At 65.5% G+C, this 54672-nt stretch carries 56 protein-coding genes, 1 tRNA gene and 1 pseudogene (2 of these 58 only partly in view); 28 read left to right on the plus strand and 30 right to left on the minus strand.

The window, feature by feature from the left end; translation table 11 throughout:
* Positions 1-398 carry the 3' portion of a bacterioferritin gene (gene bfr, locus Q1U94_RS09665; RefSeq protein WP_300543860.1) on the plus strand. Its footprint begins 79 nt before the window's first position, so 398 of the gene's 477 nt are visible here — the last part of the coding sequence; its start codon lies beyond the left edge, outside the window; its stop codon occupies positions 396-398.
* A gap of 175 nt (positions 399-573) precedes the next feature.
* Here the strand turns inward: bfr and Q1U94_RS09670 are convergent.
* From Q1U94_RS09670 to hemC, 6 genes are all read right to left on the minus strand, one after another.
* Positions 574-649: transfer RNA gene (locus Q1U94_RS09670), tRNA-Thr, on the minus strand.
* A gap of 110 nt (positions 650-759) precedes the next feature.
* Positions 760-1380, minus strand: a complete 621-nt coding sequence (gene udk / locus Q1U94_RS09675; protein ID WP_300543862.1) for a uridine kinase — start codon at positions 1378-1380, stop codon at positions 760-762.
* On the minus strand, positions 1377-2858 hold the full coding sequence (locus Q1U94_RS09680; protein WP_300543865.1) for a heme biosynthesis HemY N-terminal domain-containing protein: 1482 nt from the start codon (positions 2856-2858) through the stop codon (positions 1377-1379). The genes udk and Q1U94_RS09680 overlap by 4 nt, the downstream gene beginning before the upstream one ends.
* Positions 2855-4138, minus strand: coding sequence for a hypothetical protein (locus Q1U94_RS09685; RefSeq protein WP_300543868.1), 1284 nt, complete (start codon positions 4136-4138; stop codon positions 2855-2857). Before Q1U94_RS09685 ends, Q1U94_RS09680 begins: the two co-directional genes overlap by 4 nt.
* A 32-nt stretch (positions 4139-4170) precedes the next feature.
* Positions 4171-4908 (minus strand): uroporphyrinogen-III synthase, encoded by a 738-nt coding sequence (locus Q1U94_RS09690; RefSeq protein WP_300543870.1) that lies wholly within the window; start codon positions 4906-4908, stop codon positions 4171-4173.
* Positions 4905-5870: a hydroxymethylbilane synthase gene (gene hemC / locus Q1U94_RS09695; RefSeq protein ID WP_300543873.1), complete on the minus strand. Its 966-nt coding sequence runs from the start codon at positions 5868-5870 to the stop codon at positions 4905-4907. Before hemC ends, Q1U94_RS09690 begins: the two co-directional genes overlap by 4 nt.
* A 78-nt stretch (positions 5871-5948) precedes the next feature.
* Between hemC and tsaD the strand changes: the two genes are divergently transcribed.
* From tsaD to Q1U94_RS09715, 4 genes are read left to right on the plus strand one after another with little or no spacing between them, the layout of a single operon-like run.
* A complete protein-coding gene (gene tsaD, locus Q1U94_RS09700) occupies positions 5949-7040 on the plus strand; it encodes a tRNA (adenosine(37)-N6)-threonylcarbamoyltransferase complex transferase subunit TsaD (protein WP_366917280.1) in 1092 nt (363 codons plus the stop codon).
* Positions 7037-8038 (plus strand): NAD(P)H-dependent glycerol-3-phosphate dehydrogenase, encoded by a 1002-nt coding sequence (locus tag Q1U94_RS09705; RefSeq protein WP_300543879.1) that lies wholly within the window; start codon positions 7037-7039, stop codon positions 8036-8038. Before tsaD ends, Q1U94_RS09705 begins: the two co-directional genes overlap by 4 nt.
* On the plus strand, positions 8038-8334 hold the full coding sequence (locus Q1U94_RS09710; protein WP_300544264.1) for a YciI family protein: 297 nt from the start codon (positions 8038-8040) through the stop codon (positions 8332-8334). Before Q1U94_RS09705 ends, Q1U94_RS09710 begins: the two co-directional genes overlap by 1 nt.
* Positions 8331-8666 carry a Rieske (2Fe-2S) protein gene (locus tag Q1U94_RS09715; RefSeq protein WP_300543882.1) on the plus strand — a complete coding sequence of 112 codons (336 nt, stop codon included), beginning with the start codon at positions 8331-8333 and terminating at the stop codon, positions 8664-8666. The genes Q1U94_RS09710 and Q1U94_RS09715 overlap by 4 nt, the downstream gene beginning before the upstream one ends.
* 3 nt (positions 8667-8669) lie before the next feature.
* Here the strand turns inward: Q1U94_RS09715 and Q1U94_RS09720 are convergent, their stop codons facing one another.
* Together Q1U94_RS09720 and Q1U94_RS09725 are read right to left on the minus strand one after the other, a co-directional pair.
* Positions 8670-9200, minus strand: a complete 531-nt coding sequence (locus Q1U94_RS09720; protein ID WP_300543884.1) for a hypothetical protein — start codon at positions 9198-9200, stop codon at positions 8670-8672.
* Between the two features lie 95 nt (positions 9201-9295).
* Positions 9296-9856: a hypothetical protein gene (locus Q1U94_RS09725; RefSeq protein ID WP_300543887.1), complete on the minus strand. Its 561-nt coding sequence runs from the start codon at positions 9854-9856 to the stop codon at positions 9296-9298.
* Between the two features lie 73 nt (positions 9857-9929).
* Here Q1U94_RS09725 and Q1U94_RS14130 point away from each other — a divergent pair.
* Positions 9930-10097 (plus strand): annotated as a pseudogene (locus Q1U94_RS14130) (host attachment protein); the annotation flags it as partial.
* Positions 10098-10145: 48 nt separating this feature from the next.
* Here Q1U94_RS14130 and Q1U94_RS09730 read toward each other — a convergent pair.
* On the minus strand, positions 10146-10907 hold the full coding sequence (locus Q1U94_RS09730) for a creatininase family protein (protein ID WP_300543889.1): 762 nt from the start codon (positions 10905-10907) through the stop codon (positions 10146-10148).
* A 351-nt stretch (positions 10908-11258) separates the two neighbouring features.
* Here Q1U94_RS09730 and Q1U94_RS09735 point away from each other — a divergent pair, with 351 nt between their 5' ends.
* The gene (locus tag Q1U94_RS09735; protein ID WP_300543892.1) at positions 11259-12032 is read left to right on the plus strand and encodes a hypothetical protein; all 774 of its coding nucleotides are present in this window, start codon (positions 11259-11261) and stop codon (positions 12030-12032) included.
* Positions 12033-12072: 40 nt separating this feature from the next.
* Here the strand turns inward: Q1U94_RS09735 and Q1U94_RS09740 are convergent, their stop codons facing one another.
* Positions 12073-12921, minus strand: a complete 849-nt coding sequence (locus Q1U94_RS09740; RefSeq protein ID WP_300543894.1) for a GNAT family protein — start codon at positions 12919-12921, stop codon at positions 12073-12075.
* 159 nt (positions 12922-13080) lie between these two features.
* Here Q1U94_RS09740 and Q1U94_RS09745 point away from each other — a divergent pair, with 159 nt between their 5' ends.
* Positions 13081-13515, plus strand: coding sequence for a hypothetical protein (locus tag Q1U94_RS09745; RefSeq protein ID WP_300543896.1), 435 nt, complete (start codon positions 13081-13083; stop codon positions 13513-13515).
* A gap of 55 nt (positions 13516-13570) precedes the next feature.
* Here the strand turns inward: Q1U94_RS09745 and rlmN are convergent, their stop codons facing one another.
* The gene (gene rlmN / locus Q1U94_RS09750) at positions 13571-14740 is read right to left on the minus strand and encodes a 23S rRNA (adenine(2503)-C(2))-methyltransferase RlmN (protein WP_366917281.1); all 1170 of its coding nucleotides are present in this window, start codon (positions 14738-14740) and stop codon (positions 13571-13573) included.
* 100 nt (positions 14741-14840) lie between these two features.
* Here rlmN and Q1U94_RS09755 point away from each other — a divergent pair, with 100 nt between their 5' ends.
* Positions 14841-15593 carry a DUF6065 family protein gene (locus Q1U94_RS09755; RefSeq protein ID WP_300543901.1) on the plus strand — a complete coding sequence of 251 codons (753 nt, stop codon included), beginning with the start codon at positions 14841-14843 and terminating at the stop codon, positions 15591-15593.
* A gap of 33 nt (positions 15594-15626) precedes the next feature.
* On the opposite strand, the gene Q1U94_RS09760 is transcribed toward Q1U94_RS09755, so the two are convergent.
* The 3 genes from Q1U94_RS09760 to Q1U94_RS09770 form a co-directional block, all read right to left on the minus strand.
* Entirely contained in the window at positions 15627-16136 is a 510-nt protein-coding gene (locus Q1U94_RS09760; protein ID WP_300543903.1) for a hypothetical protein, read from the minus strand.
* A gap of 109 nt (positions 16137-16245) precedes the next feature.
* Positions 16246-16764, minus strand: coding sequence for a TrmH family RNA methyltransferase (locus tag Q1U94_RS09765; protein ID WP_300543906.1), 519 nt, complete (start codon positions 16762-16764; stop codon positions 16246-16248).
* Positions 16765-16773: 9 nt separating this feature from the next.
* Positions 16774-17637 carry an isoaspartyl peptidase/L-asparaginase family protein gene (locus Q1U94_RS09770; RefSeq protein WP_300543909.1) on the minus strand — a complete coding sequence of 288 codons (864 nt, stop codon included), beginning with the start codon at positions 17635-17637 and terminating at the stop codon, positions 16774-16776.
* 164 nt (positions 17638-17801) lie between these two features.
* Here Q1U94_RS09770 and Q1U94_RS09775 point away from each other — a divergent pair, with 164 nt between their 5' ends.
* Both Q1U94_RS09775 and Q1U94_RS09780 read left to right on the plus strand, forming a co-directional pair.
* Positions 17802-18293: an Hsp20/alpha crystallin family protein gene (locus tag Q1U94_RS09775; protein ID WP_300543911.1), complete on the plus strand. Its 492-nt coding sequence runs from the start codon at positions 17802-17804 to the stop codon at positions 18291-18293.
* 105 nt (positions 18294-18398) lie between these two features.
* Entirely contained in the window at positions 18399-19181 is a 783-nt protein-coding gene (locus Q1U94_RS09780; RefSeq protein ID WP_300543913.1) for an SDR family NAD(P)-dependent oxidoreductase, read from the plus strand.
* A gap of 79 nt (positions 19182-19260) precedes the next feature.
* Here Q1U94_RS09780 and Q1U94_RS09785 read toward each other — a convergent pair whose 3' ends face one another.
* Complete coding sequence (locus tag Q1U94_RS09785; RefSeq protein WP_300543915.1) at positions 19261-20163, minus strand: LysR substrate-binding domain-containing protein; 903 nt, start codon at positions 20161-20163, stop codon at positions 19261-19263.
* A gap of 115 nt (positions 20164-20278) precedes the next feature.
* Here Q1U94_RS09785 and Q1U94_RS09790 point away from each other — a divergent pair, with 115 nt between their 5' ends.
* From Q1U94_RS09790 to Q1U94_RS09800, 3 genes are all read left to right on the plus strand, one after another.
* Positions 20279-21148, plus strand: coding sequence for a pirin family protein (locus tag Q1U94_RS09790; protein ID WP_300543917.1), 870 nt, complete (start codon positions 20279-20281; stop codon positions 21146-21148).
* Positions 21149-21196: 48 nt separating this feature from the next.
* Complete coding sequence (locus Q1U94_RS09795; protein WP_300543919.1) at positions 21197-21832, plus strand: isochorismatase family protein; 636 nt, start codon at positions 21197-21199, stop codon at positions 21830-21832.
* A gap of 75 nt (positions 21833-21907) precedes the next feature.
* The gene (locus tag Q1U94_RS09800; protein WP_300543921.1) at positions 21908-22150 is read left to right on the plus strand and encodes a hypothetical protein; all 243 of its coding nucleotides are present in this window, start codon (positions 21908-21910) and stop codon (positions 22148-22150) included.
* A 137-nt stretch (positions 22151-22287) separates the two neighbouring features.
* On the opposite strand, the gene Q1U94_RS09805 is transcribed toward Q1U94_RS09800, so the two are convergent.
* A complete protein-coding gene (locus tag Q1U94_RS09805) occupies positions 22288-22815 on the minus strand; it encodes a hypothetical protein (protein WP_300543923.1) in 528 nt (175 codons plus the stop codon).
* Between the two features lie 147 nt (positions 22816-22962).
* Between Q1U94_RS09805 and Q1U94_RS09810 the strand changes: the two genes are divergently transcribed.
* Complete coding sequence (locus Q1U94_RS09810) at positions 22963-23322, plus strand: hypothetical protein (protein ID WP_300543926.1); 360 nt, start codon at positions 22963-22965, stop codon at positions 23320-23322.
* Here the strand turns inward: Q1U94_RS09810 and Q1U94_RS09815 are convergent.
* The 3 genes from Q1U94_RS09815 to dapF form a co-directional block, all read right to left on the minus strand.
* Complete coding sequence (locus tag Q1U94_RS09815; RefSeq protein ID WP_300543928.1) at positions 23319-23597, minus strand: Usg family protein; 279 nt, start codon at positions 23595-23597, stop codon at positions 23319-23321. The two genes, Q1U94_RS09810 and Q1U94_RS09815, sit on opposite strands and share 4 nt — an antisense overlap.
* 95 nt (positions 23598-23692) lie before the next feature.
* On the minus strand, positions 23693-24997 hold the full coding sequence (locus Q1U94_RS09820) for a hypothetical protein (RefSeq protein ID WP_300543931.1): 1305 nt from the start codon (positions 24995-24997) through the stop codon (positions 23693-23695).
* A 96-nt stretch (positions 24998-25093) separates the two neighbouring features.
* A complete protein-coding gene (gene dapF, locus Q1U94_RS09825; RefSeq protein WP_300543935.1) occupies positions 25094-25912 on the minus strand; it encodes a diaminopimelate epimerase in 819 nt (272 codons plus the stop codon).
* An 86-nt stretch (positions 25913-25998) separates the two neighbouring features.
* Here dapF and Q1U94_RS09830 point away from each other — a divergent pair, with 86 nt between their 5' ends.
* Entirely contained in the window at positions 25999-28218 is a 2220-nt protein-coding gene (locus Q1U94_RS09830) for a prolyl oligopeptidase family serine peptidase (RefSeq protein ID WP_300543938.1), read from the plus strand.
* A 54-nt stretch (positions 28219-28272) separates the two neighbouring features.
* Here the strand turns inward: Q1U94_RS09830 and Q1U94_RS09835 are convergent, their stop codons facing one another.
* Genes Q1U94_RS09835 through Q1U94_RS09850 form a run of 4 tightly spaced genes read right to left on the minus strand, consistent with a single transcriptional unit; the run spans position 28273 to position 31673 of the window.
* Complete coding sequence (locus Q1U94_RS09835; RefSeq protein ID WP_300543940.1) at positions 28273-28767, minus strand: hypothetical protein; 495 nt, start codon at positions 28765-28767, stop codon at positions 28273-28275.
* Positions 28768-28823: 56 nt separating this feature from the next.
* A complete protein-coding gene (locus Q1U94_RS09840) occupies positions 28824-29357 on the minus strand; it encodes a DUF1254 domain-containing protein (RefSeq protein WP_300543942.1) in 534 nt (177 codons plus the stop codon).
* Complete coding sequence (locus Q1U94_RS09845) at positions 29357-29929, minus strand: DUF1214 domain-containing protein (RefSeq protein WP_300543944.1); 573 nt, start codon at positions 29927-29929, stop codon at positions 29357-29359. The genes Q1U94_RS09840 and Q1U94_RS09845 overlap by 1 nt, the downstream gene beginning before the upstream one ends.
* A 43-nt stretch (positions 29930-29972) precedes the next feature.
* Positions 29973-31673 carry a hypothetical protein gene (locus tag Q1U94_RS09850; protein WP_300543947.1) on the minus strand — a complete coding sequence of 567 codons (1701 nt, stop codon included), beginning with the start codon at positions 31671-31673 and terminating at the stop codon, positions 29973-29975.
* Between the two features lie 173 nt (positions 31674-31846).
* Between Q1U94_RS09850 and Q1U94_RS09855 the strand changes: the two genes are divergently transcribed.
* The 4 genes from Q1U94_RS09855 (at position 31847) to Q1U94_RS09870 (ending at position 34936) form a co-directional block, all read left to right on the plus strand.
* A complete protein-coding gene (locus Q1U94_RS09855; RefSeq protein ID WP_300543949.1) occupies positions 31847-32557 on the plus strand; it encodes a response regulator transcription factor in 711 nt (236 codons plus the stop codon).
* Positions 32508-34190 (plus strand): stimulus-sensing domain-containing protein, encoded by a 1683-nt coding sequence (locus Q1U94_RS09860; protein ID WP_300543951.1) that lies wholly within the window; start codon positions 32508-32510, stop codon positions 34188-34190. The genes Q1U94_RS09855 and Q1U94_RS09860 overlap by 50 nt, the downstream gene beginning before the upstream one ends.
* Before the next feature lie 66 nt (positions 34191-34256).
* Positions 34257-34664 carry a PTS sugar transporter subunit IIA gene (locus Q1U94_RS09865; RefSeq protein ID WP_300543953.1) on the plus strand — a complete coding sequence of 136 codons (408 nt, stop codon included), beginning with the start codon at positions 34257-34259 and terminating at the stop codon, positions 34662-34664.
* Complete coding sequence (locus Q1U94_RS09870) at positions 34661-34936, plus strand: HPr family phosphocarrier protein (RefSeq protein ID WP_300543956.1); 276 nt, start codon at positions 34661-34663, stop codon at positions 34934-34936. Before Q1U94_RS09865 ends, Q1U94_RS09870 begins: the two co-directional genes overlap by 4 nt.
* A gap of 73 nt (positions 34937-35009) precedes the next feature.
* Here the strand turns inward: Q1U94_RS09870 and Q1U94_RS09875 are convergent, their stop codons facing one another.
* Positions 35010-36680: a hypothetical protein gene (locus Q1U94_RS09875; RefSeq protein WP_300543958.1), complete on the minus strand. Its 1671-nt coding sequence runs from the start codon at positions 36678-36680 to the stop codon at positions 35010-35012.
* A gap of 454 nt (positions 36681-37134) precedes the next feature.
* Between Q1U94_RS09875 and Q1U94_RS09880 the strand changes: the two genes are divergently transcribed.
* Positions 37135-37458 carry an energy transducer TonB gene (locus Q1U94_RS09880; protein ID WP_300543960.1) on the plus strand — a complete coding sequence of 108 codons (324 nt, stop codon included), beginning with the start codon at positions 37135-37137 and terminating at the stop codon, positions 37456-37458.
* A gap of 269 nt (positions 37459-37727) precedes the next feature.
* A complete protein-coding gene (locus Q1U94_RS09885; RefSeq protein ID WP_300543963.1) occupies positions 37728-40196 on the plus strand; it encodes a PAS domain-containing sensor histidine kinase in 2469 nt (822 codons plus the stop codon).
* Between the two features lie 5 nt (positions 40197-40201).
* Here the strand turns inward: Q1U94_RS09885 and Q1U94_RS09890 are convergent, their stop codons facing one another.
* Entirely contained in the window at positions 40202-40522 is a 321-nt protein-coding gene (locus tag Q1U94_RS09890) for a 2Fe-2S iron-sulfur cluster-binding protein (protein ID WP_300543965.1), read from the minus strand.
* Positions 40523-40625: 103 nt separating this feature from the next.
* Between Q1U94_RS09890 and tsaE the strand changes: the two genes are divergently transcribed.
* From tsaE to trxA, 6 genes are all read left to right on the plus strand, one after another.
* Positions 40626-41093, plus strand: coding sequence for a tRNA (adenosine(37)-N6)-threonylcarbamoyltransferase complex ATPase subunit type 1 TsaE (tsaE, locus tag Q1U94_RS09895; protein ID WP_300543967.1), 468 nt, complete (start codon positions 40626-40628; stop codon positions 41091-41093).
* The gene (locus Q1U94_RS09900; RefSeq protein ID WP_300543970.1) at positions 41080-42180 is read left to right on the plus strand and encodes a phosphotransferase; all 1101 of its coding nucleotides are present in this window, start codon (positions 41080-41082) and stop codon (positions 42178-42180) included. The genes tsaE and Q1U94_RS09900 overlap by 14 nt, the downstream gene beginning before the upstream one ends.
* Positions 42177-42890 carry a nucleotidyltransferase family protein gene (locus tag Q1U94_RS09905; RefSeq protein WP_300543972.1) on the plus strand — a complete coding sequence of 238 codons (714 nt, stop codon included), beginning with the start codon at positions 42177-42179 and terminating at the stop codon, positions 42888-42890. Before Q1U94_RS09900 ends, Q1U94_RS09905 begins: the two co-directional genes overlap by 4 nt.
* Entirely contained in the window at positions 42887-45928 is a 3042-nt protein-coding gene (addB, locus tag Q1U94_RS09910; RefSeq protein WP_300543975.1) for a double-strand break repair protein AddB, read from the plus strand. The genes Q1U94_RS09905 and addB overlap by 4 nt, the downstream gene beginning before the upstream one ends.
* On the plus strand, positions 45925-49476 hold the full coding sequence (gene addA / locus Q1U94_RS09915) for a double-strand break repair helicase AddA (protein ID WP_300543977.1): 3552 nt from the start codon (positions 45925-45927) through the stop codon (positions 49474-49476). The genes addB and addA overlap by 4 nt, the downstream gene beginning before the upstream one ends.
* Positions 49477-49568: 92 nt before the next feature.
* Positions 49569-49889, plus strand: coding sequence for a thioredoxin TrxA (gene trxA, locus Q1U94_RS09920; protein ID WP_300543980.1), 321 nt, complete (start codon positions 49569-49571; stop codon positions 49887-49889).
* Between the two features lie 55 nt (positions 49890-49944).
* On the opposite strand, the gene Q1U94_RS09925 is transcribed toward trxA, so the two are convergent.
* The 5 genes from Q1U94_RS09925 to Q1U94_RS09945 all read right to left on the minus strand — a co-directional run.
* Positions 49945-51195, minus strand: a complete 1251-nt coding sequence (locus tag Q1U94_RS09925; RefSeq protein ID WP_300543983.1) for a folylpolyglutamate synthase/dihydrofolate synthase family protein — start codon at positions 51193-51195, stop codon at positions 49945-49947.
* Positions 51196-51262: 67 nt separating this feature from the next.
* Positions 51263-52177, minus strand: coding sequence for an acetyl-CoA carboxylase, carboxyltransferase subunit beta (gene accD, locus Q1U94_RS09930; protein WP_300543985.1), 915 nt, complete (start codon positions 52175-52177; stop codon positions 51263-51265).
* A 37-nt stretch (positions 52178-52214) separates the two neighbouring features.
* On the minus strand, positions 52215-53003 hold the full coding sequence (gene trpA / locus Q1U94_RS09935; protein ID WP_300543987.1) for a tryptophan synthase subunit alpha: 789 nt from the start codon (positions 53001-53003) through the stop codon (positions 52215-52217).
* A gap of 1 nt (position 53004) precedes the next feature.
* On the minus strand, positions 53005-54237 hold the full coding sequence (gene trpB, locus Q1U94_RS09940; protein ID WP_300543989.1) for a tryptophan synthase subunit beta: 1233 nt from the start codon (positions 54235-54237) through the stop codon (positions 53005-53007).
* 16 nt (positions 54238-54253) lie between these two features.
* Positions 54254-54672: the 3' portion of a phosphoribosylanthranilate isomerase gene (locus Q1U94_RS09945; protein WP_300543991.1), read on the minus strand. The gene runs 223 nt beyond the window's last position; the window shows 419 of its 642 coding nt (coding positions 224-642); its start codon lies beyond the right edge, outside the window; the stop codon is at positions 54254-54256.

Raw genomic sequence — 54672 nt, forward strand, 5'->3', positions numbered from 1 at the left:
TGCATGCGCGCATGTTCAAGGATTGGGGTTTCGGCAAGATCGCCAAGGTCGAGTACGATGAATCGATCGACGAGATGAAGCATGCCGACGCGCTGATCGAGCGCGTCCTTTTCCTGGAGGGCCTGCCCAACGTTCAGGATCTCGCCAAGATCTATATCGGCGAGACGCTCAAGGAATGCCTGGAGTGCGATCTGAAGCTCGAGAAGCGCGCCCACCCCTTCTACGTCGAGGCCATCGCCTATTGTGAAGAGGTGCAGGACTACGTCTCCCGCAAACTCCTCACCGACATCCTCGACAGCGAGGAAGAGCATATCGACTTCCTGGAGACCCAGCTCGAGCTGATCGGCAAGATCGGCGAAGAGCGTTACATGCAGTCGCAGATGGTGACGGAAGAATAGTTCGCAGCCCCATCGGAGGCATGAGCCCGGACCTGTTCCGCAGGAGTTGCCGGTAGATCGGAGAGATGGTGCGCCTCGCGGGATCGGGTTCGAACGCCGCAGCCTTGTGCGCGTTTCATGTGACCATCGACACCGAGATCGGCTCGGGTCGGGCGGAGCCGGACCAGGGAAAGAATGGTGCCGCTTGCGTGACTCGAACACGCGACCTACGCATTACGAATGCGTTGCTCTACCAGCTGAGCTAAAGCGGCTTGCCATGAACCTCGCGCCTGCTTGGGCGAGAGGCGGCGGAACCTAACCGCGAAACGCCCCACGGGCAAGTCCTGCATCTGCGCGAAAATCACTTCGTTTCCGGCCGTGCTCATCGCGCCCCCACCCGCGCAATGACCGGCCTGGCGAGAGCATCGAAATCCGCAGGTCCGACATTCTCGACCACCAGGTCCGCCCGCTCCCTCTGCGGCTCGACGTGGGCAACGTGCATGGGCTCGACCAGCGTTTCGAACTGGTGGCGGACGAAGTCCGGTGTGCGGCCGCGTTCGGCTACATCGCGAGCCAGACGGCGGCGGAAGCGGGTATCGCGATCGGCGTCGACGAAAACGGTGAGGTCGAGCGTGCCGGCGATAGCGCGGCTGGCAAGCAGATGCAGACCCTCCACCACGATCACCGGCGCCGGCATCCGGCGCACCGTCTCGGCCAGCCGGCAGTGGGTCGTGAAGTCGTAACGCGGCGCGTCCACGGGCTGGCCGCCCTTCAGGCAGCGAAGATGGGCATCAAGAAGGTCGTGATCCTTCGACGCCGGCTCGTCGAAATTGAACACGTTCGGGTCGAACCCGTCCATATTGCCCGCATCGACGTAGTAATCGTCCTCGGGCAGGACATAGCTGCCCTGTCCGGCAAAATGCCGGACCACGGCGTGCGCGAGACAGGTCTTGCCGGAGGCCGAGCCGCCGACAATGCCGATCAGGAAGACTTCCCGCTTCATGCCGCGCGGCCGCCTTCTCCACCATCATCCTCGTCCTCGCCGTCCACCCCCGGATCGTCGGGCATGCGCGGCGTTGCACCGGCATAGCTGGCCGCGGCGCGGGAGGTTGCGGCACGTTTGGGGCGCGGGGATTCCAGAAGGGCCGTTTCCGGCACGGCTTCGGCGATACGCTCGAAACGCTCATAGCGCGGATGGGTGAGACGGCTTTCGTCGCCGAAGACATAGACCATGCGCTTCCAGTCGTCGGCGGTATAGGCAAACAACCGGCCATCCGGATCGATATCGGTCCAGTCGGCCTCCGCAGCGGCGTGGGCGGCGCGGGTCATCCAGCGCCGGGCCTGCTCGTCCTTGCCCTCCAGGCGTGCAACACGCGCCGCCAGGGCGCACAGGCGCGCAGACGGGTCCTCCGCAGCCTCCAGAATCGGGCCCAGCAGCTCGCGCGCCAGCGGCGCGTCACCATCCTCCAGCGCGGCCTGGATACGAATGAGCCGGCTTTCACGGTGATCCGGATTGAGCGCGGCGAGCGCATTGAGACGCTCCAGCCGCTTGGCCTTGGTATCGGACTTGCGCAGCTCGCGATAGGCCTGAGCAAGGGCTGGATGCGGCGTCGCAGCCCAGGCCGATTCGAGAACCTCCGAGGCGCGCTTGTGGCGCCGGGCGTCCGCCAGCAGGCGCGCGGCCAAGGCCGCCGCCGGGGCGAAACCCGGCGCGGCGCGGTGGGCCGACAGGGCCAGTTCGCGTGCACGTTCCGCATCCGAGTTTTCGCAATCGAGCGCAGCCGCAGTCAGCAGGACGGCGCGGCGGCGGCGCGCGATATCCGGTGCCACATGCTTGCGTTTCTCCCCCTCGCCCAACGTCGCAGCAGCCGCTTCCCAGCGTCCCTGGGCGACCTGGGCATCGAACAGCGCATCGAAGGCCCAGCGCGCGCCACGTGCTTGCTGGAACGCATCTGAGGCATGCTCCGCTGTCGCGTTGTGATCGCCGCGGTCGTGCGCCAGCTGGGCGAGCCCGCGGCGGGCGACGAGCCGGGTACGATTGTCGTCCAGCAGCGCCTCGTAGTGCGCTTCCGCGCCGTCCCAATTGCCGGCCGCCTCTGCGGCACGCGCAGCAAGCAGCCGCGACAGGGCGGGCCGTTCCAGCAGCGCATCGGCGCGGGCGGCCTGGCGGACGGCCGCCTCGCCATCGCCGGCGGCAGAGGCGATCAGCGCCCGTTCGAGCGCGTCATAGCCCTGCTCGCGTCGGCGGCGGGTTAGAAAGGCCTTCACCTTGTCCGGTGAGGTCCACAGCATGTAGACACCCCACCACACCACCAGGACCAGAAAGGCGAACAGGATGGTGCCGCCGGCGGCCACCACGAAGGGCATCTCCATGCGGGTGCCCAGGAATTCGAACGTCGCGCGCCCCGGATTGAGTGCCAGGAAGGCTCCCAGGGCCGCGGTGAGGACGGCAAAGGCGACAGCGAGGATCAGACGGATCATGACGGATCGGCTCCCAGCGCGGCCGCATCGTCGGCAAGAGCATTGCGAAGGCGGGTCAGGCGGGTATTGAGGTCCTGACGGGCGCGGGCCTGGATCAGCCAGTCGCGTGCGGCCTCCAGAGCCTCCCCTTCCAGCCGTTCGGTCAGCGCAACAGCACCGGCCAGATCGTCCTCGGACAGCCGGTCTTCGGCGAGCGCGGTAATGGCCAGCGGGCCGGTATCGCTGTCGCCGCCCTCGGTCTGGCGCACCTCGATCAGGCCGAACAGCATCCGCCCCGGTCCGGCGGCATCGCGAATGGCGCGGCCCGGATAGCTCGCTTCCAGCTGGTCCAGCGTGGGCACACCGGCCCTGGCGACACCCGCCACAGCCTCAAGATCGTCATTGTTGCGCCACAGGCGGGCCAGCGCTGCGCGTTCGGCCTCGAAACCCTCGCCGGTCATCGCCACCTCGCGCAGCGCCGTCAGCGCCAGGGCCCGCGCCGCGAGCTGGCGCGAGACCTGGGCATTGTCAGGCCGGGCCGAAGCTGTCTCGGCCGCACTGTCGGCCCTGGAACGCGCCGTCTCCGCCAGACGGCGGGTCTCCTCCAGCGCCGATTGCAGACGCGCCACACCCGCTTCCAGCTCGTCGATGCGCGGGGCCGGGTCCTCGAAATCGGCAGCGGCGCCCCCCGCGTCCTCCAGCTCGGCAAGCCGCCGGGTGATGTTCTGCAGGATTTGCGGATCGATGGCCGCCTGCCCCCCGGCCTGCGCCGCGTCGAGCGCCTGTGTGGCCAGCGCCTCGACGTCCGAGACCGCCGTTTCCAGCGCCGCGATACGGGCTTCGAACGCCGTCAGACCGGCCGGCTCGCCGCCCCCTGCAGGCGGTGCCGCTTCCAGAGCTGAAATCCGGTTTTCAAGACCCGACAGGTCGGTAAGGCCGGACGGCGCCTCTTCCAGGGCCTCGATCCGCGCATCCAGCCGGTCCAGCGCGGTCCGGGCGGTGTCGTCCACCGCCTCCGGCCCGGCGCGTTCCAGGGGCGCCAGGCGCGTCTGGAGAGCGCTGATCGATTCAGCAAGGGCGCTGTCATCGCCGGTTTCCGGATTGTCCGGCGGGGCCAGATAGCGCACCCCCGTATAGCCCAGGCCGCCGCCGGCGGCCGAGGCAAGCAGGAAAGCCAGGATCAGCGAAATCCAGCCGGGACCACGAGACTTCTGGGATGATTGGCCGGAGCCTGGATCGTCCGCCGGCTCGAACTCGGCATCGACAGGTTCGGGGTCGAGAGTGTCGTTCGGGTCAGCCATGTCGGCCCTGATTCGCGCATGTTTCGCCCAGCTTAGGACGCGTTGGACGCCCGCGCCAGTTCTGAACTTGTATCCAGCAGCGCGAGCAACGCACCCTCATTGGGTTCGGGCGCGGCAATCAGCGCGCCGAAGCCGGCACCTTCGAGCGGAGCCAGCGCCTTGTCCGACATTCCGTATACCGAGACCGAGCCCAGCCAGTGATGCAGGCCGAATTTGCGCAGCAGCTCGAGAAAAGTCTTGGCCCCCCGGGCCGAATGCACAAGCACGGAAACCGGCGCACCGGAGACGATGGCGGCGATGGCCTCCTCGCCCAGCGTATCGACGGGCACAGCCCCGTAGCCGATCGCATCGCGCACCTTATAACCGTCCGGACGCAACACGCCGGCCAGGTCGCCGGACACGTGAATGCCGCGAATATGCAGAAGTTCGCCCTTCTCGGGCCTGGCCTTGCGCTTGATCAGCCGGACCAGCGCCTCGGCGTCGCCCTGGGCCGAATGGACCTTCTTGAAGCCGATATCGGCCGCGGTATCGGCCGTGTTGTCACCGACGGCGAAAACGGTCAGGTCACGCTCGGGGCGGCGCGGTCCCCAGGCGCGCGCACCATTGGCGCTGGTGAAGATCAGGGCCTGCACATCGGTCAGGTCGACATCGATCCGGGCACGGAAATTGATGTCCAGAACGGGCGAAACGATGGGATCGATCCCCATCCGGCGCAATCCGGCCGCCGTCCGTTCGGCGCCGGGCCAGCCTCGTGTGACGAGTACGGTCATGCGGTCCCCAGGGCGAGGGCCAGACGATCGCCCGCCGCGTCCCTGATTGCCTGTCCGAGGGCCTGTCCGGCCGCTTTCGCGTCATCGAGTGTAGCCGTTTTCATGTCGATGCGACTTTTTTCCCGCCAGCGAATCCGACCGTCAGGAGTCAAAACTTCGCCGATGAAATCCATTGATTCATTATTAAGATGAGCCGCGATCGGCGTCCGGCAAGACCCATCCAGGGTTTTCAGGAAAGCACGCTCTGCGGCGATCGCAAGCGCGCTCGCGTGATGGTTGAGCCCGGTCAGCATACGGCGGGCTTGCGCGTCGTCCTGGCGCACGGCCACGCCGATCGCGCCCTGGGCGGCGGCCGGCAACATTTCCGACGGATCCAGCGGCGCTCCCTCCGCCTCGCTGCGTCCCAGCCGTTTCAGGCCGGCGCGCGCCAGGAAGGTGGCATGCACCTCGCCCGAGCGAAGCTTGCCGAGACGCGTGTCCACATTGCCGCGCAGCGGCACGACCGTCAGGTCGGGCCGGGCATGAAGCAGTTGCGCCTGGCGGCGCAGGCTGGCCGTGCCGATGACGGCGCCGCGGGGCAGATCGGCCAGCCGCGTTTCGCCGCCACGGGCGATCAGCATATCCCGCGGATCCTCGCGCTTCAGGATCGCGCCCAGCTGCAAGCCGTCCGGCAGGACCGTCGGCACGTCCTTCATCGAATGGACGGCAAAGTTCGCCGCGCCGGACAATTGCGCCTCATCGATCTCCTTGGTGAAAAGCCCCTTTCCGCCGGCCTCCAGCAGGGTGCGGTCCTGGATCCTGTCACCGGTGCTGACCAGACCCAGGATCGGGAACAGTCGTTCGCCATCCTCCCGGTCGAGGCCGCAGGCGTCGATCAGCGCCGCCTGAACCATGCGGGCCTGCACCAGGGCGAGCGGGGATTTGCGGGTGGCGATCGGCTGGGGGGTGGACGGCGGTGTCACGTTGCAGGATCCCGGTCTTGAGGCTATCGGTCTGTCATGGACTTAGCGCCCCCTTCGACATCCGTGCAAGCAGACGAGCTGATCGTGCTGGGCCTGGAATCCAGCTGCGACGAGAGCGCGGCGGCGATCCTGCGCCGGCGAAGCGACGGCTCGATCGAGGTGCTGGCCGATCTTGTACTTGGCCAGATCGACGCCCATGCGCCCTATGGCGGTGTGGTTCCCGAGATCGCGGCGCGCGCTCATGCCGAGGCAATGGACGGGCTGGCCGCGGCCGCACTCAAGGAGGCCGGGCTCGCGCTGGACGAGATCGACGCTGTCGCTGCGACGTCGGGTCCCGGTCTGATCGGCGGCGTCATGGCCGCGCTGATGACGGCCAAGGGTCTGGCGCTGGGCTCGGGCAAGCCGCTGATAGCGGTCAATCATCTCGAGGGACATGCTCTTTCCCCCCGGCTCAGCGAAACCCTGGATTTCCCCTACCTCCTGCTGCTGGTTTCCGGCGGGCATACGCAATTGCTGGTGGCCGAGGCTGCGGGCCGTTACCGCCGCCTGGGCTCGACCCTGGACGATGCGGCCGGGGAAGCCTTCGACAAGACAGCCAAGGTTCTCGGCCTCGGCTTTCCCGGCGGCCCCGCACTGGAGCGCTGCGCACAAAACGGCGACGCGGCGCGCTTTGACCTGCCCACACCGCTCAAGGGCAAGCCAGGCTGTGATTTCTCCTTTGCCGGGCTGAAGACCGCCGCACGGCAGATCTGGGAGGGGCTGGACCAGCCCGGCGAACAGGACAGAGCGGATCTGGCCGCCGCGGTCCAGGCGGCCATCGCCGCCTCCCTGGCCGCCCGTACACGGCGGGCGATGGACCTGTTCGCAGCGGACTATCCTGACTGCGCCACACCGCGTCCGCTGGTCGTGGCCGGCGGCGTGGCGGCCAATACGGCGGTTCGGACCGCGCTGGAGGCAGCCGCCGCCAAGGCCGGCTTCCGCTTGATCGCGCCGCCGATGAAATGGTGCACCGACAATGCGGCGATGATCGCCCTGGCCGGGCTGGAGAAGCTGGCTCGCGGCGAGACCGATGCGCTGGACGCGCCCGCACGCGCCCGCTGGCCATTGGACGCCGCTTCCGCCAAGCTCGATCCCGCCATAGGATCCGGACGAAAAGGACCCAAAGCGTGAGCGAATTTCAGCATATCGGCGTCATCGGCGCCGGCGCCTGGGGAACGGCCCTGGCCCAGACGGCGGCCAAGGCAGGCCGCGACGTGACGCTGTGGTCGTTCGAACAGGACGTTGCCGACGCCATCAACACCAAGCGCGAAAACACGATCTACCTGCCCGAGGTCGCGCTGTCCGAAGCGGTCGAGGCGGTGACGTCGATCTCCGATCTCGATGCCTGCGATGCCGTGCTGGCCGTGGCGCCGGCCCAGCATCTGCGGCGCGTTCTGGAGACATTCCTGCCCTATGCCCGTGACGGCGTGCCGGTCGTCCTCTGCGCCAAGGGGATCGAGCAATCCTCGTTGTCGCTGATGACCGAAGTGTTGTCGGAAACCGTTCCGCGGGCCCTGCCGGCGGTTCTGTCCGGTCCCAGCTTTGCCATCGATACGGCTCAGGGCCTGCCCACGGCAGTCACGCTGGCCTGTGCTGACGAAAGCGTGGGCAACGCCCTGATCGAGGCATTGGGGACGAACCGCTTCCGTCCCTATCTGGCGACTGATCTTGTCGGCGCGGAGATCGGCGGCGCCGTGAAGAATGTGCTCGCCATCGCCTGCGGCATCTGCGAAGGAAAACAGCTGGGCAAGTCGGCGCACGCCGCACTGATCTCGCGCGGGTTTGCGGAAATGACCCGCCTGGCCCTGGCGCTGGGCGCCCAGCGGGAAACCCTGGCCGGCCTGTGCGGCCTGGGCGATCTGGTGCTGACCTGTTCTTCGCCGCAATCGCGCAACATGTCCTGCGGACTGGCATTGGGCCGCGGCGTGCGGCTTGAGGATATCCTGGCCAGCCGGAAGGCCGTAACCGAAGGCGTGGCCAGCGCGCCGGCGGTCGTTGCACTGGCGAAACGACATGGCGTGGAGATGCCGATCTGCCAGGCAGTGGACGACATCCTCGCCGGGCGCACAAGTGTCGACGACGCCATCGAGGCGCTGCTCTCGCGCCCCTTCACCCTGGAGACCGCGTGATGCTTTTCCTGGTCCACACCTGGGACCGGCCCGGCGCGCTGGATGTGCGACTGGCGCATCGGGACGATCATATCGCCTGGCTGAAAGCGTCCGGATCGCGGATCAAGGCGGCCGGACCCTGGCTCAACGAGGCCGAGGAGATGGCAGGGTCGCTGCTGATCGTCGAGGCGACGGACCGCACCGAGCTGGACACCTGGCTGGACGGCGATCCGTATCGCGCGGCCGGCCTGTTCGACCGGATCGAGATCGCCCCCTATCGCTGGGTGTTCAATCCGCCCGCCGGCACCGCTTCATGAGGCCCAAACCGCCACCGGGCACCGAGCTGGCCCGGCTGGACGATCTGCCCGACCCGGGCGCCCGTGCCGCCGATTGGGAGAGCGGGGCGGTGCTGCTGGTCCGGCGGGGCGATACGGTGACGGCCTGGGCGAACATCTGCCCTCATGCCGGAATGCCGCTGACCCTGCCGGACGGGCGTGGCCTTTTGCACAAGGGCGAAACCCTGGTCTGTCCGGCGCACGGGGCCAGTTTCGACGCCACGGGCGGCGCCTGCACGGGCGGTCCGGCCGCCGACAACAGGCTGACCCCGGTTGCGGTGGAGATCGCAGGCGGCATCGTATACGCCGCCTGAGACCTAGTCCTGTGGCGTGTCTTCGGCCGCCATATCACCGGCCGGGACCTCTTCGGCGGGCGCGGTATCGAGTTCGGCCTGAACACTGGCTGCCGCCGCGGTCAGCGCTTGGCCGACGGCCTCGTCGCGCATCACGGCGCAGAACGTGCCGTCGCGCGAGCGGTGATAGATCACTTCGTCGGTCGAAAAGTCATGACGGTCGCCCGCAGCGCGGAAAAAGTCCGCAGCTGCGCCATCGATGACCTCGCGATGCGGTTCGGAAAGCGTGGCGATCTGGAAAGCGAAGTCTGCCGTTTCCCCATCCAGGGCGCTGGACACGCGGACCATGCCGGACGGGCCGCGCTCGATCAGTGTCTGGCCCGGTTCGAGCAGGGCGGACGGCATATCCGCGAAACAGGCCTCGGAGACCGGCAGATTGTCCTCGCTGAACGCGCCATCGGCCATTTCGGCCGGGTTTTCAGCGCCGGTTCCCTCCTCCGGTGCCGAACAGGCCGCCAGGGCGGCGATCAGGGGCAGGCAGTACCAGGCTTTCATCGCATCACCTCTCGCAAGACTTGGGCTGGTTCGCGGCTATATCGGTAACGCCGTGAACGGAGAAATGAAACTTCTGTGTCGCAGGGTCCGCGCGCTCAACCTTCCAGCCGGTCCTTGAGCCGGGCCAGTGCCGCCCGCCATTCACGCTTCCAGTGTTCGCACTTGTCGGCGTCGGCAACGCCTTCATGACTCAACGATATCTGGGTCTTTCCAGCAGCATTCCGGCCGAGCCAGACGCTCAGCCGTCCACCTTCCGACCAGGTGCCGTTGACGGATTTGCCCGGCGTGCCCGATGTGCGCGTGAACAGCCCCTCGGGAGCCCATTCGGCAAAATCCGGCAGCTCGAAAGCCGCTTCCACGGCTTCAGGCTCAACAGCCACCGCCTTCGAGGCCGAGGCCTGGTATTTGCCGTCGGCGCAGGCGCGCTGGTGCGGATCGCGGCGGCCGGTCATCATTTCCCAGCTTCCCGACACCATCTGTGCCCACCAGCCCGAAAGGCCGTGTTCTTCACGCAGGCGCCGGGCGAGCGTGGTGTGATCGAGCCCGATGGCCCAGCCGTCGAGATCGGCTCGCCATTCGCCCCAGGTCTTGCCAGTGGCGCGCGCCACGGCCTCGTCCGAAACCGTGGGCGTCCAGCCCTGTTCATTGCTTTCCATATCCGGTCCTCTCGATACCGGCCCCTTGCTAACAAGCTAAGCCTGCCTTCTGCCCGCGAGCAAGACGCGCTTCGTGGACAGCGTGATAGACCGTCTCAATTCGGCGGCGGCGGCCGGCGATTTCGACCGGATCCTGCTGCTGGCGCCAGCCTCGGCCCTGGGCGATGCCCGGCCGCACTATTCCGACACGCTTGCCCGCAAGACGATCGAGTACGACGCCGACGTGGTACACCAGCCCATCCCGAAGATCGATGCGCGGACAATCGAGACCCTGACCGGGCAGGCCGGCCTATTCGGCCGCCTGCGCCAATGGCTTCACCCCGAAGAAATCGGAAACCTCGCCGATCAGGGCTGCCTTGGCGGCGGCCACGATCTCGGCGCCCTTGTCCGGTGTCGCCTGGGACGGATCCGAACCGATGCGGCCGTCGGGGAAGTTGCGCCGGTAATCGGCGGCATCGGCGAAGCTGGCCGACGGCGCGATCTTCGGGGTCATCTCGACCCGTTTCACCGCATGGGGATGGGCGTAATAGGTCACCGAGACTTCCGACGGGGTGGCGTGAGAACCTTCGCCCGCCGGGAACAGCCGGCGGCAGACATCACCGACGCCAGGCAATTCCCACCAGTTGCGCTGGGTCAGCCGCACGGGGCAAGGCGCCGCATCGAGGGAAAAATTGGCGTAGTACTCGGCGAAGGCGGCATTGATCGTGGTGATATTGCCGCCATGGCCGTTGAGGAAATAGATACGGTCGAAACCGTGCCGGGTCAGGCTCTCGATCCAGTCGTTGAGCGCGGCAATCATGGTCGTCGGCCGTAATGTCATCGATCCGGGAAAGCCCAGATGGTGCTGGGCGATGCCGACATTGAAGGTCGGCCCGATCAGGAAACCGCTCTGTGCACCCGCCTCGGCGGCGATGACTTCCGGACAGATTGCATCCGTGCCGACCAGGCCGTTGGGGCCGTGCTGTTCGGTCGATCCGATGGGGATGACGATACCCTTGCAGCGTTTAAGATAGGCCTCGACTTCGGGCCAGGATGCATGGTGCAGGAGCATAAGGGTCTCCCCGTTGCGGCGTAGTGACCTGCCGGGGAGCTAAACCGCCCGCGGGCTCGCGCGCAAGGGCGCATCACCTATCCGCGGCGGCTTTCGCGGCGATAAAGGTAGGCCGCGGCGGCGGAGAGAATGGCGGCGAAGGCCAGGATGAAATGCATGGATCCCCCGATCCGGTCCCGTGGCGGGGCCGCGTTAGGGTTACCAGCCTGACAGCAAACCCCTTCACAAGCGTAAACTCGCCCTGGGATTGTTCCGGCGTGCGTCACGGGTTCGTGATTTTGGCGTCAGCGCCGCCGCCCGCATCATCCGCCCGGATGCAGGATGCATCCGTGTATTCAGGAGGGGAACAGAATGCGCCATCTATTTTCGGCGGCTGCCGCGCTCGCGCTGTGCACGGCTGCCTCCCACGCTACGACTGTCGCCTGGCAAGACGTGGACACGATGCCGCAGAGCATCGAGAACGCCGTCACCGACACGGGCCGGCCGGAGGAAGAGCGCCTGCTCGACGTCAACCGCCACCCGGCCGAAGTCCTGCTGTTTGCCGGTGTGGAAGCGGGCTGGCGGATTGCCGACCTGACAGCCGGGTCGGGTTATTATTCGCGCGTCCTGTCGACTGCAGTCGGCGGGGACGGTCATGTCTATTCGCACAACCCGGACTGGGTGGCCGAGCGTTTTCCCGAGCCCAACGATGCTTTAGCGGCTCTCGCTGATGAGCGTGAAAACATGACCCATGTGGTCTCGCCGGTGGCGGATTTCGCGAACGGTATCGAAACGCCCCTGGATGCTGTTTTCATGGTGCTTTTCTATCACGATACCGCGTGGGACGGCACAGACCGCGCCGCGATGAACCAGGCCATCTACGATGCGCTGCGCCCCGGCGGCATCTATCTGGTGATCGATCACCACGCGCCCGAAGGCACCGGCCTGGAGCATGTGGAAAGCACACACCGGATCGACGCGGTCGTGGTGCGCGAGGAAATCATGGCGGCCGGGTTCGAGCTGGACGCATCGAGCGACATGCTGGCCAATCCCGACGATCCGCGCGACATCTCGGTCTTCGACGACAGCATCCGCCGCATGACCGACCGGTTCGTCTACCGTTTCCGCAAACCGGAAGAGATGTAGGTGTCAGGCAGGGGACAATCGCTTCGGCCTGTGTCCCTGCCTATTCCGCCCCCGGCCCGACAAGGCCGTAGATCAGACTGTCGCGCACGCCGATATGGGTTTCCCAGGCCGCGCGCAGCCGGCCCTCATATTCAAAACCCAGTTTTTCCAACAACTTGATCGATCCCTTATTGTCCGGATCGGTATCGGCGTAGAGTCGGCGCAGCTTGCGTTCGGCAAAGGCGTAGTTCACCACGCGCCGGGCGGCTTCGCGGACATGGCCGGAGCCCTGAATGTCCGGCCGGGACATGTAGCCGATCTCGGCCACCCCCCTGCCCCGGTCCATCAGGATGACCCAGCCCAGCGCATCGTCCGGTGTGTCCGGGCGGACAAAGGCCCAGGTCTGCACGCCCGCTCCCTCGACATTCCAGCGCAGATACTCCCGCACGGCCGTCACATCGCCCAGGGGACCCGACGACCAGTAACGCATGTTCCCGTCGTCCGAGAGGGCAGGGAAAAGCGCTTCGGCATCGTCCAGACGCAGGGGCCGCAGCAACAGGCGCTCGGTCGACAGTACCGGCACCGCGTGCCGGTCTTCCCCCGGGGCGAGCTCATTGTCGGTGACATCCAGCCGGATTTCCTCGAACCGGTCGGCGATACAGTCCTGCATGGCGATGAAGCAGTCCTGGGAGAACCAGTCATTCTCCTTGAAACAAGCCTTGCGCACGCCCTCCGACGGCCATAGCGCATAGGACCAGTAGAGCCCGTCTCCGTCCTGGTGCAGGCAGGCCCCGTGAGAGCCGCAGGCCGCGTGGATGCGGCGTGTTCCTTCGGCCCAGGCCTCCCGGAATTCCGCGTCACGGCCCGGTTTCAGCTTCCAGCGATAGAGGAGGGCGGTGGTCATGATCATGACGCTAGCGCGATCCGGGACGGCGCGCCAAGGCGCCACATTCTGCCATGACATTGCCCCATATTGGGCAGGAACGTCTGCGCGGGTACGCGCATTTCAAGGGCATTCCGGCGCGAAACGGTCAGACGGCCGGCGCGCGAAACAAAAGGAAGACCCGAGATGAAAATGCTGCTGATGATGTCCGCCGCCGCCCTGTTCGGCGCCAGTGCGGCAGCCGCCCAGGACAACCAGACCTTTGTCACGCTGGACTCCAATGCCGACGGTTCGGTCAGTTTCGACGAGGCCTTGCTGGCCGACCCGGAACTGTCGCACGACGCGTTCGCAGAGCACGATACCGATGGCAATGGCTCGCTGAATGTCGCCGAGTTCGAGGCCTGGCTTCAGGCCCGCGCCGAGGCCGATGCCGAAATGCAGGATGGCGGCCCGGTCGACGCGTCCCGACCCGACACCCCGGAAGCGGATGCCGGACTGCAGACCGGGATCGACACGCAGGTCGAGGCCGACACCGAAACCTCGCTCGAGGAGCCGGCCGGGATCAGCGGCGCGATCGACGCAGAAGCGGACACTGTCACCGAGGATCCGATGCGCGGCTAACCTCCCCGGCCGCCATCTTCCGGAAGCGCCGGTCCTGAAAACGGGCCGGCGCTTCCTATTCGCCGCCCGCCAGGCGCTGCTTGCGCAGCACGCTCGCGCGCACCTTCTCGCTTTCCGAGCGCAGCTGACCGCAGGCCGCAAAGATATCGCGGCCGCGGGGGGTGCGGATGGGAGAGGCATAACCGGCCCGATTGACCACGTCGGCAAAGGCCTCGATCTGGTCCCAGTCCGAGCATTCATAGGGGCTGTTGGGCCAGGGATTGAAGGGGATCAGATTGATCTTGGACGGAACGCCCTTGAGCAGTTGCACGAGGGCCCTGGCCTCGGCGAGGCTGTCATTGACACCCTTCAGCATCACGTATTCGAAAGTCACGCGCTTGGAATTGCCCAGGCCCGGATAGGCGCGGATCGCGTCCATCAGTTCAGCGAGCGGATACTTCTTGTTCAGCGGCACCAGCTCGTTGCGCAAATCGTCATTCGTGGCGTGCAGCGAAATGGCCAGCATCGTGCCCGTGCGTTCGCCGAGCTCCCGGATCTTCGGCACAACGCCGGACGTCGACACCGTGGTACGGCGGCGGCCGATGGCCATCCCGTCCCCGTCGGAAATGATGTCGATCGCGTCGGAGACATGGTCGAGATTGTAGAGCGGCTCGCCCATACCCATGAAGACGATATTGGTGATCTTCCGGTTCTCGTTCGAGGTCGGCCATTCCTGAAGATCGTCGCGGGCGATCATCACCTGCGCCGCGATCTCGGCCGCGGTGAGATTGCGCACCAGGGCCTGGGTGCCGGTGTGGCAGAAGGTACAGTTCAGGGTGCAGCCGACCTGGCTCGACACACACAGCGCGCCGGAGCGGGCGACGTCGGGAATGAAGACGGTCTCGCATTCCACGCCGGGCGCCAGTTCGATCAGGTATTTCCGGGTCCCGTCCACGGAGACCAGGCGTTCGACCAGCCGAGGCCGGTCGAGGACGAATTCCCGCGCCAGGACCGCGCGCAGCTCCTTGGAGACATTGGTCATCTCGTCGAAGGACGTCACGCCATAGTGGTAGATCCAGCGCCAGAGCTGGTCGGCGCGCATCTTGGCCTTCTTCTCGTCTACGCCGGCGCGCTCGATCAGCACGTCGCGCAATTGCGCACGCGTCATCCCGGCGAGCGAGACAGGGCCGGCCGGCCGGGGGGCAGGGCGGCCGAAGGAAAGGTCCAGCGAATGGGCAGGCTGCATGTTCATGGCGCGTCCTATAATCGAAAACACGGCGCTCCGCGAGGGGGCGAGGCGCATGACGGGGTTGCATTGACGATGCCGGAAACGATGTGATGGGCCCATGAAGCTGTTTTGCCATCCGCTCACCCAGGACGACCCGCCGATCCGTCCCGCCGGCAATCGCCGCGACTGGATGGACGAGACACCGGAAAGCTCCGCCTATCGCTGCCTGCCGCTCGCCCTGGCCAATCAGCATGGCTGGGAGGTTTATACGCCGGCCGGGTTTACGGCGCGTTGGACCGGCGGCGAACTGGTGCAGGACGTGTCGGTCAGCTTCGACGATGCGCTGGCAGCAAACCGTCCGGGCGGACCTATGGCGAATTTCGGTTCGGGCATTCTCACCTTCGACATGGGTTTCCTGCTGCGCACGCCGCCAGGCTGGAACATCTGGGTAATGGGGCCCGTGAATGCGCCCAAGGACGGGATCGCGCCGTTGTCCGGCATTATCGAGACCGACTGGAGCCCCTATTCCTTCACCATGAACTGGCGTTTCACGCGGACCGGCGAGGTGCGTTTCGAGGCAGGCGAGGCGATAGCCCAGCTCTTTCCCGTTCGACGCGACCTGTTCGACAGGATCGAACCGGAAATCCGCGACATGCACACCGACCCCAAGACGTACGAACAGTTCAACATTTGGCGCCGGAGTCGCGCCGACTTTGCCACCCGTTTGCGCCAGGGCGACGAGGATGCGGCGGAGCTGAAATGGCAGAAGGGCTATTACCGCGGCCTGATGCCCGACGGCTCGAAAGGCCCGCCCAACCACAAGACCAAGCTGCGGCTGAAGGAATTCAGGCGGCGAAAAGGCAGGGCCTAGGACAGTCGCGGCGGGCCAGGGCGGCCGGTTTTCCTACCCGCACAGCGCCTCGACCCGCCCGAGTGCAGCGGTCACACCGGAAAGCGAGAATTCGTAGGATGTCGCCACGCCCGCGGCCGTCGTTGCCGTCACCCGCATCACCGAGCCGCGGCGCATGGCCCGTACCAGGTCGGGCTCGTCACCGAGATCGTCCAGGAAGGCTTCACGTCCGTCGCTGAACATGTCGTAGCGGTCGGAACCCACGCGCACTTCCGGGGGGCTGGTGGGCCTCAGATCGTAGCCCACCAGAAGGTTGGGCTGTTCCTCGACGGCACCGGATTGCCAGGACGCAACGATGAAATAGACCGTGCCATGGTCGTGGGCGCGGGGGGCGCTGTCGGCCGGCCGGCTCAGCGCGTAACAGATCAGCCCGGCCTCGGAGGGACGGGTAAAGACACGCCAGTCGGAATACTCGCCGCGGAATTCCGGCTCCTGCTGGGCCAGAACGGGCGCAGCGGCGGCGACACTCAGGGCAAGGGCGGAAAGACAGGCTCGCAGAAACACGGGATCACATATCCTTCTCAAGGGGCCAGAATCGACACTGTGCGCACATCCATGGCGTTAAGATGGCAAGGGTTAAACCCAGCCTAATGTGACCGAGCTGAACAGGGGATCAACGGTGCGCGCCGAATTTCTTTTCCGCGCCCGCCGCCGCCACCGGTCCGCCCGGCATCAGCGGCCGTTCGGCGAACCCGCCCAGGCTCAGTGCCCGGTCATAAAGCGTGATGGCGCAGGCCACCGAGACATTGACGCAGAACTTGGTCGGAATCTTCACGATATGCGCGCATTGCGCCTGTATCGCCCCGGTCAGCGAGCCGCGCTCGCGCCCGAACACATAGGCCGCGCACAAGGGATGGCGAAAGCTGGGCAGTTCGATCGCATCCTCGGTCAGCTCGATACCCACCAGCCGGCACTTGTCGGGCAGGGCCATCGCTTCGACATTGTCCCACTGATAATAGGGCACGTGTTCCACGGATTTGGCGGTATCGGCCTGATACACCTCGCGCACCTTGTGATGGGCGTCGACAGTGAAGGCGAAACTGGCTCCGAAGGCGTGGGCCGTGCGCAGGATGGCGCCCAGATTCATCGGCTTGGAAATACCCTCGGCTCCAACGCCGAAATAACCCCGCATCGCGCTCTCCTAGTCCACCTCGACCGTTATCCGGCCGTCCGGATACACGGCTGCCCGCTTCATGCCCGGCGAATTGAAGGGCTGGGCCAGATTACCCCTGGCGTCGACCGCGATCAGCCCGCCTTCACCTCCCATCGTGCCGATATCGGCAATCGCCCCCTGCGCGGCCTCCGCCAGACCCTGGCCGCCATAGGCCATACGCGCGGACACATCCTTGGCCGTGGCCTTGCGCAGGAAAAACTCGCCCTGTCCCGTACAGGATACGGCAACATGCCCGTCGGCCCAGCAGCCGGCGCCCAGAATGGGGCTGTCGCCGACCCGGCCTTCCAGCTTGTTCAACGTGCCGCCGGTTGACGTCGCCGCGGCGATACGGCCCGACACATCCAGGGCGACACAGCCCACCGTTCCAGTCGCGATATCGCGCGTGTCGGGCGCCGCTGCGGGCGTGTAATAGTCGTTGACGCTCTCGACCCGTTCGAGTTCCTGCAGGCCGGCAAAGCGCTCGGCGCCGCGCCCGGCCAGCATGACGTGGCGTGTTTTTTCCATTACCGCTCGCGCCGCATGGACCGGGCTGACAAAACCGGTCAGTGCCGCCACGGCACCGGCCTTCTGCGTCGCGCCGTCCATGATGGCCGCATCGAGCTCGTAGCGCCCGGCCTGGTTGGGTGAAGCCCCCTTGCCGGCAACATAAAGGCCGGACGCTTCCAGCCGGCGTACGATCTCCGTCACAACATCGAGAGCCGTCTTGCCGCTTTCCAGCATGGCCTTGCCCGCCTCGGCGAGCTCGCGCATGTGCATGCGCTCGGGATCGTAGCTGCGCGCGGCGAGCACGCCGGCGCCGCCATGCAGCAATAACGCGTAGGTCTGGCCCATGCGGATATCCTTGGATCGGGGCGAGCGATATGCGCTCTGCTCTACCACCCGGCTGGCCTCAAGCGAACTCTCATTTCATCGGAGCTGCGGCTTGAAGCCACATTATCCATAACTAAATTATGGGCACCCTTTTTGGTGTGGATTTCTGTCAAGGAGGAAATGCCATGAGTGACCTCGTGAAATCGCCTGCTGAAACGGAGAGCCGGCAGGTCGCGCGGCCGACCGACCCCATTGCCGCACTGCGCGACGATGTCGACCGCATGTTCCAGAGCCTGTGGCGCGGAAGCCCGCTCACGGGCCTCGACTGGCCCCGCACGGCCACAACCGGCTGGGCGGCCCCGGCGGTCGAGTTCTCGGAGACCGACAAGGCCTACGTGGTGACGGCGGAATTGCCGGGCCTCGACAAGTCGGACGTCGATATCTCCCTGCAGGGCGACATGCTGATCCTGTCCGGAGAAAAGCGGTCCGAGCACGACGACAAGCGCGAAAACGTGCATCTGAGCGAACGCCGCTATGGCCGTTTCCAGCGGGCCTTCACCCTGCCGGACGATGTTGATGCGTCGAAAATCGAGGCTGAGTTCAGGAACGGGCTCCTGCACATCAGCCTGCCGCGCCATCCGGAGAAGCGGGCCTCCAAGACGATCAAGATCAAGTAGGCGCCCCGCCCGCCCTTCCTTCGCGCCGCCTCGTTCAGGCGGCGCGTTTTCTTTTGCGCGCCGACGGGCTATGTCGCTCGGTAAAATCGATAAAGGGGAAGCCTCATGAAAATCGACAACTCCATCGCGGCCATCGTCACAGGCGGGGCCTCCGGTCTCGGCGAAGGAACCGCCCGCCGTCTTGCCGCCGAAGGCGCCAGGGTCGCCATCTTCGACATGAATGCGGAGAAGGGCGAAGCCGTTGCCAAGGAAATCGGCGGCGTCTTCTGCCAGGTCAATGTCGCCGAGGAAGCCAGCGTCGATGCCGGTTTCGCCAAGGCGCGCGACGCCCACGGCCAGGAACGCGTCTTCGTCAATTGCGCCGGCATCGGCTGGGCCGAAAAGACCGCCCGCCGCTCCTCCTCCACCGGCGAGATTTCCGCGCATTCGGCCAAGGGATTCCAGACCGTGATCGCGGTGAACCTGATCGGATCCTTCCTGTGTGCGTCCAAGTCCGCCGCCGGGATGATGACGCTCGATCCGCTGGGCGACAGCGGCCGCGGCGTGGTCGTCAACACAGCCTCGGTTGCCGCACAGGACGGCCAGATCGGTCAGGTCGCCTATGCTGCCTCCAAGGGCGGGATTTACGGCATGACCCTGCCGATGGCACGCGACCTCGCCAAGGAAGGCATCCGCGTGAATACCATCCTGCCGGGCTTCTTCGAGACACCGATCTACGAACAGATGCCGCCGGAGGTGAAGACCTCGCTGGCCTCGCACCTGCAATTCCCCCAGCGTTTCGGTACACCGGCCGAATACGCGGACCTGGTCCATTTCATGGTCGCCAGCGACTACATCAACGCCGAATGCGTCCGCCTGGACGCCGGCGCCCGCATGCCTCCGAAATAGGGCGGAGCCGTCCGTATCGCGGATTGAGGGGCCGCTCACCTCCGGCCCCTTGCACCGCAATTGGCAGCCCTGCCGGGTGTCAGGTGCGAACGATTTCCGGCAGGGAGCGGCGCAGGAAACCGGCGAGCGCCTCGACCGCCGGCAGGATGCCCTGCCTGGATGGCATGAGGAGGCTGATCTGGGCGTCGCCGGCGATCCAGTCGGGCAAGACGCGGACAAGCCGGCCGGACGCCTCATCATCCCGGCAGACATAAGCGGGCAGCGCGACAATACCCAGTCCGCGCGCGGCCGCCTGTTTCAGCGAGAGCATGTCGTCGCTACACAAGCGTGGCTGAAAGGGGATGCTGGCGGTCACGTCGCCGCCCCCGTGTAGTGTCCATTGCCCAGTTTCGGGCTTCCAGCCGATTTTCAGGCCGGCATGTCCCAACAGCGCGTCGGGTGTCTCCGGATGTCCGGCCCGGTCCAGATATGCCGGCGCGGCGAACAAGTGCCAGGGCGTGGCGGCCAGTTTGGTCTGAATAAGCGTTGAATCCGGAAGCGGCCCGGCATGCCCTCGAAGTGCGATATCCATGCCGCTTTCCACCAGGTCGATGGCCTGGTTGGTCACGTTCTGAATAACGTCAACTTTCGGATTTTCCTCCAGAAAATCAGCAAGTATCCGGCTGAGCGCGAACTGCGCGATACCGACAGAGCAGGATAGACGCACCCGACCGGAAAGATCGTGTGTCTTTTGCCTTACGGTCGTCTCGGCCGCCTCTATCGCGTCAAGGGCAGTCCGGGCATGGTTGTAGAAGGCCATTCCGACGTCGGTGACGACAAACTGCCGCGATGTCCGCTGAATAAGCCGTGCACCGAGCCGGTCCTCGAGCTGCGCAATGTGGCGGCTCAGCCGCGATTTCGGCACACCCAGGGCACGGCCGGCGCTCGCAAAGCCCTGTTTTTCAACTACATGGACAAAATAGTAGTAGTCGTTGAGGTCCATGCGCCACTGCTCCGCTACCCACTGATCGTTCTATTTATAGAACAAATCTTCCCAGATTTGCCAGTTCTCCAGGCCAACGTTCCGTTCCTAAGTGCGTCCCATCAGAAGGAGACGCATGATGACACCGACACAGACACCAGCCGGAGACATCGACATGTCCGGCATCGTCGAAGGCGAACCGCTTGCCATCGGATCGGGCTTTTCGGCCCGGAGCTTCCGGCACGCGGCATTCGGCGGACTGATGGATCCCCTCGTGATGCTTGATCATTTCACGATGACCGAGCCTACTTTCGGCGCCCACCCCCATGCAGGCATGTCCGCCGTGTCCATTCTTTTCGAGGACAGCGAGGGGCAGTTCAACAATCGCGATTCCCTGGGCAATGACATCGATCTGCTTCCAGGCGACCTCTACTGGCTGAAAGCGGGCCGCGGTGCCGTTCATGACGAGGCGCCACGACCGGGTTCGCGGACACACGCACTGCAGGTTTTCGTCAACCTGCCCAGCCGCCTCAAACAAGACGCGCCGGAGGCATTGCATGTCGCCGCCGGAGACATGCCGTCGATCCGGAACGGCGGTGCGCGAGTACGTGTCGTGCTCGGACAAAGCAATGATGTGACCGGCGCTTCGTCACCCGCCCTGCCCTTCACCATTCTCGATGCGCATTTCCGCGCCGGTAGTCGCTACACGCACACGCTTCCCGCCGGCAGGGCGGCCGTGCTCGTCCCGATCCGGGGGCAGGCCGAAGTCGTGGTCGACGGGGCCGTGACCAAGCTGGAAACGGGTCACGCCATCGCCCTGAGAAACCGCGATGAAGCCCGCCCGTTGACAATCCGTGCCCGGGCAGAGGCCCAGCTGGCCCTCCTCCAGGGGATGCCTGTTCAGGAGCGCTTCGTTCAGCAGGGACCTTTCGTGATGAGCACGATCGAGGATGTCGATGCCGTTTCGAAAGCCCACGCCGCCGGCCTGCTTGGGCGGATCGACTGATCGACCGCCACCGTCACCCCAATCCACCTGATCCTGAAGGAACACCCCATGACTGCCACTTTTCACAACCCCGAACCGTTGACCGCGGACAATGCCGCCCTGGTCCTGGTGGACCACCAGTTGGGCCTGATGACGGGTATCCGCGACTATCCGGTCGCCGAACTCAAGCACAATGTCGTCGGGCTTGCGAAGGCCGCCAGAGCACTGGGCTTGCCGATCGTAACCACTACAACTTCGGCCGGAACGTTGTGGGGGCCCGCTATTCCGGAGCTGACCGACGCCCTGCCCGGTCAGGAATTCATCGACCGGACAACCGTCAATGCCTGGGACGACTCGCGTGTCGAAGCCGCCATCCGGGCTACGGGCCGGACCAAGCTCATCTTTGCCGGCGTGTCGCTCGAAGTCTGCGCGGCCTTTCCGGCGATGCGGGCCGTTCGCGAAGGGTTCGAGGCCTATGTCGCCGTCGATGCCAGCGGGACATTCAACATGACCAAGCGGGAGACCGGTATTCTCCGCCTGGCCCAAAGCGGAGTCGTTGTAGCCGACGGGTCCAGCCTGATGGTCGAGATCCTCGGTGATAACGCGTCACCGGCCGCCGGAGACGTGTACGGGGCGCTGGATATGGACTGGGCCAAACTCGTGGGCCAGGTGCGCGAGAGTGCACGACAGGCAAACCCGGCATAGCCGGGCCAGACCCGGCGCACGCCAACGCAACCGGACTTCGGCGCAAGCGCCTCGCAGTCAACACCGGAGAGAGAGATGGCGCAACCAACCTACACCGCACCGCAACCCTGCCGGACACCGCCCAGGCACAAGCAGGTCATACTCACATTTGCCGGTCTGCTGGGCCCGGTCTATTTCATTCCCCCGGCCCTGACGTCCGCGTTTCCGGACCAGCACTTCCTGGCCGTTACTTCGACGGTCGCTGTCATCGTGCCGCTGATGATCTATGCGGTCATGCCCGGCCTCTCGCGGATATTCCGCGGGTGGTTGTGGCGGTAGGAGCCACCGAGCCCGTCACTCGGTTGCTGACGGTGCTGCGAGCCCGATCGCGAAAGTGAACTCTGCCAAAGCAATACGCCGGCCCCTTGCAGGGCCGGCGTATGCGCCTTCTTTTCCGGCCCGCGAGAGCCCGGAATTTAGCCCGTTTGCGGACGCACGATGTCGTCGGACAGGTTCGAGATCACATCGCGTGCATCGAAAGCGCTCGGATCGTCCGGCTTGTCACCGCGGCCGAGGAAGATCTCCGCGCTCGCCTCATAGCGGGTGCTTTCGCGGTAGCTGGTGTCGTCCCAGAACGGATCGTGCCACCCCCGCCAGCCCCAGCGGGGATGGAAATAGGCGTAGTGGACGGGGAAGGCGGAATAGTAGGACGAGCGCCATCCCGTGGACGTCACCCGCGTATCCTCGTCTGTCGCCCGGGCCACGACCGTGAAATAATCATACCCTTCTTCCACCGTCAGCTCGGCAGCCCGGTAGAGAAGATAGGTCTCCACGGTTTCGCGGTCGGTCAGGGAATTTCCTTCGAAGGAAATCCGGAACCGGTTGGATTCGATCTGGTTTTCCGCATAGCCGCTGCGACCGCCCTCGGCCGCCTGGTACGGCGTCGGCGTCGCGCAGGCTGCCAGAAGGGCCAGCCCGGCGATGGATGTCAAAACGCGCCTCATATCGGGGCTCCTTGCAACTCTTCTTCCCTCGCCTCATCAATTATGACTCGTCTTGGCGCTGGGGGAAGGGCCGAATTTCAATTCCGGGTAAGCGGAGCGCGTCATGGTGTCCGCGGCACCGGAAAAAAGGGGGAAGTCGGAGCCGACATGATCGGAGCTGGGCAGGTCCTGGCTGCGCCCTTGGCGATCGCTTTGGCGATGCAGCCGGGGGGCGGCGACCGGGAAACGGGCGATCCCGTCTATACCGCATGCCGCGATGCCGGCGGCGACGCGACGGCCTGTGGCTGTGTGTCCCGGGAAGCGCGCTCGCGTTTCAACGCCGATCAGTTGACGATCATCGCCGCAGCGATCCCGGACGTCCGCAAGGTCGGACAGCCCCAGGAACTCGTCGACACGCTCGGTCTATCGCTCGACCAGATTCTCAACCTGCGGCAGCGTGCGATCAATGCCGACCGGGTAATCAATGCCGCCTGCGGCATTGGATTCGACACGGAGCCGGAGCGCTAGTTCAGGCGTGCCTCGATGTCTGCAAAGCGCCACTCCGTCGGCGCGATCAGGCCGCGGTGAGCGATTCGCACCGTATGGATGACCGCATCGATCTCGCACTTCCAGAAGTCGAGAAACTTTAGGAGACGCGGAAACTTGGGAGCCACGTCCTGGGTCTGCCACAGAAAGGTCTGCAGCAGGGCCGGATGGTCCGGCATGTAATATGTGACTTCCGCCGTGGTCAGGCGCATGCCTTGCATGAACTGTCCGGCAAAATCGCGATCAACCTCCGCCATGTTTCTCCTCCTTCGAGCAGCGGACAGGCCTTACGGCCCACACCCCACGCAACAAGATTATGAGAAAAGTGGTGAACGAATACTGAGCGCGGCGTTTACTCCAGATCCATTTCCAGGATCACCGTCGGCGCCGGGCCGCCGGCTGGCCGGTCGTCTTCATTGGCAGAATAAAAGGGCCAGGCCGCATTGGCGACCAGCCAGGCCCGTCCGTCGGCCGGATCGATCAGCGTCGGTTCGCCCGTTTCGCCGCCCATATGCGGATGGCCGCGCAGTAGGATTTCCGTCGCGGCCACGGCATGCCCGCTATCGTCCAGATCGATGGCCATCACCTGGTGGGGCCGGGTTCCGTTGCGCACGGCCAGAAGACGCCCGTCACGCGTCTGCCGCAGCCCGTCGATGCCGATCAGGCTCTCGTCACCCGCCCGAACGAGCGAAACACCGCCATCGCCCAGATCGATACGCCACAAACCGGTTGCGTAGTCGGCGACATAGAGCGCGCCGCGGGCAAGGGCCACACCCTGAAGGCTGACAAAGCGCGGATCCGCGGCAAGCAGTTCGAGTTCACCGGAAATATCGTTCAGGGCATAGACGCGCGGCGCCTGGCTGTCCGAGGCGTAGACAATGCCGTCGCGCACCACAAAATCCGCGATCTGAACGGCCCCGTCGATTTCGTAGCGGCGATAGAGCTCGCCCGTGACCAGGTCGAAGGCGAAAAGCGCCGTGCCGCCGCTCTCTCCCTCGTCCAGCGGCGTCTGGTCCGTCGCCGCCGACCCGGCCCAGACCAGGCGGGAGCGATCGTCGACAGCCAGCCCGAAGACCGACCACAGACCGTCCTCGCGATCGGCAAAAACCACCGGCTCGTCGCGGGCAAAGGGTTCCAGCATCAGGATTTCACGGCCGCTCACCGAAGACAGAAACAGCCGGTCCGTCTCGATATCGACGGCCACACCTTCGATCAGCGCCCCGGACCGGTCGATACGGGCCACGACCTCGGCGCTGCCGACAGCCTCGCCGTTGACGCCGAGCCGGTCGGCCAGCGCCTCGTAGCGTGCCGCATCCGCGCTGCGCAGGAGCTCTGCGGCACGGGAGGGATCATAGGCGATGCCGGCATCGGCCATGCGTTCGAGCGCATGGAACGCATCCCCTGCATGTCCGGCGCGCAGGGCGACGGTGAGAAGCCCGCGCAAAACCGCGGGATGCCCGGGCTTGAGATCGAGTGCTGCTTCAAGAAGCCGCCGGGCCGTTTCATGGTCCTCGCTTTCCAGGGCCTGATTGGCCAGGCCGAACATTTCCATCGCCACGGTTTGCGGCGTGGCCGGCTGTTCGTCGTCCTGCGCCAGAGCCGGCGCAGCCGCGACACTGGCCAGGACGGCCAGGCAGATCGGAAAGCGTAGCGTCATGTCCCCAACTCCCACGACGGCGTGACCGGAATTCGGCCGGATCGGGGATAATATGGGAAAATACCGGGGCGAAAAGCGACCCCTGCGGTCCGCCCCCTAAAGATCGAGTTCGATCTCGCCCTCATCTTCGACCGGCCCCGTCAGGACGACATGGCCGTCACGCTCGCGCCATTCCACAAGGAGTTCGCCGCCATCGGCCATAATCGAGGCGCGGCGCGCGGCCAGACCACGGCGATGCGCTGCAACCAGGGCCGCACAGGCCCCCGTGCCGCAGGCCGCGGTAATACCCGCACCGCGTTCCCAGACCCGCAGACGGATATGGGCGGCATCGTAGATCTGGACGAAGCCGGCATTCACCCGTTCGGGAAACAGCGGATCGAGTTCGACTTCGCGGCCCAGTCTGGCTATCGGCAGGGTTTCGACATCGCGCACGAAGAAGACGGCGTGCGGATTGCCCATGTTCACCGCCCCCGGCGCCTCGATCCGGTAGCCGGCGGCCTCGGCAGCATACGCCATCGTCACCGTGTCCATGGGCCGGGCCAGCGGAATGTCCTGCCAGTCCAGGCGCGGCGCCCCCATGTCCACACTGACGGTGAGCGGACCGGCCCGCGTGGCCTCGAGCAAGCCGCCGGCCGTGCCGAGCGTGACAACGGCCTCGCCGCCCTCCTCCATCAGGGTCCACGCCGCAGCGCGCGTGCCGTTGCCGCAGGCACCGACCTCGTCCCCATCCGCATTCCAGATCCGCATGAATGCGTTCGCCGTATCGCTGTCCTCAAGCACAAGAAGCTGGTCGAAATGGTGCCGGTGTGCCCACTCGCGGACTGTTTGTGCAGACAGGTTGAACACGCCGGCCCGGCCTCGCACGTCCGCGAGGACGAATTTGTTGCCGGCTCCGTTCATCAGTCGAGCTTTCATGCCGCTCCGATACCGCCGAGGCGGCTTTACGTCCAGCACCTCGACAGGGTTAACTGCGCGCGACATCAGTCAAAGGGGTGACCGAAATGACCATCAGAAGACATGTCTGGGCTGTCAGCGCCGGCGCTCTCGCGCTGGCGGCCTGCGGCCAGCCGTCAAGCGACGAAAGCGACACCGTGACCAGCGAAATGCCTGACACTGCCAGCGACCGCCAGATCGTGCAGATCGATCCCGAAAACGATCCGCGGGTCTGGCTGGAAGAGGTTCGTGGCGAACGGGCGCTGGACTGGGTGGAAAGCCAGAATGAGCGCACCTTCGACCGCCTGCGCGGCGATGAGCGCTACCAGCAATTCTACGACCAGGCACTGGCCATCTATCAGAGCGAGGACCGGATTCCCTACGGCTCCTATTACGGCGGCTATGTCTGGAATTTCTGGCAGGATGCCGAGAATACGCATGGCCTGTGGCGGCGGACGACGATGCAGAGCTATCTCTCCGACGCACCGGAATGGGATGTCATTCTCGATCTCGATGCCCTGTCGGAAGCCGAGGACAGGAACTGGGTCTGGCGCGGCGCCAATTGCCTGGCACCCGACTATGACCGTTGCATGCTGACCCTGTCCGACGGCGGGTCCGATGCGGCCGTCCGCCGCGAATTCGACATTTCCGACCGCGCCTTTGTGGAAGGCGGGTTCGAAACCCCCGACGCCAAGGGCGGTGTCAGCTGGGTGGATGCCGACACATTGCTGGTCGGCCTCGCCACCAGCGAAGCGGATACCACGACGTCGGGATATCCCGCCGTCGCCTACCGCTGGGAGCGCGGCACCGATCTGTCCGAGGCCAGCGAGGTTGTGCGCGGAGACCGCGAGGATGTCGGCCTGTTCACCTTCCGCTCCGAAGACAGCGACGGCACCGTCTATATGATGGCCTCCGAAGCGGACACCTTCTACGACACGACTTGGTGGTATCTGCCGGAAGGGGGCGAACCGATGGCCCTGCCCTTGCCGGCGAAATCCTCCATCCGGGACCTCTACCAGGGCGAGCTGGTCTTCACCGTCGAAGAGGAATGGACCCCGGTCGATGGCGGGACAACCTTCCCGCAGGGCGCGCTGTTGTCCTTCACCATGGCGGATTTCGTCGCCAGCGGCGAACTGCCCGAGGTGAAGACAGTCTATGTGCCGGGTCCGCGCGAATCCCTCGGAGCAACCGGGGCGACACGCTCGGCATTGCTGGTCGCGATCGACGAGAATGTCGTCGGCGGGCTGGAAGCCTTCCACTATGCCGACGGCCAGTGGACGTCCGATACCGTGCCGGTGCCGGACAACATGACGATCAATCTCAGTTCCACCAATCACCGCGAAGACATTGCCTTTATGAATGCCGAAGGCTTCCTGACGCCGGATTCGCTCTATACCGTGAATGCGGCCGAGCTGACCGTGGATCAGGTCAAGTCTATCCCTGACCGGTTCGACGCCGAGGGCCTGGTCGTGGAACAGCACGAGGCCGCCTCGAGCGACGGCACGATGATCCCCTATTTCGTCGTGCGCCGGGAAGATGTGCCGATGGACGGCACAACGCCCACCCTGCTGTACGCTTATGGCGGCTTCCAGGTTTCCATCCGTCCGAGCTATTCAGGCCCGCGCGGACGCTTGTGGCTGGAGAACGGCGGGGCTTATGTCGTGGCCAATATCCGCGGCGGCGGCGAATTCGGTCCGGCCTGGCACCAGGCGGGTCTGAAAATGAACCGTCAGCGCATTTACGACGACCTGATCGCGGTGGCCGAGAACCTGCACGAACGCGGCCTCACCAGCCCGCGCCATCTGGGCGTCTATGGCGGCTCCAATGGCGGTCTCCTGACCGGTGTGATGTACACCCAGCGTCCGGACCTGTGGAACGCAGTGGTCTCCGCCGTACCGCTGCTGGACATGCTGCGCTTCAACCAGCTGCTGGCCGGCGCATCCTGGATGGGCGAATACGGCGATCCGTCCGATCCCGACGAGGGCGCCTTTCTGCGCTCGATCTCGCCCTATCACAATGTCGATGCAAACGGGGACTATCCCGAAATCTACCTCTTCACCTCAACTCAGGACGATCGCGTCCATCCGGGCCACGCCCGCAAGTTCGCGCATCTGCTTGAGGAGGTCGGGCATGATTATCTCTACTACGAGAACACGGCCGGCGGTCACTCCGCCGCGGCCAATCTCGAGGAAACGGCCCGTCGCGACGCCCTGCTCTACACCTTCCTGATGCAGAAGCTGATGGACGATGTGGACCCGCTCGAAGCGGGCACTTCGGACGGCGAATAGGCGTCGCCTTCTATTCTTGCGGAACCCCCGAGGCCGGAGGCTTCGGGGGTTTTGCTATTCGAAAGCGGCCTCGACGGGCCAGTCCCCGTCCGCGCTACGCCAGAGCAAGGCGGCGAACTTCCATTCGCCGTCGAACTTGAACAGGGTCATGAAATTCACACCCCTGACGAGGGTCTCGCCCGTGTCGGCGCGAATCCCTTCATAGGCCGACCGGACATAGGCGATTTCGCCATAGAGCGTGATCTCGGTCCGGGTAGGGCGTTCCGTGAAGCCATGCTCGACGAGCCAGGGGCCCGAACGCTCGATATAGTCTTCCACCGATATGATACGGCCGGCGCCCTCGCCGGTTTCGCCCGGCGCAACGGCGCCCATGGCGGCACCGGGCAGAAACATCGCCCGCATCGAATCAAAATCCCGCTCCTGACCGACCGGTCCGGAAATAACGTCATAAACCGCCTGGACCGCGGCTTCGACATTTGCGCGCTCATCCGCCCGCGCAGGCGCGAGGGACAGGACAAGGGCCAGAACGGCCCAAACGACATGTTTCATACGTCTCCCCATTGGATAGCCGCGTCCGGTGTTCCGCGCCGCTGGCGGAACGCAAGTTACCTCGCAGACCGGCGCGCACAGGTGAAATCCCGCCGCTCCGCGTCGGCGGCATCTAGATCAGTCCCCGAATCGATCACACGCCGATAGAGGATCAAGCCGCGGGCGGTGGGGGAGGCGATCGTGAGATCGGCACCGCCCGCTCCCCCTTCGTCGGCAGCCACGAGATCGATTGTCACAGAGGACACGCCCCAGTCGCGATCGCTGGTCACGGCGAAATTGTTGGTACTGGCATCGTAGAAACTGACCGAGGCATAGCTGCCGTCGGCCGGCCAGGGCGCCGTCACGCGGCGCGGCCCGTCGGCAAGATCATAGATACAGACCGAATAGAGAATATCCGGACTGGCGCGCACGATGGTCTGATTGTCTTCCCTCAAGCGGGGCGCGTGCCGCACGTCGCCCGTTCCCTCTCCCAGGCCGGCGATACGATCCATGGCCCTGGCCATGATGACACCCGGAATGGCATTTAGTGTGACCCAGCCGGAAGCCGCAAAGGCAGCCAGGAAAACCGAGAGAGGCAGAAGCCAGCGCATCAGTCCCCTCCTCCGCAACCCAGCCGCCGCACTGAGGGCAGGGCGAGCGTCTCGGGCGCGTCCGGGACACGGGCATCGGGATGATAGAGCCGCAGCGTGACGGAGAAGGCACCGCTATTGCGCGTACTCAGCCAGGCCTCATCGTCGCTGCGCGCCGGCCCCGCAATCAGAGACCAGCCGTCTGCGCCAAGATCGGTCCGGCTCAACGCGTGTGCCTCGTCGCCATTGACCGCCAGGAAATCGTCTTCGGCATACAGGGTCAGGCTCCACCAGCGTGCCGGCATGTCCCCGCCGGATATCTCGTAGCTGCAGTGTTCGCGCAGGCGGCGGCCGGTATCGTCCGTCCAGGCGATGAAATAGACCGTTTCCGACCGATTGAGCGCCAGAAGCCCGCGCCGGGCCACGATGGCACGCACCACCGGCCCCGCGTCGGACGCCCCGATATGAGCGTTCGAGCGCCACGGCCCGTTGCTGATCCCGCCCAGCTCCAGCGGACCGAAGACAAGGAAAATCGAACAGGCCGCTCCGGCAAAAACACCGGCAACCGCTGCGATCAGGGACCGAACCACCATGTCCGGAAGACTAGCGGGGCATACCCGGTGCTGGAAGAGAAAACTAGGCCGCCTCGGCCTGCGACGCTTCGAGTTGCTTCATCAGGGCCTGAATGCCCTTCAGCTTGGCCCGGCCCTCCTCGCAGATCGTTTCGTCGTTTTGGACGGCCGCCTTGAGATGGCGCACGGCTCTGGCCTGTGCATCCTGGGTGCAACGCCCCAGTGGCAGCGCACCCCCGGTTGCCAGCCGCAGCAGGGCCGTGGCCTTGTCGAGCGCAGGACGGTCTCCGGCCTCGACCATGTTGAGAATCTTGCTGTCATCGACCACCTTCATGCCCAGCGTGTCGAAACTGGCGGCCAGTTCCAGCTTGTCGGCCTTGGGGTAAGAGCCGCGCAGGACACGCGTCTGAAGTGCGGTCAGGGCGGCCAGCCGCTCCAGGGGCTTGCCCTCGCCCCGGACGAAATGACTGTCGGCCCGCGCATTGCCCATGATGGAACGGACATAGCCTGCCAGCTTGGACTTGTTGGTTTCGCCGACGAGATTTTCCTCCAGCGACAGGAGGCGGTCCACTTCCTCGCCCGGATCGCGGGCGTGGCGTAACAATTCGTCTATTGTTTCCGGCTGCAGCAGCCGCGCCGAGCGGGCCGAGAACGCCTTGATAAGGGCATCTGCAGGCAGAAGACTGTCAGCCGCGATAACAAGGCGGCTGGCCAGGTCCCGGGCCAGACGGACCTCCTCGCGCACACTGGTCGGACGCAGGCGGCCGGGGCGCTCCAGCTCCCGGAGCAGGGCGTGGGCCACCTCGGTGCGGCAGGCTTCGAATTCTCGCGTGCCGATCTTCTTGGCCAGACGCTTGGAGGCGCGCGGGGCCAGGCTCAGTGCGCCGGCGGAATGATCGCCGTCGAACAGGCAGGCCAGACGCTCCAGCGTTTCCCCGAGGTCCTTGCATGTCCCCAGGAGGGCTTCCCGCCCGGCATCGAAACTGATGACCTCGGCGATATAGCTGTCCACTTCGGCCAAGGCGAAGGCTCGCGCATCCTCGGCTTCGGGCAGGGATTCCGACATTTCCAGCAGGGCTTCCAGCTTATCGGCATACTTGCGTTCGGATTTCAGCCTGTCGGCCATGGCGGCGCGAAGCGAATAGGCGCGCCGGTCGCGGGCGAATATCTCGCCGGCCACATCCTTGAAACTGGCCTTCTTGGGAAAACTGGGCAGGCGGTCGTCGCGGGCGTCCTTGTAGATGCGGCCCAGTGCCTTCTGGACAAGTTCGTTAAGCTGTTTGACGAAACCCTGGACGTTGGCGTCGTTCTCGCGCGCGCTGGCCACCGCCACCTTCTGCACGGCATGCTGAAGCTCGGTATCGGAGGCTTCCAGGTCTTCCACAAGGTCGACCCGGTGCAGCAATTCCATCGGTATGGCCTGAACCCGCTCCAGCCAGCCCGAAAGGACACGCCGGATCGTATCGCGGGCATGCGGCTTGGACAGGTCATCGGGCGTCAGACAGGGCAGACGCGCCTCGCCGGTCTTCTCCTTGACTGTGCCGAAGGCTTCCGCGCCGGCTTCCAGCACGGGAACCGAACGGAACTTGCGCTCGCCGTCATCGAAGATTTCCTTGGTAACGCGGGCGGACCCATCCTTGTTTTTTGCCAACAAGTCGTGGGCAAGCTTGATCGCCGAATCGCGATCGTCGCGGGCTTCGTAAAGGGCCCAGCCGGACTTCCGGTTCTTCTTGAAGAAGACTTCGTAGTGAATATTGCCGGACATCCAACAACTCCCCAAGGAATGCGCGACAATTGCACGCAGAGGCTTAAGACCGCGTGAACCATGGGTCGAAATGAGGCTGGGCGCTTGGCGCAACGCAGTTGCCGTGTCTATTGTCGCCACAATTGGAGTTTGGATTGCCTTCCGGAGAGGGACTGGCAATGTCCGGAGACAGCATGGCTACAATCGCACTGGTCGACGACGACGAGAACATCATCACGTCGGTATCCATCTTCCTCGAAGGCGAGGGATACCATGTCCGAACCTATAATGATGGCGCCTCGGCGCTGACCGCACTGGCCGAGGACCCGCCGGACCTGGGCATTTTCGACATCAAGATGCCACGGATGGACGGGCTGGAACTGCTGCGTCGCCTGCGCCAGTCATCGAACCTGCCGGTTATTTTCCTGACCTCCAAGGACGACGAGTTCGACGAGGCGCTGGGTCTCAATCTCGGAGCGGACGACTATATTTCCAAACCTTTCTCCCAGCGCCTTCTGGGCGAACGGGTGAAGGCTGTTCTGCGCCGGGCGGGAGCAAGCTCCGATCCCTCGCCATCGGCAGGGCTGGAGCCTGGCGACAGCAAACCCCTGGAACGCGGCAGCCTGCTTCTGGATCCCAACCGGCATGCCTGTTCCTGGAAAGGCGAACCGGTGCGCCTGACCGTCACCGAATTCCTGATCCTGCAAGCCCTGGCGACACGCCCGGGCTATGTGAAGAGCCGCGACAATCTGATGGACGCGGCCTATGACGATCAGGTCTATGTCGACGACCGCACCATCGACAGCCATATCAAGCGTATCCGCAAGAAATTCCGTGAAGTGGACAAGAGCTTCGATGCGATCGAGACCCTTTACGGGGTGGGTTACCGCTATAAGGAAGATTGACGCGCAATCCTGGCGATCCGGTCTTGACCGGGCAGGCACCGTCCTGCGGAGCCTGACGCCGCGCCCGTCCTCGCGCCTGGCACAGCTCATCCTGGTGGCCAATTTCGTCGCCCTGGGCGTGCTTGTCGTGGGCATGCTGGCACTGACGGAAACCCGGCGCGGCCTGGTCAATGCCAAGCTCGATTCGCTGCGTGCACAAGGCGAGCTGATCGCCAATGTGCTGGCCGAGGGCGCCTCGGATGGAGCGCCCTCGCCGCGGCTGCGCAATGACGATGCCCGCGCCATCCTGCGCCAGCTCTATGTGCCCGAGGAATCCCGGGTCATGGTGTTCGACAAGGGTGGCACCATCGTGGCCGACAGCCATCTCCTGGCCGATGTGTTCGAGACCACCACCCTGCCGCCGCCCGGGCAGGCCCGGCCGGACATCGCGGGAACCGCGCGCAGCTTGCCCACACAAGTCCTGGACACCCTGTCCAATGCGCTGCGTTCGTCGGAAGAGCGGGCGGCCCTGGACCGCGACCTGGGCGATGAAGTCCGCGAAGTGATCGAGGGCGAAACCGTCGCCGGTGTGCGGCGCGAGGCTGACGGACGCCGTGTCGTCTCGGTCTCGATTCCGATCCAGCCCGTGCGAGCCGTCGTCGGCGTGGTGACCATCGAATCCTACGATCTCGACCGGCTGATCGAGGCGGAACGGCGTGCGCTCCTGCCCTTCATGCTGATCGCCGCCCTGGTCACGGTAATGTCCTCGCTGGCGCTGACCGTCTTCATCGCACGGCCGATCCGGCGTCTGGCGCGCGCGGCACGCGAGGCACGCCGGGCCGGCGGACGGCGGGTGAAAATGCCCGATCTGAGGTCCCGCAACGACGAAATCGGGGAACTCGGCGTGGCCCTGTCCGACATGACGGAGGCCCTCTACGACAGGCTCGATGCGATCGAGAGCTTCGCGGCGGACGTGGCGCACGAACTCAAAAATCCGCTGACCTCGATCCGCTCTGCCGTCGAGGTCCTGCCGATGGCCAGGGACGAGGAACGCCGGGACCGCCTTCTCGCCGTGATCATGGCCGACGTGAAACGTCTCGACCGGCTGATCACCGACATCTCCCGGGCCTCGCGGGTCGATGCGGAACTGGCCCGCGAGGATGTCGAACGCTTCGACCTGTCCGGCCTGCTCGCCGAGCTTGCCGAAACCTACAATGAAGCGGCTCCGCGCGATGTCCGCATCGAGGTGGAAAAGACGGTCCGCAACGGTTTCGTTCTGGGACGGGACGGGCCGTTGGGACAGGTGTTCCGCAATCTGATCGACAACGCGATCACATTTTCCCCCGACGGCGGCACGATCCGCATCCGCCTGGTGCGCGGTCATCGCCACGGGCAGCCCAGCCTTTGCATCCAGGTCGAAGATGACGGTCCGGGCATTCCCGAAGACAATCTGGAAACCGTCTTCGACCGCTTCTATACCGAGCGGCCGAAAGGCACGGCCTTCGGGACGCATTCCGGCCTGGGCCTGGCAATTTCGCGGCAGATCGTCGAGGCGCATGGCGGCCGGATTCTCGCCTCGAACCGCCGCCATCCTGATGGCAGGACCGCCGGCGCCCGGTTCACGGTGGAACTCCCGGCGGCGACAACGGACTGACAAATTGAGCCCATCGTTGCAAAAAGACGCTTTCCCGCCAGGTGAAGGCGCGTTTAGATATCCGTCATGATCGGTGTTGTCATTGTCTCTCACGGCCGCCTGGCCGATGAATTCGTGGCCGCCACGGAACACGTGGTCGGTCCCATGGATGCATTTCTTGCAGTCTGTATCGGTCCTGACGACGACATGGAAAAGCGGCGTGCGGAGATCAAGCAGGCGATCATGGACTCCGATCGCGGCGAGGGCGTGCTGGTGCTGACCGACATGTTTGGCGGAACCCCGTCCAACCTCGCCATCTCCCTGCTGGAGCCGGGCAAGGTCGAGGTCATCGCGGGCGTCAACCTGCCGATGCTGATCAAGCTGGCCGAGGCCCGCTCGCGCGCCGATCTGGATACGCTGGCGCGCATGGGCGAGGACGCGGGCAAGCGCTACATCGCGATTGCTTCCAATGTGCTTGAAGGGGCGGGCAAATGAATTCGGTCGCCCGCCGGGTGACGATCTGCAATGCGCGCGGCCTGCATGCGCGTGCCGCGGCGAAGTTCGTCGAAATGGCGCAGGGTTTCGATGCCGAAATTCATGTCTCCCGCGACGGCGAGACAGTGAATGCGGACTCCATCATGGAGCTCTTGATGCTGGCGGCCGGCAAGGGGTCGGAGATCGGCATCGAAACGAGAGGCCCCGATGCCGAACGTGCTGCGGATTCGCTGGCCGGCCTGGTTGAAGCGGGCTTTCACGAAGACGACTGACCGCCTTGACGTGCCAGCATGAAAAAGGCCCGCACCCGGTGCGGGCCTTTGCGTTGAAACCGGCCGGGCCGCGCTAGTCGACAGTGTCCGGCTCTACATCCACATCCGGAGCCCCGGGCGCAAGATCGCCCGCCTGGGTCTCGGGCAGCATCGGGTCCGGCCCGTCCTCCATCATGGGATCGTCGACGATCGACCCGGCCTGCGGTGCCTCGCCGCCTGCTGAATTGACCGCGTCCTCGACACGGCTTTCCACGTCGGCAAGGGCCGTGGCCTGCATTTGCGGTTCCGGTTCATCTTCCGCGTCAGCCGTACCGGATTCGCTCGCGGCCGTTTCGGCACTTGCTTGCGGTTCTGGGGTTTTGTCCGCCGTCTCCGCCTCGTCCGAAACCGCCGGCTCGTCCGAAACCGCCGGCTCGTCGGCAGCAGGCATGGGCGGCGGAGACGCGAGCGGCATGGTGCGCTCGTCGTCAAGGGCCACGTTTTCGCGAGCGGCTTCGCCGTCATCCGCCGGCATGTCATCGCCCCCCTGTTCGGCAGCGCTCAGGGCAGCCGCCGCGGCGACTGCATCCAGGCTGGGCAGATCGTCGTCGTCACTGGCTTCGGCGGCTGGTTCGCCGCCGGCTTGTTGGTCAGTGTCCACATCCGCCGCAGCTTCCGGCGCTTCATCCTGCGAGAGCGCTTCCGGGACGTCTCCGGAATCCGTTACCCCGGCTTCGCCCCCCGCCTCCGCATCGCCGGCATGATCCGGCACGGCGGCTTCGGTATCGGCAGGAGCCTCGTCCGCATCGTCAACAGCGGGAGGAAGATCCGGCTCGGCCCCGCCTTCGGCCTCGCCATTGGTTGCATCTTCACCGGGCTCGGCGGCTTCGGCATCGGAATCGTCCGCAACATCCTCGGCTCCGGCTTCCGGTTGCGCCTCGCGTTCGTCACCTTCGGCAACGGCCGCGGCTGAAGCAATCGCGGTGGCTGCGGCAGCCGCGGGCAAGAGATCGCCCGGGTCCTTGCGTGCCGCGATATCGGCGGTCCGGATGCCCTCTTGCGGCGGATTGCGCAAGACATGCTCAGCGAGACGTTCCACGCGGGCGTTGAACCGTCCGGCATCGCGCACGCGATTGATCAAGCCGCCCAGCATGAACAGGGCGATGGCCCCGCCGGTTATCAGAAGCGTCGCCTCCGCGCCGCCCAGGATGGCTCCGGCGACCAGCGTGTACACAGCCAGCAGCGGCACATAGATCAATCGCCAGGACCGGGCCGAGAAGGCTGTGAGAGACAGAAGGACGGCACCCGCCGTCATCCCCCATTCGGTCAATTGATCCATATTCACCAGGCCAAGACCCGCCACGGCGTCTTGGAGACCGGTCGGCAGGGCTGCCTCGAGGCGCCATCCGGCCAGCGAGGGCATGATCATGTTGATCTCGGCAAACACATTGAATGCCGGAACATCCGCCATCAGGGACGCGTTCATCTCTGCAAAAAAGGCGTGCAGCAACGGCCAGACCGAGGCCAGTGCCGTAAGAGCGAGAAGCAAGGCAGACAGCCACCAGTTCAAAGCCCGGGTCACGCCATTGCGTGCCAGAAGCGCAGTGGCATCCGGCGCCGCCCGCATCCAGGTCTCGCGGGAATGATTGACGATCGCCACAGGGCGGGAACGGCGGTTCGGGCCTGCCTGCACGCGCAGCACGGTTGCATTGTCGCCCGGCGCGAGCGCACTCGTTTGCTCGAGCAGCCGGACATCGTGTTCCATTCCGTCATCGTCGCGGACCCGGCCGGTCGTGGCGTCCGATGCGATGACCTCCCCCGACACCGTGTAAAAATCGATCCGGCGGGCTCCAAAGGCTTGCCCGGCATGCGCGGTTGGTAACAAAGACATGTAGCAACGCACCTCTTACAACAGTACAGGGGCCGCTTGTCCCAAAACGACCCGTCCCTCACCCTCAATGTGGCGAACCCTACAAGTTCGGGGCCGGAAATTGAACGCCTTAATCCTTTCTTTAAAAAATGTTCAACTTGCGCTCCGCGGCCAAGCGGTGAGGATGCGGCTTGCATGCGCCTTTCGAACCGGTAGCGTCCCCGTCATGCGATTGTCCTGGCTTGTCCCGCTGTGCTGCCTGGCTGCGTGTTCGGCAGTCCCCGGCGCCTTGACCCCGCCCATTCTGGAACGGGAGCGTGGTCCTTTCATACCACGGGACGAATTGCCGGTGCCGCCCAATGTCGCGCGGCTGATCGGGCCGGAGGATTGCCGCGGCTCCACGCTCGCGGCGGTCTCGGCGGAATTGCCGGACTATCCGGCCCGCGCCTGGTCGCGCGGACGCCAGGGCTGGGTCGTGGTGCGTTTCGACGTACGGCCCGGAGGGGAGGTGGACAATGTCCGCCTCGCGCACGCCGTTCCCGACGGGCCTTTCAACCGGGCAAGCCGGCGCGCGGTTGCGGGCTGGCGTTTCCGGCCCCTGGAGACCGGGCAGGGGCTACACAACTGCGTCGTCCTGTTCGAATTCCGGGCCGGCGAAGTCAATCTGCGGTGAGCCGGCGGCAGACGGGCCGGGTTTCCACAACTCTGTTTCGTCCGGACACAGATCTTGCCCGCGCGCGCTCCATGCCGGAATCATGCGCAATCCCCGTTGCTTGACCCGGTGATTTCCACAGATTTTGACGGGGGCGCGGAACGCAGCACTATAACTTATTAAGGAATTCGCAGGGTGCAGGCATCGCCCGCGAGTCCCCGGACCGGTATCATGGTGATTCGTGAGGACCTTTTTGCAGGTGGGGCGGGTCCGCACCCAGGACGGCAGGAATGACGGGACAGACATTTCAGATCGTAACGCTCATTGTCACCGTCGGCGCGATGGCCTTTGCTGTCGCCGTAGGGCTGTGGGCCTACCGGCTGACGGCCGGCGCGCGAGCGGCTCAGGTCGTCTGGCGCCGCAAGCTGGCTGACCTGGAAGACCGGCTGTCCCGATCCGACAGCGTATTCGGCGCACATCCGGGCCTGGTTCTTGTCTGGGACCAGGCTCCGTTCGACGAGAACGACACGGGCTGGGGAGAACCGCGGATCTTCGGATCGTCGGTGGCACTCGCATCATTGCTCCGCTTTGCCGAAGCCAGCGACGGCCCCAATCCCGCGGGCATACTGATGGAGGGCCTCGCCGACTACGAGGCCCGCTCGGCCGGCGGCGAGGAAACCACCTTGCGGCGGCGCTTTGCCGAACTGAGCCAGAAGGGCCAGCCTTTCTCCGTGACCATTCTCGGCCCCTCGGGCCGGTTCCTGGAAGTCGACGGGCGCGCTGCCGGCACGCAGCTCGTGGTCTGGCTGTCGGACTCGACCATTCGCGGTCTCGAGGAGTCCGGTGCCCGCGGGCGTATCGAGGAGGCCCGCCGCCTGGTCTCCAAGGACCCGATGGCGTTCCTCGACATGCTGGGCCGCGCCCCGTTCCCGGCCTGGCGGATGAACGCATCGGGCCGGATCGAGTGGGTGAACCAGTCCTATATCGGCGCTGTCGAGTCCCCGGCGCTGGACCTGGTCCTGCAAAACCAGACCGCGCTGGACAGCGGCATGGCCGAGCAGGCCAGCCGGGCGACCGCCGAGGGCGAACCGGTGGCCGAAACCCGCGTCGTCGTCGTCGAAGGCCGCCGCCGGGCCATGCGCTTTGTGGTCTTCCCGGTCTCCGGCGGAGCCGCCGGTTTCGCCATCGACACAACCGAAGGCGAGGAAGCCAAGGCCGCGCTCAAACGCTTCCGCCGCGCCCATGACGAAACCCTCAACCATATGGCCGAAGCTGTCGTCGTGTTCGACCGGTCCAAGCGATTGAGTTTCTACAACACGGCGTTTTCACGCTTGTTCAAGCTGGATGATGCCTGGCTCAACGAACGTCCGGGTCACGGCCAGTTCCTCGACCGCATGCGCGAGAAGCGCCTGCTGCCGGAACAGGCCGACTTTGCCGGATGGAAAGGCGACGAACTGGCCCGCTACGACCAACCGTCGACCGAGGAAACGCCCGACGAACTCTGGCCCCTGCCCGATGGCCGCACGCTGCGCGTCGCCCGCCAGCGCCACCCGCTGGGCGGCCTGATGCTGATCTTCGAGGACAAGACCGACGAACTGGCACTACGGGCACGCTACAACACGCTGATCAATGTCCAGCGTGCGACCCTGGACAAGCTGCATGAGGCCGTCGCCGTGTTCGGGGCCAATGGCCGCCTTCAGCTGCACAACAACGCCTTCGAGGATATCTGGGGATTCGAGGCCGAGGAGCTGGAAGGTCAGCCGGAATTCGACAGCGTCGCCGAGACCTGTGCGGTGCTGTTCGCCGACGACCGGGTCTGGACCGACATCAAGGGGCGGGTCACCGATCCCAGCCCGCAGGCGCGCAAGCAGGTGACCGGCGAGATGCGGCGTTCGGACGGCCGTGTCCTGACCTATCTCACCCGCCCGCTGCCGGACGGTGCAACACTGATCTGCTGGGACGATGTCACAGACAGCCGTCGCATCGAGGAAGCTCTGCGCGAACGGGCCGAGGCGCTGGAGACCTCCGAGCGGATCAAGACCGAATTCGTCGAACATGTGAGCTACCAGCTGCGCACGCCCCTGACCACGATCGGCGGCTATGCCGACATGCTGGCCCAGGGGTTCGCCGGCGAATTGTCCGACCGTCAGAAAGAGCCGATGTCGGCGATCCAGTCCGCGGCCGCGCACCTGGCCAAGCTGATCGACGATATACTGGACGTCGCCGCGATCGATGCCGGCCAGCTGGAGCTGGAACTGGGCGATGTGGACCTGGGCGACGTGGCGCGCGAGGCGGCGGATCTTGTGTCGGCCCGGGCCGAACATCATCAGATCAGGCTCGAGGTCGAGGTGACCGGCGATATCGGCCTTCTCCGGGCCGACCGGAACCGGCTGAAACAGGTCTCGATGAATCTGTTGTCCAATGCCATCCGCCATGTCCAGACCGGCGGTCACGTCACCATCGGTGCCCGGCGGGCCGATGACGAGCTGACGCTCTGGGTCGCCGATGACGGCGAAGGTATTGCCCCGGAGAAACAGGCCACGGTGTTCGACCGTTTCGCCCGCGGCGAACGCGGCGGTGCGGGGCTCGGCCTCGCCCTGGTCAAGGAAATCGCGCAATTGCACGGCGGCTGGGTGGAGCTGCAATCCGAGCCCGAAAAGGGCACGACCGTCTCCTGCCACCTGCCCTGCGAGCCCCATGGTGCGGCCGTCCCGCCAGAGCTTGATCTCGCCAAGCGGCCGGCGGCGGGGCGGGCCTAGCCAGTCTAGCCCTGGTGTTCCGGCATGCGGACGACCAGTCCATCGAGCTCTTCGGTCACCGTGATCTGGCAGGACAGGCGCGAGGTGTCCTGCACGTCGTCGGCGAAGTCGAGCATGGATTCCTCCATCGGCTCGCGCGTACCGGTCTTGTCGGCCCAGGCCGGGTCGACATAGACATGGCAGGTCGCGCAGGCACAGGCTCCGCCGCAGTCTGCATCGATACCGGGGACAAGATTGCGCACAGCGCCTTCCATGACAGACAGCCCCTTGGGCACGTCGATCTCGTGCGCGGTACCATTGTGCTCGATATAGGTAATCTTCGGCATGCGTAACTCCGTGGACGGTTCCGGACATGAACAGCGTTCACGCCGGAGTCAAGATTCAGCCTCACCGCTTGCCGCCGACCGCGGCCTTCGCTAAGCGCATCGCATGGGGACCACGCGCACAGCAAGGCTGGACGATCTCGACGCGACACGCCGCTTCGGCGCACGTCTGGCGCAAACGCTGGATGCCAGGGATGTGATCCTGTTGTCAGGCGATCTGGGCATGGGCAAGACAACCCTGGCAAGAGCCATCATCGCCAAACTTTGCGGCGTCGAGGACGCACCCAGCCCGACCTACACGCTGATCCAGACTTATGACTGCCTTGCCGGCGGCGAGCTCTGGCATGCCGATCTCTACCGTATCGAGGAGCCGTCCGAATTGGACGAGCTTGGCCTGGACGAGGCGTTCGACACGGCGATCTGCCTGATCGAATGGCCCGACCGGCTGGGATCGAACCTGCCCCCCGACCGGATCGAGATAGAACTGGCCGCCGCAAGCGGGGGCTTGGAGAGCGGCCGCGAAGCACGGATAACGGGCTATGGCCGGTGGGAGGACAAAGTTGAGCAGATCTGATCGCGATACGGCGCTCGATGCCTTTCTCGACAGCGCCGGCTGGGGCGGCGCCGAACACCATCCGCTGGCGGGCGACGCGTCAACCCGCCGCTATGTACGGCTCAGGGACGGCGAACACAGTGCCATGCTGATGGATGCCCCCGGCGCAGCGGAGGCCCCGGCCTGTCCGCCCGGGGCGACACCGAAAGAGCGGCTGGAGCTCGGTTACAATGCGGCCGCCCGGTTGGCCGGGCCGAATCTGGCCGCCTTTACGGGCCTTGCCAACGTGCTGAACGAGCGGGGTTTCTCGGCGCCGCGCATACTCGCCAGCGATTTCGAGCACGGCTACCTGCTTCTGGAGGATCTCGGCGACGAGCTCCTGGCGCGCCTGCTTCCGGGAAAGCTGCACGAAGGCACGGTCTACGCCCGGGCGGTCGATACGCTGGCAGCGATCCATCGCTGCTCCTTCCCCGCCGTCCTGGAGGCCGACGGACATGAGTGGCCGCTGCAGGCCTATGACGCGACCGCGCTGATGGCCGAGGCCAACCTGTTTGTCGAATGGTATCTCGAGCGTCATGCGGGAATCGAGCTCAGCGGCGCGGCGCAGGCGGAATGGTCCGAACTGTGGACCCATGCCTTCCAGCGTCTCGACGCCTGCCCGTCCGGCCTCGTGCTGCGGGACTATCATGCCGAAAACCTCGTCTACCTGCCCGACCGCGAAGGCGAGGCGGCGATCGGCCTCCTGGACTTCCAGGACGCGCTGATCGGTCATCCTGCCTATGATCTCGTGTCGCTGCTGGAAGACGCCCGCCGCAATGTCGACCGCAAGCTGGCCATCCCACTCAAGGCGCGCTTCGTGGAGCAGGCCGGCATCCAGGACCCGGCCGGATTCGACGCCGCCTATGCCGTTCTGGGGGCCCAGCGCAATGCCAAGATCCTGGGCATTTTCGTGCGCCTGGCCGTGCGCGACGGCAAGCAGCGCTATCTCGACATGCTGCCGCGCGTGGCCCGGCATTTTGTCGCCGATTTGCAGCATCCTGCCCTGATGCCGCTGAACATGTGGGCCAAGACCCATGCGCAGCGGGTCTTCCTGGATGCCCACAAATGACCGCGATCATCACCGGCATGGCCCTGGCGGCGGGTCTGGGTACGCGCATGCGCCCGATCACGGATGACAAGCCAAAGGCGCTGGTTGAGGTCGGCGGCAAGGCTCTGGTCGATTGGGCGCTCGACCGGTTCGCCGCGGCCGGGGTCGAGCGTAGTGTGGTCAATATTCACCATTTCGCCGATCTGATGGAAGCGCATCTGAACGCCCGGCCGGGACCGCCCGCACTGACAGTGTCGGACGAGCGCGGAGAGGTGCTGGAAACCGGCGGGGGCGTGGTGAAGGCCCTGCCCCAGCTGGGCTCCGATCCGTTCTTTGTCTCCAATATCGATGCCGTCTGGGTCGACCGGGACGAGCGCGAACTCGACCGCTTGCGCGCAGCCTGGGACCCCCGGCGCATGGATGCCCTCCTGCTGCTCGCGCCGATGGACCGGACACTGGGCTTTGACGGGCCGGGCGATGCCTTTCTGGATCCGGACGGCGCCCTGCGATTCCGGGGAGAGGCCGCCGCCGCGCCCTATGCCTATGCGGGTGTGCAGATCCTCAATCCTGCGATTCTGGCCGGCAGGCAGGCAGTACGCTTTTCCATGACGGAGGTCTGGCGCGAACTCGTCACCAGAAAGCGCATCCACGGCATGGTGATGCAGAGCTTCTGGATGCATGTCGGCGATCCGGCTGCCCTGGCGGAGGCGGAAGCCCGGCTGAAAGCGTGAGCGCACGGATTTTCGATACGCCGGCCCCGCGCCTCTTCACCCTGCCGCCGCAGGACGATTTCCTGCGCACCATTGCCCGCACACTGCGCGAGGAATTCAACGCAGTTCGCGACCCAGACGCCCTTACCGACGTTCTGATCCTCACGCCGACGCGCCGTGCCGCCAAGGCGCTGGGCGACATTTTCGCGGAGGAGGCCGGAAGCGGAGTGGCACTGCTGCCGCTGATCCGTCCGATCGGCGATGTCGATGTCGACGATCCGCCTTTCGAACCCGGCGAACTGGCCGGGATCGCCCCGCCACCGGTCTCCCCGGCGCGGCGGCGTTTCGAACTGGCGCGGCTGATCCTGGCCAAGGAAGAGGCTCTGGGCCGGCCGATCGGGATCGGCGGTGCACTGGCCCTGGCCGATCCCCTTGCGGCGCTGTTGGACGATCTGGCGACCGAGGAAGTGTCTGACCTTTCGGCCATCGACGGTGCCTTGCGCGAACACCTGCCCGCCGACCGGCGCGAGGCGATCGAGTTTCTCGACATCGTTCAGCGCATCTGGCCGGAACGTCTTCGCGAACTGGGCCTGACCGACACCGCCGCGCGGCGTTCCCTGGTTCTGCGCAAGCTGATCGAACGCTGGACCGCATCCCCGCCGGACCATCCCGTTTTTGCCGTCGGATCCACTGGCTCCATCCCCGCCGCCCGCGATCTCATGCAGATCGTCGCCGGCCTTCCCAAGGGGGCGGTCGTGTTGCCCGGTTTCGACTGGGATGCGGACGACAATGCCTGGGAAGGGATCGACGACGCCCATCCGCAATGGGCAATGAAGGATTTTGTCGCCCGGCTGGGTGTCGGCCGGCGCGAAGTCAAGGCCTGGCCGGGCGCATCGGAGCGGCCGCAGGCGGAAATGCGCCGCCGGGTGATTGCCGAAGCCCTGCGGCCGGCCGGCACGACGGACGAATGGATGTCCCGTCTGGATCAGCTGCGCGAACGCCTGGGGCCGGACTTTTTCCGCCAGAGTATTGAGGGTCTGTCGTTGATCGAGGCGCCGGACCCGATCTCCGAGGCCCGCACATGTGCCCTGCTGCTGCGCGAAACCCTCGAGACGCCCGGCAAGACCGCAATCCTGGTCACCCCGGACCGTTCGCTGGCCCGGCGTGTCTCCGCGGAGATGACCCGGTTTGGCGTGAGACTGGACGATAGTGGCGGTGCCTCGCTGGCGGAAACGCCGGCCGGGGCCTTTCTGGTGCGCTTGCTGGCCGTGGCCGAGGATCCCGGCAGCGTCGTGGCCCTGTCCGCCCTGTGGGGGTCGCCGCTCTTTACGGCCGGTCGGAAGCGCGGCGCCGTACACACCGTGCTCGCCAAGTTCGAGGCCGAAGCCCTGCGCGGGGCACGGCCGGGGCGTGATTTTACAGCGGTACGAGCCCGGCTCGACGGGAAATATGTCGACCTGTTAGAGCGCGACAAGACCTTCCTCGCCGACCTTCTGAACACGATGACAGGCGCCTTCGCTCCACTGCTGGAAGGAGGCGTACGCAGCGCCGCAGATTGGGCGCGAGCCCATGCACAGATCGCGGAAGCCCTGTCGGCGGGCACCGAACCGGGCCTGTGGGGCGGAGAAGGCGGCGAGGCAGCGGCCAGCCTGATCAGGGCGCTGCTGGAGGAGAGCGACAGCCTGCCGGACATGACGCTGGCCGACTACGCCGCTGCGTTGCGCGAACTGGTCGGCGCCAGGCGTGTGCCGCCCCGGCTGGGCGTCCATCCGCGCCTGCAGGTTCTGGGTCCGCTGGAGGCGCGCCTGATTTCTGCCGACCGGGTGGTTCTGGCCGGACTGAACGAAGGTGTCTGGCCAGCCGGGCTGGGAGCCGATCCGTGGCTGTCGCGCGGTATGCGCATCGCCGCCAAACTGGGCGCACCCGAGCGGCGCTATGGGCTTGCAGCCCATGATTTCGCTCAGCTGGCGGGGGCTCCGGAAGTCTTTCTCACCCGCGCCGCCAAGGCCGACGGATCGCCAACCGTCGCGTCGCGCTGGATCTGGCGGCTGAAGACGCTGGCCCGGGGCGCGCTGGGCGCAGACGCGGCGAAACAGGCCCTGTCTCCGACAACCGACTACCTCGCCCTTGCCCGCGCACTGGACGATACGGGGGTCAACCCGGCGCCCGCGCCCAAGCCCGCACCGCGTCCGCCCGTGGCCGAACGCCCACGCGCCCTTTCCATTACCGAAATCCGCACCTGGGTGCGCGATCCCTATTCCATCTATGCGCGCCATGTTCTGGGCCTGAGACGCCTAGATCCGGCCGACATGCCGCCCGGCGCGCGCGAACGCGGCACCGCCCTGCATGCGGCGCTGCAGGCGGTGGTTCCGGACTGGCGGGCGGGCATCCCGGAAACGGCGGTGGACGACCTCGTCGCGGCGGCGCGCAAACCACTGGAAAGCATGGGGTTCGGCCCGGAGGAGATGGTGGTGGAGTTCGCGCGCTTCCGCAGGGCTGCCCGCTGGCTGGTCGAGTGGGAGCATCGGCGGCGCGACCAGGGTATCGTGGTCGACCGGGTTGAGATCAAGGGACGCATCGAGGTTCCCGGACCTGGCGGGCCCTTCGTCCTGACCGGACGGGCCGACCGGTTCGACAGGCACCGGGACGGGCGAATCGATGTCATCGACTACAAGACAGGCACCAGCGCCTCGCCCAAGGAGGTCGCCGCAGGCTTCGATCCGCAATTGCCGCTGACTGCCGCAATGGCGATGACCGAGGGCGTCTTTGCCGAGCTGGCGGCTGCGCCACCGGCGGGGCTCTACTATCTCTCGCTGCCGGGCAATGCCCGGGGCGGAGAAGAGCGGCGGATCGATGGCGGGCGCCACCCCGAAGCCGCCGATATGGCAGCCAGGGCTCTGGAAGATCTGGGCAACTGGATTGCCCGTTTCGATGACGAAACGATGCCGTATGAAAGCCAGACACGCGCCAAATATATCAATGACTATGGCGACTACGACCACCTTGCCCGGCGCGGCGAGTGGGGCGCGGCGCCCGGCGGGGACGAGGGCCAGACATGACCGCGCCCGGTTTCGATACGGCAATCCTGGATTCGGCATCGCGGGCCCAGAAGCTCGCGGCCGATCCGTCCGTCAGCGTCTTCGTGGAAGCCAATGCCGGCTCGGGCAAGACCCGCGTCCTGGTCGACCGTGTGGTCAATCTCCTGCTCAAGGGCGTGAAACCGGAAGAAATCCTGTGCGTCACCTACACCAAGGCCGCTGCCGCAGAAATGAAGGACCGGCTCTTCACCCGGCTGGGCAGCTGGGCCGTAGCGGAAAAGCGGGCGCTGGAGCACGACCTGAACGCCCTTACAGGGCGGGCTTTGTCGCCCGACGCGCTTGGCGAGGCACGCCGCCTCTTCGCGAAAGCGCTGGAAACGCCCGGCGGGCTGAAGATCCAGACCATCCACGCCTTCTGCGAAAACCTACTGCGCCGTTTCCCGCTGGAGGCCGGCGCCCCGCCGGGTTTCCGCACACTTGACGACAGCCAGGCGGCCCGGTGTATCGAGGCGGCGCGGCGGCGGGCTCTCCGGGCGCTGGCGCCGGAAGACGCGGATCTGATTCTGGAAACCGGCGGGCCGGACGCTTTCGGCAATATCATGATGTGGGCGCGCAGTCACCGGCACGACTTCCGTGACGCGCTGGGACGGGCCGGTGGTGTGGACGCCCTCATTCGCACGCTCTATGGCGTCTTCAATCTCAAGCCCGGCACCAGTTCCAGCGCGCTCAAGACCGGGGCCTGGGCCAAAGCGCCTCGCACGCACCTGGAAGAGGCGATCCATGCCAAACGCCATCACGGCACGGCCACCGACAAGAAGCGGGCGGATGCCATCGAGCGGGCGCTGCAGGCCACCGATCCGGGGCAGGCCTTCGACACCTATCTGCAGGTCTTCTTCACGGCCGGCGGCAACGGTCCACAGGCCAAATCGCTGATCACGGCGACCTGTGACAAGGCAGCGCCCTCACTCAAACCCATGCTGGAAGCCGAGGCCGAACGTCTCGAACACGCCCGCGAGCACATTCGTGCCGCTGCCGTGGCCGAAGCAAGCAGTATGGCGATCCGGCTCGCTGCACTGTTCGTGGAAGCCTATGAGGCCGAGTTGACCCGGTACCGGGCACTCGATTTCGACGATCTCGTACGTCTGGCCGGGGACCTTCTGAAACCGGAGAACACGTTTTCCGGTTGGGTGGGTTACAAGCTCGACGGCATGCTGGCCCATGCCCTGATCGACGAAGCCCAGGATACCGCGCCGCGGCAGTGGGACATGATCCGGGGCCTGACGGCGGAATTCTTCGCCGGCGAGGGCGCACGGGATCAAGACCGGACATTGTTCATCGTCGGCGATGAAAAACAGTCCATCTATTCTTTCCAGGGCGCCGAACCGGCCCGGTTCATGGAGGAGGGCGATCGTTTGGCTGCCATGGCGCCGGCTGCGGGTCTGGGATTTGAGCGCCCGGGCCTCGACGTGTCTTTCCGGTCCGCGCCGGAAATTCTCGCTGCCGTCGATCGCGCCTTCGCCGCCGATGCGGGAGCACCGGAAGTGAAATTCCAGGCCGGGCGTGGCGCACGTCCCTTCGCCCGCTACCAACGCCATCGCGCCGCCCGGCACGGCACGCCGGGCTGTGTCGAACTCTGGCCCGCCGTACCCAAACCGGAAACCGTCGAGGAAACATCGATATTCGATCCGGTCGACCAACGCGCCCGGGGATCGGCCCGTGACCTGCTCGCCAAAACCGTCGCTGCCGAGATCCGCGCCATGCTCGATCGTGGCGATGCGGTATGGGAGGAAAAGGCCGGCGCATTCGCACGGCGGCCGGTCCGGCCCGGCGACGTCGCCATCCTGGTCTGGCGCCGGACCGGTGGCTTCTTCGAGGAAGTCATCCGGCAATTGAAGCTCAAGGGCGTGCCCGTGGCCGGCGCCGACCGCATGGTGCTGAAGGATCAGACCGCCGTGAAGGACATGCTGGCGCTGGCCCGTTTCGCCGTCACGCCCGGTGACGACCTTGCTCTCGCCGAAGTACTCAAATCGCCCTTTTTCGACCCGGCGGACGGCCGGCCGCCGAAGATCAACGACGATGTCCTGATGGCACTTGCACGCGAGCGCAAATCGCAGCGCCGCGGCACGCTGTGGGCGGCCCTTTTCAAGACGGAGATTCCCGAACTTTCCGAGGCTCGCGACGCGCTGAAAACCGTTCGCGACAAGGCGGACAGCGAACGTCTCTACGACCTCTTCGCCGGCTTCCTGAATACACGCACGCCGACCGGCGAGACGCGCTGGGCACGGATCTATGCCCGCCTGGGCGAGGAGGCGCGCGATCCGCTGGAGGAATTCCTGGCCCGGGCCCTCGACCACGAGCGCGAGGGCGGCGGCGCCCTGGCAAGTTTTCTGGCCGCTGTCGAGACCGAGGACACCCAGCTCAAGCGCGAGATGAGCCAGGACCGCGACGAAGTCCAGGTGATGACAGTGCATGCCTCCAAAGGCCTGGAATGGCCCGTGATCTTCCTGCCGGACACGACGCGCTCGCCCCTGTCCGGCCGGGGCGATCCGGTACTGCCGCACGATGAGGCCGGGCTGATCTGGTCGCCGCGCAAAACGGTGGATCCACCGGCCGTGTCAGCGCTTCGCGAGGCCGCCTCCGACAAGATCAAGGCCGAGCATGGCCGCCTTCTCTATGTCGCCCTTACCCGCGCCCGCGACCGGCTGGTCGTGTGCGGCTGGAAACAAGGTCAGGGCGCGACCGGACAGATTGCCGACGACAGCTGGTATGCGCGCCTGGCGACAGCCTGGTCCGGCGAGGATTGGGCGGATATCGAAACACCGCTCGGCCCCCGCATCGACGGTATCGAATCCGGTCTGCGCTTCGGGCCGCCGCCCGAACAGCTGGGCAGTACGGATCGCGGCGCGACCGAGCATATGGCGATTCCGGACTGGGCACTTCGCCCTGCGCCGGCCGAACAGGCCGGCGTGCGCGGCGTGGCGCCGTCGAGCTTTATCGATGACGGCACGCATTTCGAGCCGGCGGTGCTGTCACCGCTGTCCGATCCGGGGGCCCACCGTTTCCGCCGCGGGGATGTCATCCACAAACTCCTGCAGACCTTGCCCGACCTGCCCCGCGAACGCCGCCGGGAGGCCGCCGCGCGCTTCGTGGCCGCACGGCCTGATTTTGACGCCGAGGCCCGGGAGGTGATCGTCGAGGAGACACTGGGAATTCTCGATCATCCCGATTTCGCGCCCCTCTTCGGGCCGGGCAGCCGGGCCGAGGTTTCCCTGGTCGGCCGCGCGCCGGATCTTCCCGGCAACGTTATTGTGCGTGGCCAGGTCGACAGGCTGGTCGTGACGGACAAGGAAGTCCTGATCGTTGACTACAAGACCAATCGGCCACCGCCGGAGGATGTTGCTGCGGTGGCGAAAGTCTATCTCGGGCAGCTGGCCACCTATCGCGCGCTTCTGAGAGCGGTTCATCCCGGAAAAACGGTACGTTGCGCCCTGCTCTGGACCGATGCAGCGAGGCTCATGGAAGTAGCAGACGAAGTGCTGGACGCCGTGCTGCAGGGCGCAACGGCTTGACGGAGCGGGCGGCTCTCCTTACCTCACGCGCCATCAATGCTGTCCGGCGTGCCGGACATGCCGGAAAAGGCCCGAACAAAGAGGAGTGTCCCATGGCGACCAAAGCGGTCAGCGATGAATCCTTCGAAAGCGACGTGATCAATGCCAACGGTCCGGTCCTGGTGGACTTCTGGGCCGAATGGTGCGGGCCCTGCAAGCAGATCGCCCCGGCGCTCGAAGAAATCTCGGACGAGATGGCTGGCGAGCTGACGGTGGCCAAGGTGAATATCGACGATCATCCGATGACGCCAGGCAAGTATGGCGTGCGCGGCATCCCGACCATGATGATCTTCAAGGACGGTCAGGTCGTCTCCACCAAGATCGGCGCCATGGCCAAGGGCAAGATCGCGGAATGGGTGAAGGAAAGCCTGTAAGGGTATTCACTACTGCAGAATGCATAACGGGCGTCCTTGCAGGGCGCCCGTTTTTCTATCCCGGTGTCTTGTGCGGGGGCGCATCTCCCAGCGCCAGGGCCTCGCCGGCGAGATAGAGCGAACCACCGATGAGAACACGCGGTGCCGGATGTTCCTTGGCAGCGTTCTTCATGGCGGGGATCAGGCCGCTGGCCGTGTCGGCCATCACGCCGGCTGCCCTGGCCAGCGCGGCGACCTCCTTGGCCGGCAAGGAACCGCCGCGGCCGGATTTGAACTCTACCGCGATCAATCGTCGGGCCAGGCCCGAAAACTGGCTGCACCAGGCCTTCACATCCTTGTTGGGCGAGAAGCCGGCAATGATGACCAGCGGGCGCTCGTCCCGCTCGTCCATATCTGCAAGGGCATGAGAGAGCGCCTTGGCGGCCGCCTCGTTGTGACCGCCATCGAGCCAGAGCTCTGCTCCCGCCTTGCGGGCAATCTCGCCGAGAGGCCCGCGCGTGATATTCTGCAACCGGGCCGGCCAAGTCGCATTCGCGATACCGCCCGCCGCCGCGCTTTCCGGCCATTGCAGCACGGCAGCGCAGGCCGCAGCAGCGCCGGCATTGAGGATCTGGTGGGGACCGAGAAGCGCCGGCTGCGGCAGGTCCCAGACGCGGCTCTCGTCCTCATAGACCAGCCGGCCATGCTGCATGTAGGCGTTGTAGTCCCGCCCCCACAGGAAGGCCGGAGCTCCGACCTTGCGGGCCTCATCCAGGATTGCCGCCTCGGCCGCGTCATCCTGATGACCGATCACGACAGGAACGCCGAACTTGCAGATGCCGGCCTTTTCGCGCGCGATTTGGTCAAGCTCGGTGCCAAGGAATTCCTGATGGTCGAGACTGACCTGCGTTATCACACTGAGCGCCGGCTTGGTCACGACATTGGTGGCGTCGAACCGGCCCCCAAGCCCGACCTCCATGATGAGCCTGTCGGCCGGATGCTCGGAAAACAGCAGCATGGCCGCAGCAGTCGTGATTTCGAAAAAGGTGATCGGCTCGCCGAAATTCGCCGCCTCACATCGGGCGAAGGCCTCGATCAGAGTCTTGTCGTCCACCGGCACGGAATTGAGCAGGATGCGCTCGTTGAAATTTACCAGATGGGGCGAGGTGTAGATATGGACGCTCTCGCCCTTGCTTCGCGCCATCTCGGCCAGATACGCGCAGGTCGAACCCTTGCCGTTGGTGCCGGCGACATGGATGGTCGGTGGCAAATGCTCCTGGGGGTTGCCGAGCGATGTCAGCAGTCGCTGGAGACGGCCCAGCGACAAATCAATCTTCTGCGGGTGCAGCCGCGCAAGGCGCTCCAGCGCGTCGTCAAGGGCCTGTCGGCGCGTGCTAATGGCTACCCCCGTCCGGCACGACATGATCCGGCGGCGGCGGCGAATATGCGGCGGGAACGGATGTGCCTGGCCGTTTCATCATGACCCTCAGCATACGCGCCAGTGTAGCCGGAATGTTGCGGCGATGCACGACTTTGTCGACCATGCCCTTTTCCAGCAGATATTCCGCGCGCTGGAAGCCTTCGGGCAGTTTTTCGCGAATGGTCTGTTCGATCACGCGCGGTCCGGCAAAGCCGATCAGCGCACCGGGCTCGGCAATGTGCACATCGCCCAGCATGGCATAGGAGGCGGTCACACCGCCCGTCGTCGGATCGGTCAGCACCACAATGTAGGGCAGACGTGCATCGCGCAGCATGTCGACAGCGATCGTGGTGCGCGGCATCTGCATCAGCGACAAACAGCCCTCCTGCATGCGCGCCCCGCCGGCAGCCGTGAAGACGATCAGCGGGGCCCTACGCGAGACGGCCTCTTCGGCGGCCTTGATGAAGCTCTCGCCCGCGGCCATTCCCAAAGAGCCGCCCATGAAGGCAAAATTCTGCACCAGAACGACACTGTCGACGCCGCCGATCTGGCCTACGGCGATGGCCATCGCATCATTGCGGCCGGTCTTCTTGCGCGCCGCGGCAATGCGCGAGCTATAAGGTTTGTCGTCGCGGAATTTGAGCGGATCCTTGGGTACGTCCGGCGTGTCGAGCTCGGTATAGTCGCCATCGAAGGTGAACTGGAAACGCCAGGCCGGCCCGATACGCATGTGATGTCCGGCGGGCGTTACGAAGAGACCGGCTTCCAGGTCCTTGTGGAAGACCATCTCGCCGGAGGTCGGACATTTGACCCAGAGATTGTCGGGCGTATCCCGCTTGGAAAAGATTTTGGACATCCCCGGCGGGGTGATTTTGGACAGCCAATTCATGCCCGTATCCCGTTCATTCATGACGCTCTTTCAATCCTCAGCGGCGTGCGGCATGCACAGCGGACGACAGGCGCTTTACCAACTCTGCGGCCCCGGCAACACCACCTGAATGCATGGCGTCGACGATAGCCGAACCCACAACGACGGCATCGGCGCACCGGGCAATGGCCGCAGCCTGGTCCGGCTCTTTGACGCCGAACCCGACAGCCACCGGGAGGCCTGAGGCCCGTTTGACGCGATCCACCGCCTCGCCGACTTCAGTCACCGCGCCGCTGCCGGCGCCGGTAACCCCTGTCGTGGAAACGTAATAAACGAAGCCCGACGTATTGGCGACTACCGTGGCCAGCCGCCTGTCATCCGTCGTCGGCGTGGCCAGGCGGATCAGCGCTATGCCTTGCCTGCCCAGCGCCGCGCGAAGCTCATCATCCTCTTCCGGGGGAATATCGACACAGATCAGCCCGTCCACGCCGGCCTTGCCGGCCGCCTTGGCGAACTTCTCCCAGCCCATGTGATGGATCGGATTGGCATACCCCATAAGCACGATGGGTGTTTCTTTGTCGCGCTTGCGGAACTGGGCGGCCTGGGCCAGCGTGCCCCGGAGGGTCATGCCGGCCTCAAGTGCGCGCAGCGCCGAAGCCTGGATCGCGGGACCGTCGGCCATGGGATCGGTGAAGGGCATGCCCAGCTCGATCACATCGGCCCCGGCGCCCGGCAGGGCATCGAGCAAGGCCTGGCTGTCGCCATCGCCCGCCATCATGTAGGCAACGAAGCCGGCACGGTCATAGGCAGAGAGTTCGGCAAAACGGGTAGTGAGGCGGTTGGTCATTCTACAACTCCACCCCCAGTTTCGCCGCGACCTGCGGCACGTCCTTGTCCCCACGGCCGCACATATTCATCAGGATGATCCCGTCCGACCCCAGCTCCTTCGCCAGGTCACGCACGCGCGCCAGGGCATGAGCGGGCTCCAGCGCCGGGATGATGCCCTCCAGCCGGGTGCACAACTGGAACATTTCCAGTGCCTCGTCATCGGTGGCGGAGACATATTCAGCACGCTTCATATCGTGCAGGAAGGCGTGTTCCGGGCCGATACCGGGATAGTCCAGGCCGGCGGAAATGGAGTGTGCGTCGATGATCTGGCCGTCATCGTCCTGCAGCAGATAGGTCCGGTTTCCGTGTAGGATGCCGGGCTTGCCGCCCTTGAGCGAGGCCGCGTGCTTGCCGGTCTCCACACCCAGGCCCGCGGCCTCGACGCCGATCAGGCGTACATCCTCGTCCTCGATGAAGGGATGGAAAAGCCCCATCGCGTTCGATCCGCCGCCGATACAGGCGACGCAGGCGTCCGGCAGGCGGCCGAGACGTTCCGTCATCTGGGCGCGGGCCTCGCGGCCGATAATGGACTGGAAGTCGCGCACCATGGCCGGATAGGGATGCGGCCCGGCGACGGTGCCGATGACATAGAATGTATCCTTCACATTCGTCACCCAGTCGCGCAGCGCCTCGTTCATGGCGTCCTTGAGTGTGCCCGTTCCCGAGGTCACCGGCACGACCTGCGCACCCAGAAGCTTCATACGGAAGACATTGGGGGCCTGGCGCTCCACGTCGGTCGCACCCATGAACACTGTGCAGGGAATCCCGAACCGGGCTGCCACCGTGGCGGTTGCGACGCCGTGCTGCCCAGCGCCGGTTTCCGCGATAATACGTGTCTTGCCCATGCGGCGGGCCAGCAGCACCTGGCCCAGGCAGTTATTGATCTTGTGGGAGCCGGTGTGGTTGAGCTCGTCGCGCTTTAGCCAGACCTGGGCGCCGCCGAATTCCTCGGTCAGGCGTTCGGCGAAATAGACGGGGCTCGGCTTGCCGACATAATCCTTCAGGAACAGGTCCATTTCGGCCTTGAAGGCCGGATCCGACCTGGCGGCCTTGTAAGCGTCTTCCAGCTCCAGGATCAGCGGCATCAGGGTTTCGGCGACGAAACGGCCGCCATACTCGCCGAAACGTCCGCGCATGTCGGGCCAGGCAGAGAGCGCATTGGGACGGGTATTGGCCGACACGGTCTCGCTCATGGCACTCTCCTTCGCTCTAGGCCGTCTCGCCCGCCAGCGCGGCGGCGAAATCCAGCATTTTTCCGGCATCCTTGATGCCGGGCCCGGTCTCGATGCCCGACGAGACATCGACCGCTGCGGCACCCGACGCCTCGACGGCGGCAGCGACATTGGTTGCATCGAGCCCCCCGGACAAGAGCCAGGGCACGGAAATCTGCAGCGGTTTCAGCAGCGCATAATCATAGCCCATGCCGTGCCCGCCGGGCCGGTCGGCGCCTTTGGGCGGCTTGGCATCGAAAAGCAGCATGTCCGCGACCCGGTCGAAGGTCTTTGCGGCCTCCAGATCCGCAGCCGTAGCCACAGGCAAGGCCTTGATGACACCGCGCTTGGCATAGGCTCGCGCCTGCACGACGCGCTGTGGCGTCTCGCTTCCGTGCAGCTGGATCCAGTCTGGGT

The organism is Maricaulis sp., from assembly GCF_030149515.1.
Taxonomy (GTDB): Bacteria; Pseudomonadota; Alphaproteobacteria; order Caulobacterales; family Maricaulaceae; genus Maricaulis.

What these genes read in the sequence shown, in the direction of transcription:
- Q1U94_RS09755 (WP_300543901.1), top strand. Translation starts at nt 14,841, where the DNA reads ATGAAGCTGTTTTGCCATCCGCTCACCCAGGACGACCCGCCGATCCGT.
- trxA (WP_300543980.1), top strand. Translation starts at nt 49,569, where the DNA reads ATGGCGACCAAAGCGGTCAGCGATGAATCCTTCGAAAGCGACGTGATC.
- Q1U94_RS09740 (WP_300543894.1), bottom strand. Translation starts at nt 12,921, where the DNA reads ATGATCATGACCACCGCCCTCCTCTATCGCTGGAAGCTGAAACCGGGC.
- Q1U94_RS09730 (WP_300543889.1), bottom strand. Translation starts at nt 10,907, where the DNA reads ATGCTCCTGCACCATGCATCCTGGCCCGAAGTCGAGGCCTATCTTAAA.
- trpB (WP_300543989.1), bottom strand. Translation starts at nt 54,237, where the DNA reads ATGAGCGAGACCGTGTCGGCCAATACCCGTCCCAATGCGCTCTCTGCC.
- Q1U94_RS09710 (WP_300544264.1), top strand. Translation starts at nt 8,038, where the DNA reads ATGCTTTTCCTGGTCCACACCTGGGACCGGCCCGGCGCGCTGGATGTG.
- Q1U94_RS09725 (WP_300543887.1), bottom strand. Translation starts at nt 9,856, where the DNA reads ATGGAAAGCAATGAACAGGGCTGGACGCCCACGGTTTCGGACGAGGCC.
- Q1U94_RS09685 (WP_300543868.1), bottom strand. Translation starts at nt 4,138, where the DNA reads ATGGCTGACCCGAACGACACTCTCGACCCCGAACCTGTCGATGCCGAG.
- Q1U94_RS09810 (WP_300543926.1), top strand. Translation starts at nt 22,963, where the DNA reads ATGATCGGAGCTGGGCAGGTCCTGGCTGCGCCCTTGGCGATCGCTTTG.
- Q1U94_RS09855 (WP_300543949.1), top strand. Translation starts at nt 31,847, where the DNA reads ATGGCTACAATCGCACTGGTCGACGACGACGAGAACATCATCACGTCG.
- Q1U94_RS09785 (WP_300543915.1), bottom strand. Translation starts at nt 20,163, where the DNA reads ATGGACCTCAACGACTACTACTATTTTGTCCATGTAGTTGAAAAACAG.
- Q1U94_RS09845 (WP_300543944.1), bottom strand. Translation starts at nt 29,929, where the DNA reads ATGGTGGTTCGGTCCCTGATCGCAGCGGTTGCCGGTGTTTTTGCCGGA.
- Q1U94_RS09745 (WP_300543896.1), top strand. Translation starts at nt 13,081, where the DNA reads ATGAAAATGCTGCTGATGATGTCCGCCGCCGCCCTGTTCGGCGCCAGT.
- Q1U94_RS09890 (WP_300543965.1), bottom strand. Translation starts at nt 40,522, where the DNA reads ATGCCGAAGATTACCTATATCGAGCACAATGGTACCGCGCACGAGATC.
- Q1U94_RS09775 (WP_300543911.1), top strand. Translation starts at nt 17,802, where the DNA reads ATGAGTGACCTCGTGAAATCGCCTGCTGAAACGGAGAGCCGGCAGGTC.
- Q1U94_RS09850 (WP_300543947.1), bottom strand. Translation starts at nt 31,673, where the DNA reads ATGTCCGGCAATATTCACTACGAAGTCTTCTTCAAGAAGAACCGGAAG.
- Q1U94_RS09800 (WP_300543921.1), top strand. Translation starts at nt 21,908, where the DNA reads ATGGCGCAACCAACCTACACCGCACCGCAACCCTGCCGGACACCGCCC.
- Q1U94_RS09765 (WP_300543906.1), bottom strand. Translation starts at nt 16,764, where the DNA reads ATGCGGGGTTATTTCGGCGTTGGAGCCGAGGGTATTTCCAAGCCGATG.
- Q1U94_RS09860 (WP_300543951.1), top strand. Translation starts at nt 32,508, where the DNA reads ATGCGATCGAGACCCTTTACGGGGTGGGTTACCGCTATAAGGAAGATT.
- Q1U94_RS09780 (WP_300543913.1), top strand. Translation starts at nt 18,399, where the DNA reads ATGAAAATCGACAACTCCATCGCGGCCATCGTCACAGGCGGGGCCTCC.
- Q1U94_RS09885 (WP_300543963.1), top strand. Translation starts at nt 37,728, where the DNA reads ATGACGGGACAGACATTTCAGATCGTAACGCTCATTGTCACCGTCGGC.
- accD (WP_300543985.1), bottom strand. Translation starts at nt 52,177, where the DNA reads ATGAATTGGCTGTCCAAAATCACCCCGCCGGGGATGTCCAAAATCTTT.
- tsaE (WP_300543967.1), top strand. Translation starts at nt 40,626, where the DNA reads ATGGGGACCACGCGCACAGCAAGGCTGGACGATCTCGACGCGACACGC.
- Q1U94_RS09680 (WP_300543865.1), bottom strand. Translation starts at nt 2,858, where the DNA reads ATGATCCGTCTGATCCTCGCTGTCGCCTTTGCCGTCCTCACCGCGGCC.
- Q1U94_RS09870 (WP_300543956.1), top strand. Translation starts at nt 34,661, where the DNA reads ATGAATTCGGTCGCCCGCCGGGTGACGATCTGCAATGCGCGCGGCCTG.
- rlmN (WP_366917281.1), bottom strand. Translation starts at nt 14,740, where the DNA reads ATGCAGCCTGCCCATTCGCTGGACCTTTCCTTCGGCCGCCCTGCCCCC.
- Q1U94_RS09820 (WP_300543931.1), bottom strand. Translation starts at nt 24,997, where the DNA reads ATGACGCTACGCTTTCCGATCTGCCTGGCCGTCCTGGCCAGTGTCGCG.
- Q1U94_RS09805 (WP_300543923.1), bottom strand. Translation starts at nt 22,815, where the DNA reads ATGAGGCGCGTTTTGACATCCATCGCCGGGCTGGCCCTTCTGGCAGCC.
- addA (WP_300543977.1), top strand. Translation starts at nt 45,925, where the DNA reads ATGACCGCGCCCGGTTTCGATACGGCAATCCTGGATTCGGCATCGCGG.
- Q1U94_RS09720 (WP_300543884.1), bottom strand. Translation starts at nt 9,200, where the DNA reads ATGAAAGCCTGGTACTGCCTGCCCCTGATCGCCGCCCTGGCGGCCTGT.
- Q1U94_RS09715 (WP_300543882.1), top strand. Translation starts at nt 8,331, where the DNA reads ATGAGGCCCAAACCGCCACCGGGCACCGAGCTGGCCCGGCTGGACGAT.
- dapF (WP_300543935.1), bottom strand. Translation starts at nt 25,912, where the DNA reads ATGAAAGCTCGACTGATGAACGGAGCCGGCAACAAATTCGTCCTCGCG.
- Q1U94_RS09790 (WP_300543917.1), top strand. Translation starts at nt 20,279, where the DNA reads ATGATGACACCGACACAGACACCAGCCGGAGACATCGACATGTCCGGC.
- Q1U94_RS09690 (WP_300543870.1), bottom strand. Translation starts at nt 4,908, where the DNA reads ATGACCGTACTCGTCACACGAGGCTGGCCCGGCGCCGAACGGACGGCG.
- Q1U94_RS09735 (WP_300543892.1), top strand. Translation starts at nt 11,259, where the DNA reads ATGCGCCATCTATTTTCGGCGGCTGCCGCGCTCGCGCTGTGCACGGCT.
- Q1U94_RS09795 (WP_300543919.1), top strand. Translation starts at nt 21,197, where the DNA reads ATGACTGCCACTTTTCACAACCCCGAACCGTTGACCGCGGACAATGCC.
- Q1U94_RS09835 (WP_300543940.1), bottom strand. Translation starts at nt 28,767, where the DNA reads ATGAAACATGTCGTTTGGGCCGTTCTGGCCCTTGTCCTGTCCCTCGCG.
- Q1U94_RS09865 (WP_300543953.1), top strand. Translation starts at nt 34,257, where the DNA reads ATGATCGGTGTTGTCATTGTCTCTCACGGCCGCCTGGCCGATGAATTC.
- Q1U94_RS09830 (WP_300543938.1), top strand. Translation starts at nt 25,999, where the DNA reads ATGACCATCAGAAGACATGTCTGGGCTGTCAGCGCCGGCGCTCTCGCG.
- Q1U94_RS09840 (WP_300543942.1), bottom strand. Translation starts at nt 29,357, where the DNA reads ATGCGCTGGCTTCTGCCTCTCTCGGTTTTCCTGGCTGCCTTTGCGGCT.
- Q1U94_RS09815 (WP_300543928.1), bottom strand. Translation starts at nt 23,597, where the DNA reads ATGGCGGAGGTTGATCGCGATTTTGCCGGACAGTTCATGCAAGGCATG.
- Q1U94_RS09875 (WP_300543958.1), bottom strand. Translation starts at nt 36,680, where the DNA reads ATGGAACACGATGTCCGGCTGCTCGAGCAAACGAGTGCGCTCGCGCCG.
- Q1U94_RS09770 (WP_300543909.1), bottom strand. Translation starts at nt 17,637, where the DNA reads ATGGGCCAGACCTACGCGTTATTGCTGCATGGCGGCGCCGGCGTGCTC.
- Q1U94_RS09905 (WP_300543972.1), top strand. Translation starts at nt 42,177, where the DNA reads ATGACCGCGATCATCACCGGCATGGCCCTGGCGGCGGGTCTGGGTACG.
- trpA (WP_300543987.1), bottom strand. Translation starts at nt 53,003, where the DNA reads ATGACCAACCGCCTCACTACCCGTTTTGCCGAACTCTCTGCCTATGAC.
- udk (WP_300543862.1), bottom strand. Translation starts at nt 1,380, where the DNA reads ATGAAGCGGGAAGTCTTCCTGATCGGCATTGTCGGCGGCTCGGCCTCC.